At 73.9% G+C, this 57671-nt stretch carries 46 protein-coding genes and 1 pseudogene (1 of these 47 running past the window's edge); 24 read left to right on the top strand and 23 right to left on the bottom strand.

Going from position 1 to position 57671, the window contains the following annotated elements; genetic code table 11:
• A protein-coding gene (locus tag AC069R_RS24160) for a dodecin (RefSeq protein WP_397982656.1) crosses the window boundary here: on the bottom strand, window positions 1-18 show its 5' portion. Its footprint begins 198 nt before the window's first position; only the first 18 of its 216 coding nucleotides appear in the window; its start codon is at window positions 16-18; its stop codon lies beyond the left edge, outside the window.
• Between the two features lie 227 nt (window positions 19-245).
• Between AC069R_RS24160 and AC069R_RS24155 the strand changes: the two genes are divergently transcribed.
• Complete coding sequence (locus tag AC069R_RS24155) at window positions 246-1502, top strand: extracellular solute-binding protein (RefSeq protein ID WP_478768893.1); 1257 nt, start codon at window positions 246-248, stop codon at window positions 1500-1502.
• Window positions 1503-1528: 26 nt separating this feature from the next.
• Here the strand turns inward: AC069R_RS24155 and egtD are convergent, their stop codons facing one another.
• From egtD to egtA, 4 genes are read right to left on the bottom strand one after another with little or no spacing between them, the layout of a single operon-like run.
• Complete coding sequence (egtD, locus tag AC069R_RS24150; protein WP_478768892.1) at window positions 1529-2491, bottom strand: L-histidine N(alpha)-methyltransferase; 963 nt, start codon at window positions 2489-2491, stop codon at window positions 1529-1531.
• Window positions 2488-3267 (bottom strand): ergothioneine biosynthesis protein EgtC, encoded by a 780-nt coding sequence (gene egtC / locus AC069R_RS24145; RefSeq protein ID WP_478768891.1) that lies wholly within the window; start codon window positions 3265-3267, stop codon window positions 2488-2490. The genes egtD and egtC overlap by 4 nt, the downstream gene beginning before the upstream one ends.
• Entirely contained in the window at window positions 3267-4604 is a 1338-nt protein-coding gene (gene egtB / locus AC069R_RS24140) for an ergothioneine biosynthesis protein EgtB (RefSeq protein WP_478768890.1), read from the bottom strand. The genes egtC and egtB overlap by 1 nt, the downstream gene beginning before the upstream one ends.
• On the bottom strand, window positions 4601-5935 hold the full coding sequence (gene egtA, locus AC069R_RS24135) for an ergothioneine biosynthesis glutamate--cysteine ligase EgtA (protein WP_478768889.1): 1335 nt from the start codon (window positions 5933-5935) through the stop codon (window positions 4601-4603). The genes egtB and egtA overlap by 4 nt, the downstream gene beginning before the upstream one ends.
• 329 nt (window positions 5936-6264) lie before the next feature.
• Here egtA and AC069R_RS24130 point away from each other — a divergent pair, with 329 nt between their 5' ends.
• Window positions 6265-7086, top strand: a complete 822-nt coding sequence (locus tag AC069R_RS24130; protein ID WP_478768888.1) for a TIGR02452 family protein — start codon at window positions 6265-6267, stop codon at window positions 7084-7086.
• A gap of 117 nt (window positions 7087-7203) precedes the next feature.
• On the opposite strand, the gene AC069R_RS24125 is transcribed toward AC069R_RS24130, so the two are convergent.
• Window positions 7204-7656 (bottom strand): type II toxin-antitoxin system PemK/MazF family toxin, encoded by a 453-nt coding sequence (locus AC069R_RS24125; protein ID WP_478768887.1) that lies wholly within the window; start codon window positions 7654-7656, stop codon window positions 7204-7206.
• 86 nt (window positions 7657-7742) lie between these two features.
• A complete protein-coding gene (locus AC069R_RS24120) occupies window positions 7743-8171 on the bottom strand; it encodes a cupin domain-containing protein (protein WP_478768886.1) in 429 nt (142 codons plus the stop codon).
• Window positions 8172-8264: 93 nt separating this feature from the next.
• Here AC069R_RS24120 and AC069R_RS24115 point away from each other — a divergent pair, with 93 nt between their 5' ends.
• A complete protein-coding gene (locus AC069R_RS24115; protein WP_478768885.1) occupies window positions 8265-9011 on the top strand; it encodes a helix-turn-helix transcriptional regulator in 747 nt (248 codons plus the stop codon).
• On the top strand, window positions 9008-9436 hold the full coding sequence (locus AC069R_RS24110) for a hypothetical protein (RefSeq protein WP_478768884.1): 429 nt from the start codon (window positions 9008-9010) through the stop codon (window positions 9434-9436). Before AC069R_RS24115 ends, AC069R_RS24110 begins: the two co-directional genes overlap by 4 nt.
• A 4-nt stretch (window positions 9437-9440) precedes the next feature.
• Here AC069R_RS24110 and AC069R_RS24105 read toward each other — a convergent pair whose 3' ends face one another.
• From AC069R_RS24105 to AC069R_RS24095, 3 genes are all read right to left on the bottom strand, one after another.
• Complete coding sequence (locus tag AC069R_RS24105; RefSeq protein WP_478768883.1) at window positions 9441-10847, bottom strand: amidase; 1407 nt, start codon at window positions 10845-10847, stop codon at window positions 9441-9443.
• A gap of 96 nt (window positions 10848-10943) precedes the next feature.
• A complete protein-coding gene (locus AC069R_RS24100) occupies window positions 10944-11903 on the bottom strand; it encodes an alpha/beta hydrolase (RefSeq protein WP_478768882.1) in 960 nt (319 codons plus the stop codon).
• Between the two features lie 261 nt (window positions 11904-12164).
• Complete coding sequence (locus AC069R_RS24095) at window positions 12165-12728, bottom strand: NAD(P)H-dependent oxidoreductase (RefSeq protein WP_478768881.1); 564 nt, start codon at window positions 12726-12728, stop codon at window positions 12165-12167.
• 100 nt (window positions 12729-12828) lie between these two features.
• Here AC069R_RS24095 and AC069R_RS24090 point away from each other — a divergent pair, with 100 nt between their 5' ends.
• Together AC069R_RS24090 and AC069R_RS24085 are read left to right on the top strand one after the other, a co-directional pair.
• Entirely contained in the window at window positions 12829-13509 is a 681-nt protein-coding gene (locus AC069R_RS24090; protein ID WP_478768880.1) for a TetR/AcrR family transcriptional regulator, read from the top strand.
• Window positions 13510-13632: 123 nt separating this feature from the next.
• Window positions 13633-14640, top strand: a complete 1008-nt coding sequence (locus tag AC069R_RS24085) for a LacI family DNA-binding transcriptional regulator (protein WP_478768879.1) — start codon at window positions 13633-13635, stop codon at window positions 14638-14640.
• Window positions 14641-14665: 25 nt separating this feature from the next.
• On the opposite strand, the gene trxA is transcribed toward AC069R_RS24085, so the two are convergent.
• Complete coding sequence (gene trxA / locus AC069R_RS24080; RefSeq protein WP_478768878.1) at window positions 14666-15040, bottom strand: thioredoxin; 375 nt, start codon at window positions 15038-15040, stop codon at window positions 14666-14668.
• A 192-nt stretch (window positions 15041-15232) separates the two neighbouring features.
• Here trxA and AC069R_RS24075 point away from each other — a divergent pair, with 192 nt between their 5' ends.
• On the top strand, window positions 15233-16672 hold the full coding sequence (locus AC069R_RS24075) for a dihydrolipoyl dehydrogenase family protein (protein WP_478768877.1): 1440 nt from the start codon (window positions 15233-15235) through the stop codon (window positions 16670-16672).
• A gap of 8 nt (window positions 16673-16680) precedes the next feature.
• Here AC069R_RS24075 and AC069R_RS24070 read toward each other — a convergent pair whose 3' ends face one another.
• Both AC069R_RS24070 and AC069R_RS24065 read right to left on the bottom strand, forming a co-directional pair.
• Window positions 16681-17325 carry a peptide deformylase gene (locus AC069R_RS24070; RefSeq protein WP_478768876.1) on the bottom strand — a complete coding sequence of 215 codons (645 nt, stop codon included), beginning with the start codon at window positions 17323-17325 and terminating at the stop codon, window positions 16681-16683.
• A gap of 217 nt (window positions 17326-17542) precedes the next feature.
• Window positions 17543-17890, bottom strand: a complete 348-nt coding sequence (locus AC069R_RS24065) for a tetratricopeptide repeat protein (protein ID WP_478768875.1) — start codon at window positions 17888-17890, stop codon at window positions 17543-17545.
• A gap of 182 nt (window positions 17891-18072) precedes the next feature.
• Between AC069R_RS24065 and dxs the strand changes: the two genes are divergently transcribed.
• On the top strand, window positions 18073-19971 hold the full coding sequence (dxs, locus tag AC069R_RS24060) for a 1-deoxy-D-xylulose-5-phosphate synthase (RefSeq protein ID WP_478768874.1): 1899 nt from the start codon (window positions 18073-18075) through the stop codon (window positions 19969-19971).
• A 699-nt stretch (window positions 19972-20670) separates the two neighbouring features.
• Here the strand turns inward: dxs and AC069R_RS24055 are convergent.
• Entirely contained in the window at window positions 20671-21795 is a 1125-nt protein-coding gene (locus tag AC069R_RS24055; protein WP_478768873.1) for an XdhC family protein, read from the bottom strand.
• Window positions 21796-22137: 342 nt separating this feature from the next.
• Here AC069R_RS24055 and AC069R_RS24050 point away from each other — a divergent pair, with 342 nt between their 5' ends.
• Genes AC069R_RS24050 through AC069R_RS24020 form a run of 7 tightly spaced genes read left to right on the top strand, consistent with a single transcriptional unit; the run spans window position 22138 to window position 29892 of the window.
• The gene (locus tag AC069R_RS24050; protein WP_478768872.1) at window positions 22138-23019 is read left to right on the top strand and encodes an FAD binding domain-containing protein; all 882 of its coding nucleotides are present in this window, start codon (window positions 22138-22140) and stop codon (window positions 23017-23019) included.
• On the top strand, window positions 23016-23576 hold the full coding sequence (locus AC069R_RS24045) for a (2Fe-2S)-binding protein (protein ID WP_478768871.1): 561 nt from the start codon (window positions 23016-23018) through the stop codon (window positions 23574-23576). Before AC069R_RS24050 ends, AC069R_RS24045 begins: the two co-directional genes overlap by 4 nt.
• The gene (locus AC069R_RS24040) at window positions 23573-25969 is read left to right on the top strand and encodes an aerobic carbon-monoxide dehydrogenase large subunit (protein ID WP_478768870.1); all 2397 of its coding nucleotides are present in this window, start codon (window positions 23573-23575) and stop codon (window positions 25967-25969) included. The genes AC069R_RS24045 and AC069R_RS24040 overlap by 4 nt, the downstream gene beginning before the upstream one ends.
• A gap of 42 nt (window positions 25970-26011) precedes the next feature.
• Window positions 26012-26926: an XdhC family protein gene (locus AC069R_RS24035; RefSeq protein WP_478768869.1), complete on the top strand. Its 915-nt coding sequence runs from the start codon at window positions 26012-26014 to the stop codon at window positions 26924-26926.
• A gap of 3 nt (window positions 26927-26929) precedes the next feature.
• Complete coding sequence (locus tag AC069R_RS24030) at window positions 26930-27823, top strand: AAA family ATPase (RefSeq protein ID WP_478768868.1); 894 nt, start codon at window positions 26930-26932, stop codon at window positions 27821-27823.
• 3 nt (window positions 27824-27826) lie between these two features.
• Window positions 27827-28651, top strand: coding sequence for an SRPBCC family protein (locus AC069R_RS24025; RefSeq protein ID WP_478768867.1), 825 nt, complete (start codon window positions 27827-27829; stop codon window positions 28649-28651).
• Window positions 28648-29892: a vWA domain-containing protein gene (locus AC069R_RS24020; RefSeq protein WP_478768866.1), complete on the top strand. Its 1245-nt coding sequence runs from the start codon at window positions 28648-28650 to the stop codon at window positions 29890-29892. The genes AC069R_RS24025 and AC069R_RS24020 overlap by 4 nt, the downstream gene beginning before the upstream one ends.
• 107 nt (window positions 29893-29999) lie before the next feature.
• Here AC069R_RS24020 and AC069R_RS24015 read toward each other — a convergent pair whose 3' ends face one another.
• Window positions 30000-30962 carry a LysR family transcriptional regulator gene (locus tag AC069R_RS24015; protein WP_478768865.1) on the bottom strand — a complete coding sequence of 321 codons (963 nt, stop codon included), beginning with the start codon at window positions 30960-30962 and terminating at the stop codon, window positions 30000-30002.
• 240 nt (window positions 30963-31202) lie between these two features.
• On the opposite strand from AC069R_RS24015, the gene AC069R_RS24010 reads away from it, so the two are divergent.
• Window positions 31203-31745, top strand: coding sequence for a hypothetical protein (locus AC069R_RS24010; RefSeq protein WP_478768864.1), 543 nt, complete (start codon window positions 31203-31205; stop codon window positions 31743-31745).
• Between the two features lie 305 nt (window positions 31746-32050).
• On the opposite strand, the gene AC069R_RS24005 is transcribed toward AC069R_RS24010, so the two are convergent.
• From AC069R_RS24005 to AC069R_RS23985, 5 genes are all read right to left on the bottom strand, one after another.
• Entirely contained in the window at window positions 32051-32398 is a 348-nt protein-coding gene (locus AC069R_RS24005) for a zinc ribbon domain-containing protein YjdM (protein WP_478768863.1), read from the bottom strand.
• A 40-nt stretch (window positions 32399-32438) separates the two neighbouring features.
• On the bottom strand, window positions 32439-32840 hold the full coding sequence (locus AC069R_RS24000) for an STAS domain-containing protein (protein ID WP_478768862.1): 402 nt from the start codon (window positions 32838-32840) through the stop codon (window positions 32439-32441).
• Between the two features lie 78 nt (window positions 32841-32918).
• A complete protein-coding gene (locus AC069R_RS23995) occupies window positions 32919-33338 on the bottom strand; it encodes an ATP-binding protein (RefSeq protein ID WP_478768861.1) in 420 nt (139 codons plus the stop codon).
• 49 nt (window positions 33339-33387) lie between these two features.
• A complete protein-coding gene (locus AC069R_RS23990) occupies window positions 33388-35109 on the bottom strand; it encodes a SulP family inorganic anion transporter (protein WP_478768860.1) in 1722 nt (573 codons plus the stop codon).
• Window positions 35106-35447 (bottom strand): ArsR/SmtB family transcription factor, encoded by a 342-nt coding sequence (locus tag AC069R_RS23985; RefSeq protein ID WP_085567932.1) that lies wholly within the window; start codon window positions 35445-35447, stop codon window positions 35106-35108. The genes AC069R_RS23990 and AC069R_RS23985 overlap by 4 nt, the downstream gene beginning before the upstream one ends.
• A gap of 299 nt (window positions 35448-35746) precedes the next feature.
• Between AC069R_RS23985 and AC069R_RS23980 the strand changes: the two genes are divergently transcribed.
• From AC069R_RS23980 to htpG, 4 genes are all read left to right on the top strand, one after another.
• Window positions 35747-36226 (top strand): FluC/FEX family fluoride channel, encoded by a 480-nt coding sequence (locus AC069R_RS23980; protein ID WP_478768859.1) that lies wholly within the window; start codon window positions 35747-35749, stop codon window positions 36224-36226.
• The gene (locus AC069R_RS23975) at window positions 36223-36576 is read left to right on the top strand and encodes a DUF190 domain-containing protein (protein ID WP_478768858.1); all 354 of its coding nucleotides are present in this window, start codon (window positions 36223-36225) and stop codon (window positions 36574-36576) included. The genes AC069R_RS23980 and AC069R_RS23975 overlap by 4 nt, the downstream gene beginning before the upstream one ends.
• Complete coding sequence (gene crcB / locus AC069R_RS23970; RefSeq protein WP_478768857.1) at window positions 36573-36947, top strand: fluoride efflux transporter CrcB; 375 nt, start codon at window positions 36573-36575, stop codon at window positions 36945-36947. Before AC069R_RS23975 ends, crcB begins: the two co-directional genes overlap by 4 nt.
• A gap of 80 nt (window positions 36948-37027) precedes the next feature.
• Entirely contained in the window at window positions 37028-38929 is a 1902-nt protein-coding gene (gene htpG / locus AC069R_RS23965; protein ID WP_478768856.1) for a molecular chaperone HtpG, read from the top strand.
• A gap of 87 nt (window positions 38930-39016) precedes the next feature.
• Here the strand turns inward: htpG and AC069R_RS23960 are convergent.
• The 3 genes and pseudogenes from AC069R_RS23960 to AC069R_RS23950 all read right to left on the bottom strand — a co-directional run.
• Window positions 39017-39478: pseudogene (locus AC069R_RS23960) on the bottom strand (NUDIX domain-containing protein); the annotation flags it as partial.
• A gap of 102 nt (window positions 39479-39580) precedes the next feature.
• Complete coding sequence (locus AC069R_RS23955; protein ID WP_478768855.1) at window positions 39581-40027, bottom strand: DUF6027 family protein; 447 nt, start codon at window positions 40025-40027, stop codon at window positions 39581-39583.
• Window positions 40028-40439: 412 nt separating this feature from the next.
• Window positions 40440-40709: a hypothetical protein gene (locus AC069R_RS23950; RefSeq protein WP_478768854.1), complete on the bottom strand. Its 270-nt coding sequence runs from the start codon at window positions 40707-40709 to the stop codon at window positions 40440-40442.
• Window positions 40710-41178: 469 nt separating this feature from the next.
• On the opposite strand from AC069R_RS23950, the gene AC069R_RS23945 reads away from it, so the two are divergent.
• Genes AC069R_RS23945 through AC069R_RS23930 form a run of 4 tightly spaced genes read left to right on the top strand, consistent with a single transcriptional unit; the run spans window position 41179 to window position 57481 of the window.
• Entirely contained in the window at window positions 41179-47472 is a 6294-nt protein-coding gene (locus tag AC069R_RS23945) for an amino acid adenylation domain-containing protein (protein ID WP_478768853.1), read from the top strand.
• 52 nt (window positions 47473-47524) lie between these two features.
• Entirely contained in the window at window positions 47525-54823 is a 7299-nt protein-coding gene (locus tag AC069R_RS23940; RefSeq protein WP_478768852.1) for an amino acid adenylation domain-containing protein, read from the top strand.
• The gene (locus AC069R_RS23935) at window positions 54820-56169 is read left to right on the top strand and encodes a cytochrome P450 (protein ID WP_478768851.1); all 1350 of its coding nucleotides are present in this window, start codon (window positions 54820-54822) and stop codon (window positions 56167-56169) included. The genes AC069R_RS23940 and AC069R_RS23935 overlap by 4 nt, the downstream gene beginning before the upstream one ends.
• A 40-nt stretch (window positions 56170-56209) precedes the next feature.
• A complete protein-coding gene (locus AC069R_RS23930) occupies window positions 56210-57481 on the top strand; it encodes an MFS transporter (protein WP_478768850.1) in 1272 nt (423 codons plus the stop codon).
• The last annotated feature ends 190 nt before the right edge of the window (window positions 57482-57671 follow it).

The raw sequence follows: 57671 nt of genomic DNA, 5'->3' as shown, positions 1-57671 counted from the left end.
GTAGGTGTGGTTCGTCATCGGGGGCTCCTTGGGCCGGGGGACACGCCGTACTCCACGGTGCCGCATCCCGGCCCGCTCCGCACGGCGTAGCAGCCGTCACCCGGCGTAGTCGCCGGCAGCCCTTGACCTCGGCATTGGTCCATACCAAAATCCAGCCACACCCGTACGAGCACCCGTGCTCGTCCCCCCACGTCGGGCTTCCACCCCTGTGCGCATCCGCCATGCCAGACAGAACAGGACCCCTCGTGAGACGTCGTCTGCTCGCCCTCAGCTGTGTCACCGGCTGCCTCGTCAGCGGCTGCGGGATGCTCCCCGGCACCCATCAGCGTGAGACCGTCACCGTGTGGCTGATGAAGGACAGCGCCTCGGCGAACTTCCTCGACCGCTTCACCAAGGACTTCGAACACACCCACCCTGACCTGCGCCTGGACATCCGCATCCAGGACTGGACCGGCATCGTGGCGAAGGTCCGCAAGGCGCTCGCGGGGACCTCCGGCGACGCCCCGGACGTGATCGAGGTCGGCAACACCCAGGTGCCGCTGTACGCCGACGGCGGTCGGCTCGCCGACCTGACCCTGGAGTCGATGCGCGACTGGGGCAAGGACAAGTGGCTGCCCGGTCTCGCCGAACCCGGCAAGGACGGCAGCTCGCAGTACGGCATCCCCTGGTATGCCGCCAACCGCGTCGTCATCTACCGCAAGGACCTGTTCGCCCAGGCCGGCATCGCCCGCCCGCCGCGCACCCGCGCCGAATGGCTCGCCGACACCGAGAAGCTCGACTCCGGCGCCAGCCAGGGGATTTACCTCGCCGGACAGGACTGGTACACGCTCTCCGGCTTCATCTGGGACGAGGGCGGCGACCTCGCCCGCAAGGTCGGCGACTACGACTGGAAGGGCGCCCTGGATTCCCCCGCCGCGCTGCGCGGCATGGACTTCTACCGGCGGCTCCAGTCGCTGGGCGACGGGCCCAAGGACGCCGACGAGGAACACCCGCCGCAGGCCGGGGTGTTCGCGGGCGGCAAGGTGGCGCAGATCGTCGCCGTACCGGGACTCGCGCAGGACATCGTGCGGCGGAACCCGCAACTCAAGGGAAAACTGGGCTACTTCCCGGTGCCCGGCCCGACCGCCGCCCGGCCCGGCGCCGTGTTCACCGGCGGCTCCGACCTCGTCATCCCGCAGAACACCAAGGACCAGTTCGCGGCGACCGCCGTCGTCGGGGCGCTCACCGGCGCCAAGTGGGACACCGAACTCGCCCGCACCATGAACTACGTGCCGAACAAGACCACGCTGGCCGCCGCCGTCTCCGGCGAGGAGGGGGTCGCCGCCATGGCCGCGGGCGCGGCACACGGCAGGGCGACCCCCAACACCCCTCAGTGGGCGGACGTCGAGGCCGACAACCCGATCAAGCAGTACATGACCAGGGTGCTGAACGGGGCGGACCCGGCGACGGAGGCCCGCCGGGCGTCACAGCGGATCACCGAGGAACTCACCCCTAGACTCTGAGCCGTTCACCGCGCCACGCCCGTCGCTCACCGTGCCACGCTCAGCGACAGCGCGAACCGTTCCTCCGCGTCGGTCCACCAGTGGGTCAAGTCGAGCCCGGTGGCGGCCAGTTCCCGGCTCACGCCTTCCTTCCGGAACTTCGCCGACACCTCGGTGCGCAGCTCCTCGCCCGCCGCGAACTCCACCGCGAGGTCCAGCGCGGGCACCTTCACGGTCTGCGCGGTGCGCGCGCGCAGCCGCATCTCGATCCACTCGTGGCGGGCGTCCCACAGGGCCACATGCTCGAAGGCGTCCGGGTCGAAGTCGGCGCCCAGTTCGCGGTTGACGACGTTCAGCACGTTCTTGTCGAACCCGGCCGTCACCCCGGCCGCGTCGTCGTACGCCCGCACCAGCACCTGCTCGTCCTTGACCAGATCGGTGCCGAGCAGCAGCCCGTCGCCTGGTTCGAGCAGGGCGCGCACCGAGGCGAGGAACGCGGCGCGTTCGGCGGGCAGCAGATTGCCGATGGTGCCGCCGAGGAACGCCACCAGCCGGGGGCCGGGCGTCGCGGGCAGGTCGAGCGGCGCGGTGAAGTCGGCGATCAGCGCGTGCACATCGAGGGCCGGGCGCTCCGCGACGAGTGCCCGGCCTGCCCGGGTCAGGGCGCTCTCGCTGACGTCCACCGGGACGTACGCGGCCAGCGAGGTGAGCGCGTCGAGCAGGTGGCGGGTCTTCTCCGAGGAGCCCGAGCCCAGCTCGATCAGCGTCCGGGCCCCGCTCGCGGCGGCGATCTCACCGGACCGGGCGACCAGGATCTCCCGCTCGGCACGGGTCGGGTAGTACTCGGGCAACTCGGTGATCTTGTCGAAGAGTTCGCTGCCCCGCGCGTCGTAGAACCACTTCGGCGGCAGCCACTTGGGGTCGTCGGTCAGGCCGCGCTCGACATCGGCGCGCAGCGCGGCCTCCGTCGCGTCCTCGGGGAGGGTGCGGGTGACATGCAGAGGGCTCACGTACAGGGCTCCTTCGGTGGTACGGCGGCCGGTCGCGCCGCCGGGGCGAGCAGCACGCCGGTGCTGTCCGCGGTGAGCACGGTGCGGTCGGGGACCTCCCGCCACAGCGGGTCGTCGTCGTAGGGCTCGGAGGCGACGACCGTGCCGCGGCCGGGCTCCGTGCGGTACCAGAGGCTGTCGCCCCAGGCGGTGGCGGCGATGGTGGTGCCGTCCGTCAGCAGCAGGTTCAGCCGGGAGGCGGGGGCCGCCCGCGCGACCTCGCGCGCCGTCTCCGCGAGGGCCCGGTCCGGGGCGGCACCGGTGCGCAGCCGGTGCAGCACCAGGGCCCAGACGAACGCCGAGTCGGTGCGGGCGGGCAGCGACAGCAAATCGACCGGGGGCAGCGCGGCCACCAGGGGTGCCGCCGCGTCCGGCCAGCCCGCGACCGCCCCGTTGTGGCTGAACAGCCAGCGCCCCGCGGCGAACGGCGCCGCGGCGGCCTCCGCGTCCGCCCCCGCGAGGGTGGCGTCCCGTACGGCGGCGAGCACCGCGCCGGAGCGCACCACCCGGACCAGGTCGGTGAAGGACAGGTCCGCCCAGATCGGCCCGGCCCGCCGGTACCGGGCGGGCTCGGGGTCACCAGGCGCGTACCAGCCCACGCCGAAACCGTCGGCGTTGACCGTGCCGTACCGCTGCCGCCGCGGCGCCCACGACTGCCGGAACAGGCTGTGCGGGGGCCCCGTCAGCAGCTGGCCGATCGGCAACTCGGGTCCGACATAGGCGAGGTGACGGCACATCAGATGGACTCCGAGCGCGCGGTGCGGAACCCGGAGAAGATCTGCCGCCGGATCGGATAGTCCCAGTTGCGGAAGGTGCCCCGGCAGGCGACCGGGTCCACGGCGAACGAACCGCCGCGCAGCACCTTGTACTCGGGGCCGAAGAACACCTCCGAGTACTCCCTGTACGGGAACGCCCGGAACCCCGGATACGGCAGGAAGTCGCTCGCCGTCCACTCCCACACGTCACCGATCAACTGCCGTACTCCGAGCGGGGATTCGCCTGCCGGATAGCTCCCGGCCGGTGCGGGTCCCAGATGCCGCTGGCCGAGGTTGGCGTGCTCCGGCGCCGGGTCGGCGTCGCCCCAGGGGTAGCGCCGGGAGCGGCCGGTGGCCGGGTCGTGCCGGGCGGCCTTCTCCCACTCCGCCTCGGTGGGCAGCCGGCGCCCGGCCCAGCGGGCGTAGGCGTCCGCCTCGTACCAGCACACATGCAGCACCGGCTCGTCCGGCGGCACCACCTCGGTGGTGCCGAAGCGGCGGCGCAGCCAGCGGTCGCCCTCCCGGCGCCAGAACAGCGGCGCGCCGATGTCGTGCCGCCGGATGTGCGCCCAGCCCTCCGGCGCCCACCAGCGCTCGGTGTCGTAACCGCCGTCCTCGATGAACGCCTGGTACGCCGCGTTCGTCACCGGGGTGGTGTCGATCCAGAACGGCGCCACCTGACGCGGGTGCGCCGGGCGTTCGTTGTCCAGCGCCCACGGTTCACCGGAGGTGCCCATGGTGAACGGGCCGCCGGGCACGAGGACTTCGGCCGGGCCGGTGAACGGCGGGCCGGGCTCCGGCTCCGGCGCGGTCAGGACCGGCGGGCCGGTGCGCAGCTGATGGGTGATCAGCATCGTCTCGTCGTGCTGCTGTTCGTGCTGCGCGACCATCCCGAAGGCGAAGCCGGCCTCGGTCAGCCCGGTGCCCCGGAGATCGGCGGACTCCAGCACGTCCAGCACCCGCCCGCGCACCTCGGCCACGTAATGCCGGGCCTCCGCGGGCGGCAGCAGCGGCAGCGAGGGCCGCTTTGCGCGCGGATGCTCGAAGGCGTCGTACAGGCCGTCGATCTCGGGGCGCAGCGCCTCCCGCCCGCCGACCGCCCGCAGCAGCCACAGCTCCTCCTGGTTGCCGATGTGCGCGAGGTCCCACACCAGCGGGGACATCAACGGCGAGTGCTGGGCGGTGAGTTCGGGTTCGTCCACGCAGGTGGTGAGCGAGGTGGTGCGGTCGCGGGCGGTGGTGAGCGAGGCCAGCGCGCGCTCGCGCAAAGCCTCGGTGTCCGGCTCCGCGGCCGTGGTGTCGGCCTTGGCGGCGGTCATGAGGGGATGTCCTTCCTGCCATGGGCGGCATGGCCGCTCCCGGACCGGGCGATGCCGGTGCCGGGGGGTGCGTCCAGCACATCGTCGGCCGGGCAGCGGCCGCGGGCGACATAGCGCTCCAGGTACCCCGCCACGGCGTCCGTCACCTCGGCGCCGGCCCCGAGCCGGGGCAGCGCGTCCAGCGCCGCCGCGAAACAGGCGGCGGCCACCTCCCGCAGCTCCGGGTCGGCGAGCCCGCGCCGCGCCGCGTCGGACCACAGCGGGTTGTGCGGGGCCGGCCGGTTCAGGGCCCGCTCGGCCAGGGGTTTCACCAACCGGTAGGCGGTCTCGGCCGCCTGGGGATCGTCGAACAGCGCCGCCGTCACCGCGAGCGGCACGATCCAGCCGTCGTCACCCGGCTGCGCGTCGATCATCCGCAGTTCCAGATGGCCGCGCGGTCTCACCGGCGGGAAGAGGGTGGTGAGGTGGTAGTCGAGATCCGACCGGGTGGGCGGCCGGGGCCCGTGGCCGCGCGTCCACTCCCGGAAGGTCAGCCGCTCGGGCACCTCCCAGGGCCCGCCGTCCTGGCGCACGCACATCACCGGGGAGTCCAGCACGTGCCGGGCCCACGCCGCGCGCGGCTCCTCCTCCAGCGGGGGCGCGCCCGCCCGGTCCGCGCCGATCCGCGCCCACATCAGCTGCCGGGTGGACAGCCAGCCCGTGGGCAGCCGGCCGATCAGCGGGGAGTTGGCAAACGCGGCGACCAGGACCGCGCCCAGCTGGTGCGCCAGCCACCAGCGCCGCCCGTGCCCCAGCGGGCCCGGCTCCTCGTGGCCCGCGTCCACGCAGACCTGCACGGAGGCGGAGGCGCGCATCATGTGCCGGCCGGCCGGTCCGGTGCGGTCCAGGCAGGTCTCCATCGCGTCGTAGCGCGGCTCGCGCAGGAACCTGTCGGGGAGGCGGAAGGGATCGTGGCCGAGGCCGACGAGGACGAGCCCGTGCCCGTCGAGGACGGCGCGGACGGCCGCGAGGTCGGCGGAGACGGTGCCGACGCACTCCGTCAGGCAGGCGGCGGGCGGCGAGCTCAGCTCCAGCTGGCCGCCGGGTTCGACGGTGAGCGCAGAACCGAGGGGTACGGCGCGCACGGCGGCGTAGGCCGCGCGAAGCCGTTCGGGTGACACGGGGCGCTGTGGCAGGCCCCGGTCCTGGACGAGCCACTCCAGCTCCACACCGAGGGTGCGGGGTGGCCCGGTCTTGAAGCAGATGCCCTGGACCAGGGCGTCCACCTCGGCCTCGGTGACGGCCGTACGGTGCTCCGTACAGTCGCCACCCTCGTCTGTCGCATCGGACATGTCGGGATCCTCCTGAGATTCCACCATGTCTCCGGCCCCGCGTCCGGTGGGCCGGGCAGGCACTCGTCCCAGCCAAAACCCTCGTGCCGCGTCGCACAAGAGTGCCTCCCGGACGTCTCCGGCACGTCACCGCCGCGACCGCGCGCGTTCGCGGCGGGTTCCGGGGCGGTTCCGGGCGGGTTCGGGCGGTTCCGGGACCGGTTTGGGGGCCGGTTCCGGGGCCGGGAAATTCCGTTGCACCGCCCCACCAGCATCACTCAGGATGACCGCATGAGCACAACGGGGGAGACCGCGCGGGCCGCGATCATGGCGTCCACGGGGGTGGCGCCATGAGCGCGCGCCTGCGCGGGATCGCCGCAGAGACGGAACAGATCGTCGCCGTGGGCCGCTACCGGGCTCCGGGCGGCCCGGAGGTGTCCCTCGCGGACGCGATAGCGACCGCCCGGACCGGCACCCGGATGTACGGCCCCGGACCCATCCCGGTGCCGCCGGCACCCGGCCTGGACACGGCCGTCGAGGTGACCGGCGAGAGCAGCATGGAGGCCGCCCACCGGCTGTCCGGCGCCCCGGTCGCCGTCCTGAACTTCGCCTCGGCGAGAAACCCCGGCGGCGGCTACCTGAACGGCGCCCAGGCCCAGGAAGAGGCCCTGTGCCGCGCCTCCGCGCTGTACACCTGCCTGCTGCGGGTCCGGGAGTTCTACGACCACCACCGCGCCGACCGGGACCCGCTCTACTCCGACCGGGTGATCCACAGCCCCGGCGTCCCCGTCTTCCGCGACGACCGCGGACGGCTCCTCGCCGAGCCCTACCACGTGGGCTTCCTGACCGCCGCCGCCCCGAACGCGGGGGTCCTGCGGCGTACGGCCCCCGACCGCGCCGCCGAAGTCCCGGCCTCCCTCGCGACCCGCGCCGAACGGGTCCTGGAGACCGCCGCGGCCCATGGCTACCGGCGGCTGGTGCTGGGCGCCTGGGGCTGCGGCGTCTTCCAGAACGATCCGGCGCAGGTCGCCGCCGCGTTCCGGAACCTGCTCGGCGCCGGTGGCCGCTTCGAGCGGACGTTCGAGCGCGTGGTGTTCGGCGTGCTGGACCGGACGCCCGGCGCGACGGTGCGGGAGGCGTTCGTACGAGCGTTCGTGCCGGCCGGGGTGTGAGCGAGGCGGGGCGGCCCCTCCGGGGCGCAGGCTGCTGGAGCCGGTGCCGCGCCCCGGTGTCCGGGCCGGTGGACGTCGGCCCCTGTTGTCCCGGTGCCCCGCCCCCGCCGTCGGCCGTCAGGTCCAGCCGTACCGCTCGTGCAGCCGCTGCCGGACCAGATTGAAGCGCATCCGGTCCAGGGCGCACGCCTCGCGGCGCATGCCGTCCTCGTGCAGGCGCAGCACCCGGTCCACGTCCACCCAGGAGTCCCGGCCCGAGCGGTCCCAGGGGCCGCTGCCGATGGCCACCCACTCGCGGTCGCCGTCGTGCCGCTTGCTGGAGAGCTGCACGGCCAGGAAGGTGCCCGCCGCCTCGCGGGCGACGACCAGTACCGGGCGGTCCTTGCCCCGGCCGTCGTCCTCCTCGAACGGCACCCAGGTCCACACGATCTCGCCGGGGTCCGGGTCGCCGTCGTGGGCCGGGGAGTACTCGGTGCGCACCCGGCCGACCGCGCGCGGGTCGGCCTCGGTGGTCGCGTGTGGGCCGTTACGGCCGGGAACGTTCTCGTCGGTGTCGGTATACGTGCTCACGGGGGCACCCTAGTGGCACCTCCGACCGGGGCAACGAGCGCCCGGCGCCTGCGCGTTGGCCCTGTCCGGATCGGTCCCGGTATGGGTCAGGACGGTCCGTCGGCGGGCCGGGCGGTGATGCCCAGGCCGGGGCGGCGGTTGTGCACGGTGAGATAGGTCAGCCCCCGCGTCCCCGCGCTGACGCTGCGGGTGGAACCGCGCGGCAGCCACACCAGCGCACCCTCGCCGAGCGGCCGGGGCGCGTCCGAGGCGCCCGCGCCGAGCACACCGTCCCCGGCGACGACCAGCAGCAGCACGTCCAGCCGCGCCTCCGCGTGCGCCGCGATCCGCCCGCCCGGCGCGATCCGCACCACATTGGCATCCAACTGGCGCCCGCTCTCGGCGAGTTTCCACAGCACACCGGACGGCACCGGCGGCTCCTCGGCCAGCGCCCGCGCCTCGCACAGGATACGCGGAACCGGTTCCGCCCGCCCGGCCTGCGCCGCTGGGCCGTCGGCCGCGGACTCTGATGTCATGTGCACCCCTCGCTGTCTCGGCTCCCGGAAGCCACCGTACAATTTTCACACGTAGGATTCGTGAAAAATACTCGCAGGTGAGGAGCGGTGGACATGGCGGAGAGCCCGCGCCGGCGTGCCGTGCTGGACGCGCTGCGCGCCGCGCCCGCGCCGCTCGGGGTGACGGAGACCGCCGCGCGGCTCGGCGTCCACCCCAACACCGTCCGCTTCCACCTGGACGCCCTGGTGGCCGACGGCCTGGTCGAGCGCCGGGCCGAGCCGTCCACCGGCCCCGGCCGGCCGCGCACCGTCTACACCGTCCGCCCCGGCATGGACCGCGGCGGCGCCCGGCGGTACCTGCTGCTGGCGCGGATGCTGCTCAGCCGCTGGGCGTCGGCCGACCCGGCCGAGGCACGCGAGCAGGCCATGGAGACCGGCCGGGAATGGGGGCGGTTCCTGGTGGAGCCGCCGCCCCCGTTCGAGCGGCCGACGGCCGAAGGGGCCGTGACCCGGCTGCTCGCCCTGCTGGACGACCTGGGCTTCGAGCCGGCTCCGGCCCCGGACCCGGAACCGAGGGCGGGGGCTGACCCGGAGCCGGAGTCAGGGGCGGGGGCGGACTCAGGGGCGAGCGGCGGGCGGCGTATCCGGCTCGGCCACTGCCCCTTCCTCGAACTGGCAGAGGAGCACGGCGCGTTGGTCTGCCCCCTCCATCTCGGCCTGATCCAGGGCGCCCTGGACCGGCTCGGCGCGCCGCTGACCGCGACCCGTCTGGAGCCATTCGCCGAACCCGACGCCTGCTACGCCCACTTGGGCGCGGCGGGCTCCGCACCAGGGCACACCGGAAAGGCAGCACACCGATGAACACCGCGCCCGCGGCCGTCGCCACCGCCGTCACCTTCGTCTGGCTCGGCATGGTGCTGGCGATCTCCTTCCTGGAGGCGCCACTGAAGTTCCGCGCGCCGGGCGTGTCCGTCCCCGTCGGGCTCGGCATCGGCCGGCTGGTGTTCCGGGCGCTGAACACCGTCGAGGCGGTGTGCGCGGCCGTGGTGATCGCCGCCGTCGCGGTGGGCGCCGCCCCCGCCCCGATCACCGGCCTGACCGCCGCCGCGGTGGTCCTCCTCCTGCTCCAACTGACGGCCGTACGGCCCTTTTTGAGCCGCCGCTCCGACCGGGTCCTCGCGGGCGAGAACCTGCCCCGCTCCCACGGTCACCTGTGGTACGTGGCCCTGGAACTCCTCAAGGTCGCCGCCCTGCTCGCCCTGGGCATCGGCCTCCTCGCGGTCTGACCGCTCACCCGGCCGTGCCGGGCGGCCACCGCTCGTGCCACCGCGACTCCGCCTCCAACTGGGCGGCGAGCGACACCAGCAGCGGTTCGCTGTCCGCGGGCCCGAGCAGCTGCGCCCCCACCGGCAGCCCGTCCCCGGCGAACCCGGCGGGCACATTGACCCCCGGCCAGCCCAGCACGTTCCACGGCCACGCGTACGGACACGCGGCGATCATCGCCCGGTCCGTGGCCATCGGGCCGAGCCGGTACAGCGCGCCGATCCGCGGCGGGGGCGCGGCCGTGGTCGGGGCGAGGATCACGTCGTACGACCGGAAGAAGGCGCCGATCCGCCGGTGCAGCGCCGCCTCGGCGCGCCGGGCCGCCCGCAGCGGGGCGCCGCCGAGCAGCCGGCCGAGCCGGGCCGCGCCGCGGGTGCGCGCGTCGAGCAGCGCGGGGTCGGGGGCCTCGGCGGCCAGTTCGGCGATCCCGGCGGTGGCGCGGGGCACGAAGGCCAGCCCGATCTGCCCGTAGGGCGGGTCGTCCTCCGTCACCTCGTGCCCCAACCCGGCGAGATGTCCGGCGAGTTCGGTGACACGGGCGCGGATCTGCGGATGCAGCCGGGCCGGTACGGCGGTGAACGGCGGCTTCAGGGAGAGCGCGATGCGCAGCCGTCCGGGGTCGCGGCCGACCGCGTCCGCCACCGTCAGCGCGGGCGGCCGGTGCACGTCGAGGGCGTGGCTGCCGCTCGCCGCGTCCAGCAGCAGGGCGGCGTCGGCGACCGTGCGGGCCAGCGTCCCGTTGACCGTGATGCCCTGGAAGGGATCGGGGCGCGGCCAGGTGGAGATCCGGCCGCGCTGTGGCTTGATGCCGATCAGCCGGGTCCAGGCGGCCGGTATGCGCACCGAACCGGCGCCGTCGGAGCCGAGCGCCGCCGGGACGAGGCCCGCCGCGACCGCCGCCGCCGAGCCGCCCGAGGAGCCGCCGGGGGTGTGCCCGTGGTGCCAGGGGTTGCGGGTGGCGCCGAAGGCCCGCCCCTCCGTGAACGGCCACTGTCCCAGCTCGCAGGTGTTCGTCTTGCCGACGATCACCGCGCCGGCCGCGCGCAGCCGCCGTACCGCCTCCCCGTCGGCGGCCACCGGCGGGAAGTCGCCCGCGCAGCCGAACGCCGTCGGCTCGCCCGCCACGTCCGTGTCGTCCTTCACCGCGAGGGGCACCCCGAGCAGCGGCCGCCGCCCGCCGGCCGCCAACTCCCGGTCGGCGGCGTCCGCTTCGGCGAGCGCGGCCTCGGCGCGTACGATCCGGAAGGCGTTCAGCACCGGCCGGCTCGCCTCGATTCGGGCCAGGGCCTGCTCGACCAGCGTCCGTGAGGTCACCTCCCCGGCGGCGAGCGCGCGGGCGGACTCGGCGAGACCGGGGGAGCGGTCGGGCGTCATGGGCGCGTACCTCCGGGAGGCTCCGGACACGGGGTCTACCGAACGGTAACGTCAACAAGCCGGGCTGGGGAGGGGTTTACCCGCGCGGTCCGCGGCTCACCGCGCCAACAGTCGCCGCAGCCAGTCGAGTCGGGCGGCGCGTGCCGTCCGGGACAGGGCCGCGTCGGGGGCGAGCGCCTCGAAGCCGTGGAACGCGCCGGGCCAGACGTGGAGTTCGGCCGCCGCGCCGGCCTTCCAGAGACGGGAGGCGTAGGCGACCGTCTCGTCCCGGAAGGTCTCCGCCGAGCCGACGTCGAGGTAGGCGGGCGGCAGCCCGGACAGATCGCCGGCGCGGGCGGGGGCCGCGTACGGGGAGACGTCCGGGCCGCCCCGGTGCGCGCCCAGCAGGGCCGTCCAGGCGGTCTCGTTGGCGGTGCGGTCCCACAGGCCGAGACCCGCCATCTGGTGGCTGGAGACGGTGTCGTTACGGTCGTCCAGCATCGGGCTCATCAGCAACTGGCCGAGGAGGAAGGGCCCTTGCCGGTCGCGGGCGAGCAGCGCCGCGGCCGCCGCGAGTCCGCCGCCCGCGCTGGCCCCCGCGAGGACGATGCGCCGCGGGGCGCCGCCGATCTCGGCCGTGTGCGCGGCGGTCCAGACGAGTCCCGCGTAGACGTCCTCGACCGGTGCCGGGTGCGGGTGTTCGGGGGCGAGCCGGTAGTCGACCGACACCACCACCGCGCCCAGCTCCCGCGCCCAGCTCAGGGGGATGTCCACCCCGGCCCGGTCGGTGCCGGCCATCATGCCGCCGCCGTGCACGTGGTAGAGCACCGGCAGCGGGGCCGTCGTATCCGCCGGGCGGCAGATCAGCAGCGGGACGCCGGGGGCGCCCGGCGGACCCGGCACGGCGTGCTCGCTCACCTCGAAGGCGCCGCCCAGCGTGAGGTCCGGTGCGGCCAGACAGGTGCCGCGCCGGGCGGCGCCGAGGTCCTCCAGCCGGAAGCCGGGCACGGCCGCGTCCCCGAGCGCCTCCAGACACGCGGCCAGCTCCGGGTCGAACGGCGGCGGGACCAGGGACACGGCTTCCTCCTCGGACGGGCTGACGCGATCACGGCCGTACGGCCATCGTCCGCATACCCGCGATGCCGCGCACCAGATACCCGCGATGCCGCGCACCAGCAGTACGGCGCCGGCGGACCGGCCGGGGAGCCTGGACCGCAAGGTGCGGCTTCTCGGTGGGAAGACGACGCGGGCCGGCCGAGGAGCCCTTAGGGGCCGGAAAAACCCGTAGGGGCCGGAAGCCGCTCGGTTCCGGTCCCTACGGGTGGTGCGAGGGGCGGCTCAGGCGGCCGCGGTCTCCGTCACGGTGCCGTGCAGGCGCGCCACGACCTCGGTCAGCTGGGCGGCGACCTCGGTGTCGTCGGCCGGGTGGGTCTCGGCGAAGCGGGTCAGGGAGCCGGGGATCGAGAGCTTGATGTCCTCGACGACCTTGCCGCCGGCGATGCCGGCCGCCTTGCGGGTGTCGTCCTGCGCCCACACGCCGCCGTACTGGCCGAAGGCGGTGCCGATCACGGCGACGGGCTTGCCGCCGAAGGCGCCGGCGCCGTAGGGGCGGGACAGCCAGTCGATGGCGTTCTTCAGGACGGCCGGCATGGTGCCGTTGTACTCGGGCGAGAACAGCAGGAACGCGTCGGCGCTCTGAGCGGCCTCACGAAGAGCCGCGGCGGCGGCCGGGACACCGCCCTCGACGTCGATGTCCTCGTTGTAGAAGGGCACGTCGGCCAGGCCCTCGAAGATCACGACCTCGGCGCCCTCGGGGGCGAGCTTGGCGGCCGCCTCGGCCAGCTGACGGTTGTGCGAACCGGCACGCAGGCTGCCGACGAGCGCGAGGATACGAACAGACATGGGAAGACTCCAGGGGCTGAAACATCGCCGTTACGATCCGGACCAAGGTCCGTTTAAATTTCTATCACTCTAACCGGACCGGGGTCCAGTTCTGTTCCCGGTGCTTTACGCTGTCTTCATGTCCAGCGCGCCGCAGCCCTTCCCGACGCCGCAGGAGCCCTCCGACGCGCCTCCCCTGCTGGAGCTCGGCACCGCTCCCGAGGAGCCCTGTCTGCGCGCCGACGCGGCCCGCAATCGCGCCCGGCTGCTGGAGGCCGCCGCCCGCCTGATCGCGGAGCACGGCGTGGCCGGCGTCACCATGGAGGCCGTCGCCTCGGCGGCCAAGGTCGGCAAGGGCACGGTATTCCGGCGCTTCGGCGACCGCACCGGGCTGCTGACGGCCCTGCTCGACCACTCGGGCCGGCAGCTCCAGGCCGACTTCCTCTGTGGCCCCCCGCCGCTCGGCCCCGGCGCCCCGCCCCTGGAGCGGCTGCGGGCGTTCGGCATCGCGGTGCTCTACCGCTCGGCCGAGCAGCTGGAACTGCAGCTCGCCGCCCAGCCCGAGGCCTGCCGCCGCTTCTCCCACCCCGCGACGCAGGCGCTGCGCACCCATGTGGTCATGCTGCTGCGGCAGATCGTGCCGGACGCGGACTGCGAGCTGCTCGCCCACACCCTGCTGGCCTCGCTCGACCCGGCCCTCATCCACCATCTGACCCGGCAGCGCGGGCTGCCCATGGCCCGCCTGGAGGCGGCCTGGGTGGATCTGGTCGCGCGGGTTACGGGCACCGAGCCGCCCGCCTGACCCGTCTCGCAAGGGGTCGGGTGGCCCCGTCCGGCGCACCGAACGGACCTACTCCGCACGGGAGTTGGTCAAAAGACGAATCACGGTCCCCCGCCCGCCGCGCCCCCGGACCGCTCTGCCAAGATGCGGTCTGTCATGGTGCAGATACCGAACACTCCCACGAGTGCCGATGTGGCCCGCCTGGCCGGCGTCTCGCGCGCGACCGTGTCCTACGTCCTGAACAACACCGAGGCCGTACGGATCAGTGAACCCACGCGGCGGCGCGTCCACGAGGCCGCGCGGGAACTGGGGTACGTCCCCCACGCGGCCGCCCGCAGTCTGCGCGCCGGCCGCAGCCGTACGGTCCTCATGCCGGCCCCGGTGGTACCGGTCGGCCCCCTCTACAGCGCGTTCCTCAACGAGGTCCACAGCGCCCTGGGCCGGCTCGACTACACCGTCGTCCAGTACGGCTCCGTCGGCCTCCAGGGCGACGAAGCCGCCCGCGCCTGGGCCGAGTTGCGGCCCGTGGCGGTCCTGGTGCCCGGCACCGGGCTCGGGCCGCGGGGCGTGGCCGTCCTCAAACGCTCCGGCGCCCGCGCGGTCGTCACCCTCGGACCCGAACGCGTCGAGGGCGCGCACGCCCTGCTGATGGACCATGAGGCCGTGGGCCGGTGCGCGGCCGCCCACCTGTACGAGCGCGGCAGGCGGCGGATCGGGGTCGTCGTACCCCATGAACCGGGCCTGGAGGCGTATTCGGGGCCCCGGCTGGCCGGCGCCCGGCGGGCGCTGCGCGGCACCGGGGCGAGCGTCACCGGCGTACCGCTCGCCTACACGGAGCGGTCCGCCGCCGAACTCGCGGGGCACTGGCCCGACTTGGACGCGGTGTTCGCCTACAACGACGAGTACGCCATGCTGCTGATGCGCGCCCTCCAGGACGCGGGGCGGCGCATCCCCGAGGACGTGGCCGTGATCGGCGCCGACGACCTGATGCTCGGCCGGCTGCTGCGGCCCCGGCTGAGCACCGTGCGCATCGAACTGCCCTCGGGCCGGGACCTCGCCGCCCTGGTCGACCGCGCGGTCCGCGATCCGGGCGGCGAACCGGAGGTGCACCGGGTCCTGGGCTCCTCGGTCGTACCCCGCGAGTCCACCTGAACCCGGCCCGCCACCCCCGGCACCGCTACTGCGCCTGGCCCTCCTGGGCCGCGATGCTCTTGCGGACCTCGTCCATGTCCAGCTTCCGCGCCTGGCCGATGACGTCCGTCAGGGCCGCCTCGGGCAGCGCACCCGGCTGGGCGAACACGGCCACCCGGTCCCGCACGATCATCAGCGTCGGGATCGACTGGATGCCGAAGGCCTGCGCCAGCTCCGGCTGGGCCTCGGTGTCCACCTTGCCGAACACCAGGTCCGGGTTGTCCTCGGCGGCCTTCTCGTACACCGGCGCGAACTGCCGGCACGGCCCGCACCAGGACGCCCAGAAATCGATGAGCACGAAGTCGTTGTCCGTGACCGTCTGGTCGAAGTTGTCCTTGGTCAGTTCCACGGTGCTGCTCATGGCCTGGTTCCCTCTTCCTGGTGTGGGGTTGCCGACGGCACAAACACGACCGCCGGACCGGCTATTCCGGGCAGTGTCCCCGCCGGTGCGGGCACGGCGCACGCGCACCCGGAGGCCCCACGCGCGCCGGGCGCCCGTGTGCGCGCTCGTACCCATGTGGCCGCCGCGCACACCACCCACCAGACTGACCCCATGACGGAAACGACGGAATCGGAAACCATCGCGTACGACATCGTGGTGCTCGGGGCCGGGCCCGTGGGGGAGAACGTCGCCGACCGCACCCGCGCGGCCGGCCTCACCACCGCGATCGTGGAGAGCGAACTGGTCGGCGGCGAGTGCTCCTACTGGGCGTGCATGCCCAGCAAAGCGCTGCTCAGGCCGGTCATCGCCCGCGCCGACGCCCGCCGGCTGCCCGGCCTCGCCGCGGCGGTCCAGGGCCCCCTCGACGCCCCGGCCGTACTGGAGCGCCGCGACGACTTCACCTCCCACTGGCAGGACGACGGGCAGGTGGACTGGGTGGAGGGCATCGGCGCCGACCTCTACCGGGGCCACGGCCGCCTCGCGGGCCCGCGCCGGGTCACCGTCACCGTGTCCGACGGCAGCGTCACCACCCTCACCGCCCGGCACGCCGTCGTCGTCTGCACCGGCACCCGCGCCCAGCTGCCCGACCTGCCCGGACTCGCCGAGGTGCGGCCGTGGACCAGCCGCGAGGCCACCAGCGCGGACACGGCACCCGGCCGGCTGATCGTCGTCGGCGGCGGTGTCGTCGCCACCGAGATGGCCACCGCCTGGGCGGCGCTCGGCAGCCGGGTCACGCTGCTGGTGCGCGGCAAGGGCCTGCTCAGCCGGATGGAGCCGTTCGCCGGGGAACTGGTCGCCGAGGCGCTCACCGAGGCCGGGGTGGACGTGCGCACCGGGACCTCCGTCACGTCCGTCACGCGGGAGGACGGCACCGTCGTGGCCCTCACTCGTACGGGTGAGCGGTTCGAGGCCGACGAGATCCTGTTCGCCACCGGCCGCGTCCCCCAGACCGACGACATCGGCCTCGACACCGTCGGTCTGGAACCCGGCTCCTGGCTGGAGGTCGACGACACCCTGCGGGTCACCGGGACCGACTGGCTGTACGCCGCCGGTGACGTCAACCACCGCGCGCTCCTCACCCACCAGGGCAAGTACCAGGCCCGGATCGCGGGCGCGGCCATCGGCGCCCGCGCGGCCGGCACCCCGCTGCTCGACGGACCCTGGGGCCCGCACGCGGCCACCGCCGACCACGGGGCCGTACCCCAGGTCGTGTTCACCGACCCGGAGGCCGCCGCGGTCGGCCTCTCCCTCGCCGAGGCGGAGGAGGCCGGCCACCGGGTCCGCGCGGTGGACGTCGAGTTCTCCTCCGTCGCCGGGGCGGCCCTGTACGGCGACGGCTACAAAGGGCGCGCCCGTATGGTCGTGGACCTGGAGGACGAGATCCTGCGGGGCGTCACCTTCGTCGGCCCCGGCGTCGGCGAACTCATCCACTCGGCCACGATCGCCGTCGCGGGTCACGTCCCGGTCAGCCGCCTGTGGCACGTGGTCCCGTCGTACCCGACGCTCAGCGAGGTGTGGCTGCGACTGCTGGAGGCGTACCGGGACAACTGACGGGCGCTCTACGGCAGTTCGAAGCCGAGGGCGGTCGCGGCCGCGGCCGGGGTCGGCTGGGACCACAGGGCGGCGACCGCCTCGTTGGTGGACAGCGAGCGCGGCTCGGCGCGGTCGAGGTAGAGCGTACCGCCGAGGTGATCCGTCTCGTGCTGCACGATACGGGCGGGCCAGCCGGTGAACACCTCGTCCACCGGGCGCCCCCGCTCGTCCTCGGCACGCAGCCGCACCTCGGCGTGCCGGGCCACCACCGCCTGCCAGCCGGGCACGCTCAGGCAGCCCTCGAAGAACGCGGCGCGCGCGGTGCCGACGGGTTCGTACACGGGGTTGACCAGCACCCGGAAGGGCTGCGGGCGCCGGCCCCGGACCGCGGCGATCTCCTCCGGCACCGGCGCCGGGTCCTCCAGGACCGCGATCCGCAGCTCCACGCCGACCTGGGGCGCGGCGAGGCCCACGCCCGGCGCGGCGTGCATGGTCCGGCGCAGCGCCTCGACGAAGCGGGCCAGCAGGGCGGGGCCGAGCTGGCCTTCGTACGCCTCGGTGGGGCGGCGCAGCACCGGCCGGCCGGCGGCGACGATGGGCAGGGGGCCGCCGGCGGCGAGGAGTTCCTCGACCCGTTCGGCGAGCGGCGCGTGATCACGGTCGGGTGCCATCGCGCCAGGATGCCACGGTGGCCCGCTCGGGGACGAGGCGCGCGGACCGGTGCCGGGGCGTGCCGCCCGAGCGGGGCGGCGAGTCGCCTCGGGGCCGCGGCAGGGCGGCGAGTCGCCTCCGGGCCGTGGCAGGGTGCCTCGGCGCGCCGTGGCGGGACGCGGGCGACGACTCGGCGTGCCGTGGGAGGACGCCTCGGTACGTGGTGGCGGCGGCGCCTCAGTGCTGCGGGAAGTCGCCCGCCAGCGCGGCGGCGATGCGCAGGTGCCGCTCCGCCTCCGCGTGCCGCGCCTGCCGTTCGAGGGTGCGGCCCAGCATCAGCCGGGCGTAGTGCTCCACCGGGTCGCGCTCCACGATCAGCCGCAGCTCGGCCTCGGCCCGCCGCAGCTGCGCGGAGTGGTAGTAGGCGCGGGCCAGCAGCAGCCGGGGCCCGGTCTGCTCCGGCACCTCCTCCACCAGAGCGGCCAGCACGCGCGCCGCGCCCGCGTAGTCCTTGGCCGCGAAGAACGCCCGAGCACGCTCCCAGCGCTCGGCGGCGGTGCCGTGGTCGTAGTACGTGGTCTCCACTGGTGACCTCCTTCGGCGGGCATAACGGCACCGGGTAGTTCAATATTCCACTACCTCCCCCCCCGCTTTCCCGTGGGGCAACTCACGCGCGGGCGACTTCGCGAATCGGGAGGAATTGATAGCCTGTCACCTTCGCATTCCCTGTCCGCTTCCCCGTCCGCAGCGCCGAAGGAGAATGACGTATGGGCGTTCTGGAGACGATCCACGGCCCGCAGGACCTGAAGAAGCTCGACGCCGGTGAACTGGGGACGCTGGCGGGGGAGATCCGCGAGTTCCTCGTCAGCGCCGTCTCCCGCACCGGCGGTCACCTGGGCCCGAACCTCGGCGTCGTCGAGCTGACCATCGCCCTGCACCGGGTCTTCGAGTCCCCGAAGGACCGCATCGTCTTCGACGTCGGCCACCAGACCTATGTGCACAAGCTGCTGACCGGCCGCCAGGACTTCTCCAGGCTCCGCAAGGAGGGCGGCCTGTCCGGGTATCCCAGCCGCGCCGAGTCGCCGCACGACATCGTGGAGAACCAGCACGCCTCCGCCGCCCTGAGCTGGGCCGACGGCATCGCCAAGGCCGACCGCCTGACCGGCAGGCGCGACCGCTCCGTCGTCGCGGTGGTCGGGGACGGCGCGCTCACCGGCGGCATGACCTGGGAGGCGCTGAACAACATCGCCGCCGACAAGACCCTCCCGCTGGTCATCGTGGTCAACGACAACGGCCACTCGTACAACCCCACCATCGGCGGCCTCGCCACCCACCTGGCCGCCCTGCGCACGACGGACGGCTACGAGCAGTTCCTGGAGCGCACCAAGGCCGTCCTCGACCGCACCCCGATCGTCGGCCGCTCGGTCTACGACGCGCTGCACGGCGCGAAGAAGGGCCTGAAGGACTTCATCGCCCCGCAGGGCATGTTCGAGGACCTGGGCCTGAAGTACGTCGGCCCGATCGACGGCCATGACATCGAGGCGCTGGAGTCGGCGCTGGCCCGCGCCAAGCGGTTCGGCGGCCCGGTCATCGTGCACTGCATCACCGAGAAGGGCCGCGGCTACAGCTTCGCCGAGGAATCCGACGAGCGCTTCCACCAGGTCAAGGTGATCGACCCGGACACCGGCAAGCCGGTCACCGTCGCCGGCAAGGACTGGACCAGCGTCTTCGGTGAGGAACTGGTCCGGCTCGGCGCCGAGCGCGAGGACATCGTGGCGATCACCGCGGCGATGCGCGGCTCCACCGGTCTCGCCCCCTTCGCCGAGCGCTTCCCCGACCGCTTCTTCGACGTCGGCATCGCCGAGCAGCACGCCGCCGCCTCCGCGGCCGGCCTCGCCACCGCCGGGCTGCACCCGGTCGTCGCCGTCTACGCCACCTTCCTCAACCGCTGTTTCGACCAGCTCCTGATGGACGTGGCGCTGCACCGCTGCCCGGTGACCTTCATGCTGGACCGCGCGGGCATCACCGGCGACGACGGCGCCTCGCACAACGGCATGTGGGACATGGCCGTCCTCCAGGTCGTGCCGGGCCTGCGCATCGCCGCACCGCGCGACGCGACCCAGTTGCGGGCCCAGATGCGTGAGGCCGTCGAGGTGGCGGACGGGCCCACGGTGGTGCGCTACTCCAAGGGCACCGTCGGCCCCGAGGTGGCCGCCGTCGGCACGATCGCCGGCATGGACGTGCTCCGGGGCTCCGCCGAGGAGGGCGCCGATGTGCTCGTCGTCTCCGTCGGCGCGCTCGCCCCGATGTGCCTGGAGGTCGCCGACCGCCTCGCCGAACAGGGCATCGGCGCCACCGTCCTCGACCCCCGCTGGATCAAGCCGGTGAACGCGGCCCTGCCCGGCATCGCGGCCCGGCACCGGCTCGTCGTCACCGTGGAGGACGGGGTGCGGGCCGGCGGTGTCGGCGCCGCCGTCGCCCAGGCCCTGCGCGATGCCGAAGTGGACGTCCCTGTACGGGACTTCGGCGTCCCCGCCGAGTTCCTCGACCACGCCGAACGCGGCCGGGTCCTGGCCCGCGTCGGGCTGACGGCCGCGGATGTCGCCCGCCGCGTCTCGGGCGTCTTCGCGGGCCTCGGCCGCGACGAGCTGGTCTTCCCCGGCTGAGCGGAGACCCTGATCGAGCCGCCGCCGCCCCCCCGACCTGCGAGGCCCTGCCGCCGCCGGCCCCGACCCCCGAGGCCCTGCCGACACCGCCCCCGACCCCCGAGGCCCCGCCGACACCGGCCTCGGGCCCGCAGCTACGGCCCCCGCCGTTCTCGGGTCCGGCTCCGGCTGATGTCGGACTCCGAGACGCGGCCCCGGCCGCTGCCGGCCTCGGGCCCGCAGCCACGGCTGATGCCTCGGGCTCAGCCCGGCCGATGTCGGCCTCCGGGGTCGGTCTCGGCCGATACCGGCCTCGGGCCCCGTCTGGCCGGTGTCCGGGCCCCTGCCCCTGCTGGCCTCGGGTCCGGCTCCGGTTGATGCCGGAGTCCGAGACGCGGCTCCGGCCGATGCCGGCCTCGGACCTCCGGTCACGGCTGATGCCTTGGGCCGAGCCCGGCTGATGTCGGACTCCGAGACGCGGACCCGGCCGCACCAGCCTCGGGCCCAGCCCCGGCCGATGTCAGTCTCCGGGACCGCCCCTGACCCCTGCCCGCCCCTGGGCCCAGCCTCCTCCCACGTCCGGACTCCGAGGCCCGGCCTCGGCCGGTGTCGGCCTCCGGGACCAGCCCCTTGCCGACGCCGTCCTCGGGAGCCCGGCCCCTGCCGATGGCGGCCTACGCACCCCTCGCGGATTCCGCGAACCGCCGTCGGCAACCCGCGTCAGCGGTGGATCGGCAGGGGCGTCATCTCCACCAGCCGTCGGCCCGTGCCGCCCCACCGAAGGGCGATGACCTCGGCCATGATGGCCACCGCCGTCTCCTCCGGTGTGCGGGCGCCCAGGTCGAGTCCGATGGGGGAGGACAGCCGGGACAGCTCCGCCTCACTCATGCCCTCCTCGCGCAGCCGCCGCAGGCGGTCCTCGTGGGTGCGGCGGCTGCCCATCGCGCCGATGTAGCGGGCGGGCGTGCGCAGCGCCCGCCGGAGCAGCGGTACGTCGAACTTCGGGTCGTGGGTGAGGACGCAGATCACCGTGTTCTCGTCCACCTCGGCCGACTCCAGATACCGGTGCGGCCAGTCCACCACCAGTTCGTCCGCGTCCGGGAAGCGGCGGCGGGTGGCGAACACCGGGCGGGCGTCGCAGACGGTGACGTGATAGCCGAGGAACTTGCCGATCCGGGCCACCGCGGACGCGAAGTCGATGGCGCCGAACACCAGCATCCGCGGCGGCGGCGCGAAGGACTCCACGAACACGGCGACGTCGTCGCGCCGCTCCTCGCCCGCGCGCCCGACCCGCACCACAACGGTGCTGCCCTGCGCCAGCAGCCCCTGCGCCCGCTCGGCCACGGCGGCGTCGAGGCGGGCGTCACCGAGCGTGCCCCGCGCATCCGACGGCGTGACGATCAGCTGGCCGGCGGGCGCGGCCGCGGGGTCCGGCTCCGGGCCGCCGCCCTCGTCCGGCAGCGGCGACACCACCGCGACCGGCCGCCCCGCGCCCATCGCCGCCAGCACGTCCGGCAGCCCAGGAAAGCGGCCCGCGCCCGCCGGCCGCACCAGGATCTCGATGATCCCGCCGCAGGTCAGACCGACCGCCAGCGCATCGTCGTCGCTGACGCCGTAGGTCACCAGGGCGGGCCTGCCGCTTTCCAGGACCTCGCGCGCCAGCTCGTACACCGCGCCCTCGACGCAGCCGCCGGAGACGCTCCCGATCACCTCGCCGTCCTCGGCGACCGCCAGCGACGAGCCCGCCTGGCGGGGCGCCGACTTCCAGGTCCGTACGACCGTCGCCACCGCGAACCGCTTGCCCGCCGCACTCCAGGAGGAGAGGCCCTGAGCGATGTCCCGCATCCGTGTGCCTCCTTCGGCGGCGTCCACCACCGCCACACCCACCGCATACCCGTTCGGGCTCCGGTGCAGGCCGTACGGCGGCCACGGCCTTGGCGGCCGACCCCGGCTCAAACCCCGTGACGGCCGATTTCCCCCGCCCGGCGTCCGGATCATGCGGATGCCGCCCCTCGCATGTCAACGGCAGCTTAAGTCTTCGCTTAAGCGACCGCCCCTCCCGTGGCGGGGCGAGTTAAGCAAAGGCTTAAGCAGCGATTGACACCCCGCCCGGACGGAGGCGCAATGATCTTTGACAACGGCGCCCGATGCGCCCGGCTGCCCGCCGGGCGGGACAGGGAGTGCGGCATGCAGGTTCCCGCTCCGTTCGAGTACCAGCGCGTGGGCACGGTGGACGAGGCGGTCGCGCTCCTGGACCGGCTCGGCGACACCGCCCGGCTGGTGGCCGGCGGGCACAGCCTCATCCCGATGATGAAACTCAGGCTGGCCAACTTCGAGTACCTGATCGACATCAACGAGCTGCACGACGAGCTGGGCTACATCCGCGTCGAACCCGGAATGATCCGCATCGGCGCGATGACCCGGCACCGCGAACTGCTGGAATCGGACGAACTCGCCGCGGCCTTCCCGGTCTTCCGCGACGCCGAACGGGTGATCGCCGACCCGGTGGTGCGCAACCGGGGCACCCTGGGCGGCTCCCTGTGCCAGGCGGACCCCTCCGAGGACCTGTCGGCGGTGTGCACCACGCTGGACGCCTCCTGTGTGATCCGCGGGATGGACGGCGAGCGCGTGGTCCCCATGGAGGAGTTCCACCAGGGCCCCTACGAGACCGCGGTCGGCGACGCGGAGATCCTCACCGAGGTCCGCTTCCCGGTCCGCCCGCGCGGCTCCAGCGCCTACGAGAAGGTCGAGCGGCGCGCCGGGGACTGGGCGGTGGTCTCCGCGGGCGCGGCCCTCTGGCTGGACGAGAGCGGGCTGATCGCGGACGCCCGCGTCGGCCTCGCCGCCGTCGGACCCAACACCGCGGGCATCCCCGGAATCGCCGACGCTCTGCGCGGCCGGCCGCCCGCCGAGGAACTGTGGGCGCGGGCCGGGGACATCGCCGCCGAGTCCTGCTCCCCGGTCACCGACCGACGCGGCAGCGCCGAGTACAAGCGGCATCTGGCCCGCGAGCTGACGATGCGCGTACTGCGCCGGGCCGCGGCCCGGATCAACCGACAGGAGGTGTGACCGTGCAGGTCACCATGACCGTCAACGGCGAAGAGGTCACACGGGAGATCGAGGGCCGGCTGCTGCTGGTGCACTTCCTGCGCGACCACCTCCAGCTGACCGGCACCCACTGGGGCTGCGACACCAGCAACTGCGGCACCTGCGTGGTCTGGCTGGACGGCGAACCCGTCAAGTCCTGTACGGTCCTTGCCGCGATGGCGGGCGGCCACGAGGTACGCACCGTCGAGGGACTGGAGCAGAACGGCGAACTCGACCCGATCCAGCGCGGGTTCATGGAATGCCACGGACTCCAGTGCGGCTTCTGCACCCCCGGCATGATGATGACCGCGCGCGCCCTGCTCGACCGCGACCCGGACCCCTCCGACGAGGAGATCCGCGAGGCCATCTCGGGCCAGATCTGCCGCTGCACCGGCTACGCCACCATCGTCCGCTCGATCCGCTGGGCCGCCGCCGAACAGGCCGGCACCCGTACCACCGCCGAGGAGCCCGAGCGGACCGCCGCACCGGCCGGCGGCCCCGAACCCTCCGTCGCGTCGACCTCGGGGAGCGCCTCATGACCACCGTCGCCGGCAACGGCCGCCGTACCGCCTTCGTCGACAACGACCGAAAGCCCAACGGCCACGGCCGGATGCTGCGCAAGGAGGACCCCCGCTTCGTCCGCGGCCGGGGCCGCTACGTGGACGACCTCCAGCTCCCCGGCATGCTCCACCTGGCCATCCTGCGCTCCCCGCTCGCCCACGCCCGCATCGTCTCCGTCGACACCACCCTCGCCGAGGCCCACCCCAAGGTCCGCCTGGTGGTCACCGGCGCGATGCTCGCGGAGAAGGGCCTGGCCTGGATGCCGACCCTGTCGAACGACGTGCAGGCCGTCCTCGCCACCGACAAGGTCCGCTTCCAGGGCCAGGAGGTCGCCTTCGTCGTCGCCGAGGACCGGTACGCGGCGCGCGACGCCCTCGAACTGATCGACGTCGAGTACGAACCGCTGGACGCGGTGGTCGACGTACGCACCGCCCTCTCGCCCGACGCGCCGGTCATCCGCGACGACCTGGAGGGCAAGAGCGACAACCACGTCTTCGACTGGGAGACCGGCGACGCGGCCGCCACCGACGAGGTGTTCCGGCGCGCGGACGTGGTCGTCTCGCAGGACATCGTCTACCCGAGGGTGCACCCGGCCCCCATGGAGACCTGCGGTGCGGTCGCCGACTACGACGCGGTCGACGGCAAACTCACCCTGTGGTCCACCACCCAGGCACCGCACGCCCACCGCACCCTGTACGCGATCGTCGCCGGACTGCCCGAGCACAAGATCCGCGTGGTCTCCCCGGACATCGGCGGCGGCTTCGGCAACAAGGTGCCGATCTATCCGGGTTACGTGTGCGCGATCGTCGGCTCCCTGCTCACCGGCAAGCCGGTGAAGTGGATGGAGGACCGCGCCGAGAACCTGATCAGCACCGGCTTCGCCCGTGACTACATCATGCGCGGCGAGATCGCCGCCACCCGCGAGGGCAGGATCCTCGCCGTCCGCACCAACGTCCTCGCCGACCACGGCGCGTTCAACGGCGTCGCCGCGCCCGTGAAGTACCCGGCCGGCTTCTTCGGCGTCTTCACCGGCAGCTACGACCTGGAGGCCGCCTACTGCAAGATGACGGCCGTCTACACCAACAAGGCGCCCGGCGGGGTGGCGTACGCCTGCTCCTTCCGCATCACCGAGGCGGTCTACCTGGTCGAACGGATCGTCGACTGCCTCGCCGCCGAACTGCGGATGGACCCGATCGAGCTGCGGATGAAGAACTTCATCCGCCCCGAGCAGTTCCCGTACCGCACCAAGACCGGCTGGGTGTACGACTCCGGGAACTACGCCCCGACCATGGAACTGGCGAAACAGCTCGCCGGATACGACGAGTTGCGCGCCGAGCAGGCCGAGAAGCGGGCCCGCGGTGAGATCATGGGCATCGGCGTGTCCTTCTTCACCGAGGCGGTCGGCGCCGGGCCCCGCAAGGACATGGACATCCTGGGCCTCGGCATGGCCGACGGCTGCGAATTGCGGGTCCACCCCACCGGAAAGGCCGTCGTACGGCTGTCGGTGCAGTCCCAGGGGCAGGGCCACGAGACGACGTTCGCGCAGATCGTCGCCGAGGAACTCGGCATCCCGCCGCAGGACATCGAGGTCGTGCACGGCGACACCGACCAGACCCCGTTCGGCCTCGGCACGTACGGCAGCCGCTCCACCCCGGTCTCCGGCGCGGCCGCGGCCCTGGTCGCCCGCAAGGTCCGCGACAAGGCACGGCTGATCGCCTCCGGGATGCTGGAGGTCTCGGTCGCCGACCTGGAGTGGGAGAAGGGCTCTTTCAAGGTGGCCGGCGACCCGAACGCCTCGGTGACCATCCAGGACATCGCGATGCGGGCGCACGGCGCGGGCGACCTGCCCGAGGGCGTCGAGGGCGGCCTGGAGGCGCAGATCTGCTACAACCCGGAGAACCTCACCTATCCGCACGGCGCCTACATCTGCGTGGTCGACATCGATCCGGGCACCGCGAAGGTGACGGTACGGCGCTTCGTGGCCGTCGACGACTGCGGCACCCGCATCAACCCGATGATCATCGAGGGGCAGGTGCACGGCGGGCTCACCGACGGCGTCGGCATGGCGCTGATGGAGATGATCGCCTTCGACGAGGACGGCAACTGCCTCAGCGGCTCCCTGATGGACTACCTCATCCCCACCGCCCTCGAAGTACCCGACTGGGAAACGGGGTTCACGGTCACACCGTCCCCGCACCACCCGATCGGCGCCAAGGGCGTGGGCGAGTCCGCGACCGTCGGCTCCCCGCCGGCGATCGTCAACGCGGTGGTCGACGCGCTCTCCCCGTTCGGGATCCGGCACGCGGACATGCCGCTGACCCCCTCGCGGGTCTGGGAGGCGATGCAGGGCCGGCCCCTCCCGCCGATCTGACGGGCGGCGCGGCACACAAGAGGACAGGAGGAACAGCAGACGGTGACGGCAGTCGAGGAGGTGACCGGGGTGCCCAAGACGGTGAGCGCGCGTGCGCTCGAACTGGCCCAGCAGCGCGTGCCGTTCGTGCACGCCCGCGTGGTGCGCGCCCAGCCGCCCGCGTCCGCGCATCCGGGCGACGAGGCGATCGTGTACGGCGACGGCACGATCGACGGCTTCGTCGGCGGGATGTGCGCCGAGGGCTCGGTGCGCACGGCGGCACTGGGCGCCCTCAACGGTGGCGGGCCGCTGCTGCTGCGGGTGCTGCCGGCGGGCGAGGCGGCCTTCCCGGACACCCCCGGCGCGAAGGTCGTGGTCAACCCCTGTCTGTCCGGCGGCGCGCTGGAGATCTTCCTGGAACCGGTGCTGCCGCCGCCCCTGATCGAGGTCGTCGGCACCACCCCGATCGCGGAAGCCTTCATCGCCCTCGCCGACGTCCTCGGGTACGCCACCGCGCGCTCCCTGCCCGACGGGCCGCCCGCCGAGCACACCGGCGCGGTGATCGTGGCCGGACAGGGCCGCGGCGACGCCGAGGCGTTGCGCGCCGCCCTGGACGCCGACGTCCCGCACATCGCCCTGGTCGCCAGCCGCCGCCGGGGCGCCGCCCTGCTGGACGAACTCGGCCTCGGCGCGGCGGAGCGGGCCCGCATCCACACCCCGGCCGGCCTCGACATCGGCGCCCGCACGGCACCCGAGGTGGCGCTGTCCATCCTGGCGGAGGTGGTGGAGTCCGTACGCGCGCGCAACGCGCCACCGCCGACCGCACTGCCGGAACAGCCGGCCCAGGTCGTCGACCCGGTGTGCGGGATGACGGTGACCGTCACCGCCGGCACTCCTCATCTCGCCGCCGGGGACAAGGAGTTCTGGTTCTGCGGCACCGGCTGCCGGGACCGCTGCGCGGCGGGGCTGGTGGGCTAACGGGTGAGCGGACTCTTCCTGGACGCCGGGGACGTACGGCGCCGCCTCGCCGAAGTCGGCCACCTCGTGGACGAGGGCACCGCCACCGCCCTCTACCTCGCCACCGTCCTCGACCGCCCGCTGCTCCTGGAGGGCGAGCCGGGCGTCGGCAAGACCAGCGCCGCCAAGTCCCTCGCCGAGGCCCTCGCCACCCCGCTGATCCGCCTCCAGTGCTACGAGGGCCTGACGGCCGGCGAGGCGCTGTACGAGTGGAACTACCAGCGCCAGCTGCTCGCCGTGCGGCTCACCGAGGCGCGCGGGCAGCACCTGGCCGACGCCGACCTGTTCACCGAGGACTTCCTGCTGGACCGGCCGCTGCTGCGCGCCGTACGCCATCAGGGGCCGCTGCCGCCCGTGCTGCTGATCGACGAGATCGACCGCGCGGACGACGAGTTCGAGGCGCTGCTGTTCGAGTTCCTGGGGGAGTGGAGCATCACCATCCCGGAGCTGGGCACCTTCGCCGCCGCCCGGCCCCCGGTGGTGGTCCTCACCTCCAACCGCAGCCGCGAACTCCACGACGCGCTGCGCCGGCGCTGCCTCTACCACTGGATCGACTATCCCGGCCCCGAACGCGCGGCGGAGATCCTGCGCCGCTCGGTGCCGGCCGCGAACGAACCGCTGATCGCGTCCGCCACCGCGTTCATCGGCAAGGTCCGCGCGCTGGACCTGGACAAGGCGCCCGGCCTGGCGGAGGCCATCGACTGGGTCTCCGCCCTGGCCGCGCTGCGCGTGTCCCGGCTGGCCCGCCGCGATGTGATCAGCACTCTCAGCGCGGTCGCCAAGAGTCCCGACGACCGTACGGCCATCACCGGGGCCCTCGGGGAACTCGGCTACCCCGAAGAAGCGAGGAGACCGTAAGCCATGAAGATCGACAACGAGTTCCGGGTGGACGCGCCCCTGGAGCGGGCCTGGCAGGCGCTCACCGATCTGGAGAGCCTCGCCCCCTGTATGCCCGGCGCCCAGCTCACCGGGGTCGACGGCGATGTCTACCGCGGCAAGGTGAAGGTGAAGGTCGGGCCGGTGATCAGCCAGTTCCAGGGCACCGCCCGCTTCACCGAGCAGGACGAGGCCACCCACAGCGCGGTCATCAGCGCGTCCGGCAAGGACACCCGCGGCCAGGGCAACGCCTCCGCGACCGTGCACGCCCGGCTGCGGCCCGACGGCACGGGCACCGCGGTCAGCGTCAGCACCGACCTCAACATCAGCGGAAAGCTCGCCCAGTTCGGCAGCGGCATGATCAAGGAGATCTCCGAGAAGCTGTTCGCGCAGTTCGTGGCGAACGTGGAGGAGCAACTGCTGCACAAACCGGAGGCGGCGGCACCCGAGGCGGCGGAGGACACCGCGCAGGGCCCGGCCACGGAGTCCGCGCCCGCGCCCGCGACCGCCGCCGAGCCGTCCGCCGCCGAGCCGACCGGCGTCAAGCCGTCCGCTGCCGAGCCGTCCGCCGCCGAATCGTCCGCCGCCGACGCCGTACGGTCCTCGCCGCCCCCGCGGGCCGAGGCCGCCGCCGCGCCCCGGCCGGAGACCCGGCCCCGGCAGCCCGCGCCGGAGAACGAGCCCCTGGACCTGATGCGGTACGCCGGTAATTCGGTCTACAAGCGGCTCGTCCCGGTGGCCGTCGGCGCGGTCGTCGGCGGCGTGGTGACCTACTGGGCGGTGCGCCGGAACCGGAGCCCAGGGCGATGACGCAGGCCGAGCCGTTCCTGCCCGCCGTCGACCGGGCCGCGTTCGCCGTGGCGCTCGCCGACCGGCTGCGGGGCCGGGGCGTGCCCGTGGGCCTGACCGCCGCGCGGGACTTCGTCGCCGCGCTGGCCGTGTCCTGGCCCGCCACCCGGACCGCCCTGTACTGGACGGCCCGCGTCACCCTGGTCCGCGACCAGCCGTACCTGGCCCGTTTCGACGAGGTCTTCGCCGCGGTGTTCGGCGACGCCGTCCTCTCCCTCGACCCGCACGCCCGCCGCACTCACCGGGGCGCCGCGCCGCCGGCCGGGGACGACGTACGCGCCCCGCTGCCCGCGGGCGCGTCCGGCGATCCGGTCGAGGACGCGGGGCTGCCGTGGGTGACGCTGCCGCCGGTGGTGGGGGCGGCCGAGCCGGGCGAAGAGCACGTACTGACCGTGCCGCAGCGGCTGCCGACCGAGCTGGCCGGTGCCGTGGACACGCCGTTCGAGCGGCTGGGGGAGCGGGAGGCGGCACTGCTCGGGCAGTGGCTGGAGACGGGGCTGCGGCAGTGGCCGACCCGCCGCTCCCGCCGGTACGCGCGGCGTCCGGGCGGCCCCAGGGTGGCGATCCGGGAGACGGTGGCCCGCTCCCGTCGTACCGGCTGGGAACCGGTACGACTGGTCCGGGCGGGCCCCCTCGACCGGCCCCGCCGGGTGGTGGTGCTGTGCGACGTGAGCCGCTCCATGCAGGCGCAGGCGGTGGCCTACCTGCATCTGATGCGGGCGCTCGCGCTGACCACGCGGGCCGAGGTGTTCGCCTTCGCCACCTCGCTGACCCGGCTCACGGGCGTCCTCGCGCACCGCTCCGCCGAGACGGCCTTCGAGGAGGCGTCGCAGCGGGTCGCCGACCGGTTCGGCGGCACCCGGATCGCGCACTGCCTGGAGACCCTGCTCGCCTCCCACCACGGGGGCGCGCTGCGCGGCGCGGTCGTCCTGATCGCCTCCGACGGCTGGGACGGCGATCCGCCCGCACGCCTCGCCGCGGCCATGGCCCGGCTGCGCCGCCGCGCCCATACGGTCGTCTGGCTCAACCCCCGCGCGGGCGCGCCGGGTTACCTCCCGCGCACGACGACGATGACCGCCGCGCTGCCGTACGTCGACCTGCTCCTCCCGGCGGACACGTTCGCCTCCCTGCTCCGCGTCCCCCCGGAGATCGCCCGGCTGACGGGACCGCGCGGGCATGGCAGGCGACCGGGCCGGCCGTGACCCGTCATCCGTGACCCCTCACCCGCGGCGGCGAGGCCGGGCCGCTCCGGGCCTTCCCCGCAACCCCACCACCTCGCCTGGAGCCCCACCACCTCACCTGGAGCCCTTCAGCTCCACAGCGTCACATGGATCGCCGGGCGGAACCGGCCCGCCGTGACGCCGGCGCCGCGGAGCATGGCCTGGGTGGCGCGGGGGGTGGTGACGAAGCGGCGGAGTTCGGCGGCGGCCGGCGGGGCCTCGCGGTCGCCGAGGGCGAGGAGGTTCCAGGAGCCGCGCGCGGGCAGCTGGGGTCCGCCGAGCTGCCGGAGGTCGCCGTCGGCGAGGTCCTTACCGACGGCGAACGTCACCGCCAGCGCCACCCCGGTGCCGTGCTTGGCCTCGTCCACCGCCGCGGTGTGGCTCTGGAAGATCCGCTGGCGGTCCTCGGGAATCTGGAGCCGCCGCAGCACGGACGGCACTATCCCGGCGCGCCCCACCGCCGAGGGCCCGAGCAGCCAGGTCTGCTCGCGCAGCTCCGCCAGCCCGGCCGGGGCGGTGCGGGCGGCCAGCGGATGACCGGCGCCGACGACCGCGATCATCTGGTAGTTGAGGAAGTGCGTGCAGCTCATCGAGGCGTCCACGGTGGCGGGCCGGGGCCCGATGGCCACGTCCACCGCCCGCTCCGTCAGCAGCAGCGGGAAGCGCTGCGGATCGTGCACGCTCAGCTCGACGTCGAGATCGTCGGCCCGCCCCGCGAAGAGTTCGATCAGGCCGGGCGCCGCGTACTCGGCGAACAGGCTCGACGTGGCGACCCGCAGCAGCCGCCGCCCGGACCCGGCCTGCTGCACCTCCAGCACGGTCTGGTCCTGGAGGCCCAGCATCTGCGCCGCCCGGCTGGCGAGCCGCAGCCCGCCCGGAGTGAACGCCAGCCCGCTGCCGGTGCGGGTGAACAGCTTGTCGCCTAGCTCCCGGCGCAGATGGGCGATGTGCAGCGAGACGGCGGCCTCACTCACCGCGAGGTCCGCCGCCGCTGCCTTCACGGAGCCGAGCCGGACGGTCGCCGAGAACGCCCGCAACTGTGCCGGGGTCAACCGGAACCTCCCCTGATCACCACGGATGCGCCTGCCCCTGTGGCGGGTGTGACCTGCGTCTCAAACTATCGCACAGATCGTTCCGGGGCCACGAAACCGCCGGATCCGGCAGGCCCCGGCCGCGCCGCGCGGGCACCCCTGTCCATGGGCCGTCCGGCCCCGGAATCCCGGCCGGCAGGCCCTGTGCCCGGCACCCGCGCGCGACGATGATCGGCGCATGCGCAGAAGGGAAGCCCAGCAGTGATCGCCGTCGTCGGACATCCGGATCTCACCGTGCCGACGCTGGCCCTCCTGGAGGAGGAGCTGCGCTCCCGGCTGGCCGACCGCGCCCGCACCGGCCGCGCCGGACTGGTCCGGGCCGGCAAGGGCCTGCCCGTGGTGTTCGGGCGGGCCGCGCGCGGGGCGGGCCTCGCCCTGGTGACGGTGCTGCCGTCCCTCAGGGGTGTGCCCGCCTGCGTCACCGAGCCGGACCGCAAGGCGGCCGGCGAACTGCTGCTGCTGTCGCAGCTGGTGCGCCTGGTCGAGTACGACCCCGGCGACCGCGCCTCCTGCATCCGCGCCGACGAGGCCCTGGTCCGCTCCTGCGCGCGGCTGCTGGCCGTCTGGGACGGCTCACCCTCCAACGGCCGTGACGCGACCGCCCACTTGGTGGCCTACGCCCGCAGCCATGGCGTCGACGTCGAGGTGCTGTGGCCGCGCGGCGCCGAGCACCGCACGCGCCCGCCCGCCGGGGCGCCGGGGCCCCGGGGGCGCACAGGTCGTTCCCCGCGTGCGACAGGTTGAGGCTCTTGTCGGTCGGCGGGAAGTCCGGCACGATCGTGTCGGTCAACGGGGCAGACGGCACGGGCCAGTTGAAGAAGGACGGGCCGACCGGCTCGACCCGGCACAGCGCGGCCACGATCGCCCCCGGCTCCGGCGGGCGGCCGGGGTCGCGGGGCCGGTCACCAGGGCGACGTCCGCGTGCCGGGGCGAGGCCACCAGGCGGGTGCCGCAGCGCTCCGCGTCGTACACCGGGTTGAACGCGGCGGCGATCTCGGTCTCGCAGCCGTCGCGGGAGCCCGCGTGGGGACCCGGAGCAGGCCGCCGGCTCAGGCCCTCTTGACCACGGCGGACTTCAGCCGCATGGCACCGAAGCCGTCGATCCTGCAATCGATGTCATGGCCGTCCACGCCGTCCACGAGCCGGATGCCGCGCACCTTCGTGCCCGCCTTGATGCCGGACGGGCTGCCCTTGACCTTCAGCGCCCTGACCACGGTCACGGTGTCGCCGTCGGCGAGCACATTGCCGACCGAGTCCCGGATCACCCGGCCCTGATCGGCGTCCGCGTCCGTGGCCGCCGACCACTCGTGGCCGCACTCGGGGCAGACGAGCAGCGCGCCCATCTCGTAGGTGTACGTGCCCGAACAGGCGGGGCAGGCGGGGAGGTTGTCGCTCATGGAACTCTTTCGGTACGGATCGGGCAGGGGCGTGGTCAGGTCAGGAGGCGGCGGGCCAGCCGTCCGTGCGCCACTCCTGGCGGGCGTCGTCCGGCGACCGCGGGCACCGGCCGTGCGCGGCGAGGGCGGCGGCCAGGTCGCAGTGGACCGGGATGTCCGGGCCCTCGCCCGCCGGGACCAGCGAGCCGTCGGCGGGTATCGCGGCCAGCTCCAGGCCCCGCCCGGAGGCGGCGAGCAGCCGGGCGGCCCCGGCGATGGCCACCTGGCCCTCCGCGGACCAGGTGCGCAGCTCGGCCAGGTCGAGCACGACCGGCCCGGTGCCGCGCGCGAGGACCCAGCCGATGGCGCCGTTGAAGCGGTGTACGGCGTCCGGGCCGAGGTAGCCGGCGACGGAGAGGACGCCGAGGTCCTGCTCGATGGTGTAGCGCCAGTCGATGGTCATGCGGGGGCGGCTTCCTTTGCGGGGGAGGGGGCGTGGGCTTGTGCGGGGGAGGGGCGCGGGCGTCCGCGGGCCGGTGGTCTACAGGGGCAGGGTGATCCAGATGCTCTTGCCCTCGCCGTCGGCGTCCGCGCGGACCACCGCGGTGCCGCCCAGGCCGAGGACCAGCTCCATCACGGTGGCCAGGCCGCCGGGCCGGGTGATCGCGGTGCGCAGCTGCGGCTGGTGGGGGTGGCGGTCGTGCACGGCGAAGGCGAAGCAGTCGCGGGCGGCCGCGTAGACGACGGTGACCTCGGGGGAGACATGGGCCGCGTGCCGGACGCTGTTGGTGACCAGTTCGCTGAGGATCAGCAGCGCCGGGTCCACCGCGCGGTGCCGCAGCCCGATGCCCCATTCCACGAGGGTCTGTTCGGCGGTCTGCCGCGCGACCCGCACCGCCGTGGGGACGGCGGGCAGGGTGAGCACATGGCGGTGGGGAAGGGCCTGAAGGGTCTGGGACATCATCGCTCCGTCGGGCCGGGGTGGTGGTCCCCCGTGTCGGCCGCCTCGTTCATCGGACGGTTTCCGCACTGGGCACCGGGGCGGTGCGCTGCGCGGACAGCGCGGGCACGGCGCCCTCCAGGTGGCCGCGTGCCGCCTGGATCGCCTCGGGGGTGGTGGCGTAGTCCCGGCCATCGGGCCGCAGCAGCTCCAGCGCGCCGACCGAGTCGAGGACGCGCAGCTGTCCGGGCCGGATGCCGGAGGCCAGCACGACGATGCCGCGCCGGCGCAGCTTCTGCACCGCGTCCTTCAGCACCAGGGCGCCGGTGGCGTCGATGGTCGACACCCGCGACATGCGCAGGATCACCACCCGGACGTCGGCGACCTCGGCCAGCTCCAGCAGGAAGCGGTGTGCCCCGGCGAAGAACAGCGGCCCGTCCAGCCGGTACGCCACGATGTGCTCGGCGAGCAGCGCGTGCTCCTCCGCGCTGTGGTCGCCCCGGTCCAGCGGCACCCGGTCGAGCCGGGCCTGCCGGGCCACGGCGCGCAGCGCGAGGGCGCCGGCCACGGCGAGACCGATGATCACGGCGTAGACGAGGTCCAGGGCGAGGGTGCCGACCGCGGTCAGCGCGAGGATCACGGCGTCCGAGCGGGTCGCCCGCGCCATGGCCTTCAGCGAGCCGACCTCGACCATGCGCACCGCGGTGGCCAGCAGCACGCCCGCGAGCGCGGCCAGCGGGATCTTCGCGACCAGGGGCGAGGCGGCGAAGACGATCACCGCGAGGACCACGGCGTGGGTGAACGCGGCGGTGCGGGAACCGGCTCCGGTCCGTACGTTGACCGCGGTGCGCGCGATCGCGCCGGTGGCCGGGACGCCGCCGAACAGCGGGGCGGCGATGTTGGCGAGGCCCTGCCCGAACAGCTCGCGGTCCGGGTCGTGCTTCTGCCCGACGGTCATGCCGTCCGCGACCGAGGCCGACAGCAGGGACTCCAGGGCGGCCAGCGCGGCGACCGCGACCGCGGGCGTCAGCAGGGAGCCCAGGTCACCGGAGTGGAGGAAGGCGAGGGAGGGCGCGGGCAGCCCGGACGGCAGCGCGCCGATCGGCTTGGCCGCGTCCAGGTGGGCGAGCTGGGCGACGACGGTCGCGGCGATCACGGCGAGGATGGAGAAGGGGACCGTGGGCCGCCACCGGGCGCCGAGCAGCATCACCGCGGCCACGGCGAGCGCGAGCCCCACGGCGGTCCAGTTCGGCGCCTTCGCGAACTCCTCGACCGCCCGCCAGGTCACCACCAGCACCTTGTCGCCCTTGGGTACGGGCACGCCGAGCGCGTTCGGCACCTGCTGGAGCCCGATCACACAGGCGATGCCGAGGGTGAAGCCCTCCACCACGGGGGCGGGCACGTACCGCATGTACTTCCCGGCACGCAGCGCGGCCAGCGCGATCAGCAGGACGCCGGCCAGCAGCCCGACGGTGAGCACACCGGTGGGCCCGTACCGGCCCACGATCGGTACGAGGACGACGGTCATGGCGCCGGTCGGCCCCGACACCTGGAGGTTCGAGCCGCCGAACACGGCCGCGACCGCACCCGCGATCACCGCGGTGGCCAGGCCCGCCTCGGCGCCGAGCCCGGAGGAGACGCCGAAGCCGAGGGCGAGGGGCAGCGCGACGATCGCGACGGTGAGGCCCGCGAGGAGGTCCCGGCGGGGATCGCGCCGTACCGCGACGAGGTCGGCGCGGCCGGGCAGCAGGGAGGCGAGGCGGGCGCGGGCGTCGCGCAGGGCGGTGCTCATCGGGCGGAGACCTCGGCTTCCCGCAGTTCGGTGAGCAGTTCGTGCTGCCCGGTGAGCATCTCGGTGAGGATCCGGCGCGCGGCCCGCATCAGGTCGGCCACGTCACCGCCGGACAGCTGGTAGACGACCGTCGAGCCCTCGCGGGTGGAGGTGACGATGCCCGAGCGGCGCAGCACCGCCAGCTGCTGGGAGAGGCTGGAGGGCTCCACCTCTATGGCGGCGAGCAGCTCCCGGACCGGCCGCGGCCCGTCCTGCAACAGCTCCAGCACCCGTATCCGCACGGGGTGGCCGAGCATCCGGAAGAACTCGGCCTTCGCCTGGTACAGCGGAACCGACACGATTCCTCGACTTCCCTCTCAGCGGATACAACGAACGTAGCATCTAACCAATTGCTAATTTTCGCAATTCAGCTAGTCAGTTCGCCGTGCTGCGGGTCCTTCCGGAGCGTGCATCCGCCCGGACCACGGGTCCGCCCCCGGATCACGGTTCCGCTATCCTGGTCGCGCGGCACGGCTCCGGTCGCCGCACGGTGGTGGGTCCCGCCGTACCCAACCGCGGCGGTGACGCCGCCAATGGTCCCTCCTGACGACGAAGTGCGCCCCGGTACGCGTGGGCGCCCTGTGACGAGGAGGCCCATGTGGCAGAGCGGACCGCGCTGAACGCATCCACCGAACGCGGCATCGAGCAGCCCCCGCCGGCCCGTCGGCGCGTGCAGTGGCGCACGCAGGCACCGGTCCTCGCGGCCGTCGCCGTCGGCGGTGCCCTCGGGGCCTGCGCCCGCTACGCCGCCGCGCTGCTGTGGCCGACCGCGTCCGGCGCCTTCCCGTGGACCACGTTCTGGGTGAACGTCGCCGGCTGCGCCGTCATCGGCGTCTTCATGGCCGTCATCACCGACCTCGGGGCCGGACACCGCCTGGTCAGACCCTTCTTCGGTACCGGGGTGCTCGGCGGGTTCACCACCTTCTCCACGTACACCGTGGACATCGAGCGACTGACCGGCGCCGGCCGGGCCACCACCGGCCTGCTCGACCTGGCCGCGACCGCGCTCGGCGCCCTCGCGGCCGTCTGGACCACCGCGCACCTCACCCGGCGCGTCATCGAGTGGAGGGCAGCATGACGACAACCACCGTTCCCGGCGTCCGGCTCACGGTCCTCGTCGGCGAGGACGACAGGTGGCACCACAAGCCTCTCTTCGCGGAGATCGTGCACCGGGCCCACCGGGCCGGACTGGCCGGCGCCAGCGTGTTCCGGGGCGTGGAGGGGTTCGGGGCGACCTCCCTGATCCACACCAGCCGGCTGCTGTCCCTCAGCGAGGACCTGCCGGTGGCCGTCGTCATCGTCGACACCGAGGAACGCGTCCGGGCCTTCCTGCCCCAGCTCGACGAGCTGGTCGGGGAGGGCCTGGTGACCATCGACCGCTGCGAGATCCTGTGCCGCAACGGCATCGAAGACAAGGAGAGTTCGTGAACTGGCTGCTGGTCATCGCCGGAGCCGCCGTCGGCGCGCCGCTGCGCTATCTGACCGACCGCACCGTGCAGTCCAGGCACGACACTGTCTTCCCCTGGGGCACCTTCACCGTCAACGTCGTCGGCAGCCTCGTCCTCGGCCTGGTCACCGGGGCGGTCGTCGCCGGCGGGATGTCCTCGAACCTCCAGCTGCTGCTCGGCACCGGGCTGTGCGGGGCGCTGACCACGTACTCCACGTTCTCCTACGAGACGCTGCGGCTCGCCGAGGACGGCGCGCGCTTCTTCGCCGCCGCCAACGTCGTCGCGAGCGTCGTCGCCGGACTCGGCGCCGCCTTCCTGGGCGCGGCCCTCGCCCAGTCCCTCTGGGCCTGATGTGACCCCCCGCCGTGACATGGTGTTTTACAGTGGCTGCCGCCAGTTCCGACGACAGGACCTGTGAGGTATCCGCGAACATGTCGACGCAGACGTTTGAGTTTCAGGTGGAGGCGCGTCAGCTGCTCCAGCTGATGATCCACTCCGTGTACTCGAACAAGGATGTCTTTCTGCGCGAACTCATCTCCAATGCCTCCGACGCGCTGGACAAGCTGCGCCTGGAGAAGCTGCGGGACGACGCGCTCGACGTCGATGTGTCCGACCTGCACATCGAGTTGGACATCGACAAGGAGGCCCGCACCCTGACCGTGCGGGACAACGGCATCGGTATGTCGTACGACGAGGTCGGGCAGCTCATCGGCACCATCGCCAACTCCGGCACCGCCGAATTCCTGCGCGAGCTGCGCGAGTCCAAGGACGCGGCCGGCGAGGAGGGGCTCATCGGCCAGTTCGGCGTCGGCTTCTACTCCGGGTTCATGGTGGCCGACGAGGTGACGCTGGTGACCCGGCGGGCCGGGGAGAGCCAGGGCACCCGCTGGACCTCGCGCGGCGAGGGGACGTACACCCTGACGCCGGTCGAGGACGCGCCGCAGGGCACCTCGGTCACCCTGCACCTCAAGCCCGCCGACCCGGAGAATCAGCTCCACGACTACGCCTCCCCGTGGAAGATCAGGGAGATCGTCAAGCGGTACTCGGACTTCATCACCTGGCCGATCAGGATGAAGCCCGAGGGCGCGGGCGACGACGGTGAGCAGAAGCCCGAGACCCTCAACTCCATGAAGGCGCTGTGGGCTCGGCCGCGCGACCAGGTGTCCGACGCGGAGTACCACGAGCTGTACAAGCACATCGGGCACGACTGGCGCGACCCGCTGGAGACCATCCGGCTCCAGGCGGAGGGCACCTTCGAGTACCAGGCGCTGCTCTTCATCCCCGAGCACGCGCCCCACGACCTGTTCACGCGGGACTTCCGGCGGGGCGTGCAGCTGTACGTCAAGCGGGTGTTCATCATGGACGACTGCGAGGCGCTGCTGCCGCCGTACCTCCGCTTCGTCAAGGGCGTCGTCGACGCGGCGGACCTCTCGCTCAACGTCTCCCGCGAGATCCTCCAGCAGGACCGGCACATCGAGATGATGCGCCGCCGTCTGACGAAGAAGGTCATCTCCACCGTCAAGGACCTGATGGGCGAGGAGTCGGAGCGGTACGCCACGTTCTGGCGGGAGTTCGGCACCGTCCTCAAGGAGGGCCTGGTCACCGACGCGGAGAACCGGGAGGCGCTGCTCGCCGTCGCGTCGTTCGCGAGCACGCACCACGAGAGCGAGCCGACCACGCTGAAGCAGTACGTGGAGCGGATGAAGGACGGCCAGGAGGACATCTACTACCTGACCGGCGAGTCCCGCCAGGCCATCGAGAACTCCCCGCACATGGAGGCGTTCCGCGACCGGGGCATCGAGGTGCTGCTGCTCACCGACGCCGTGGACGAGGTGTGGGTCGACGCGGTCGGCGAGTACGAGGGCAAGAAGCTGCGCTCCGTCGCCAAGGGCGAGTTCGACCTCGACCCGAAGGACGAGGAGGCCGGCGCCGACGAGGAGCGGGAGAAGCGGAACGAGGCGTACGCCGCTCTGCTGGAGTGGATGGGCAAGCGGCTGGAGGACGACATCAAGGAGGTACGGCTGTCCTCCCGGCTCACCGTCTCCCCGGCCTGCATCGTCTCCGACGCGCACGACCTGACCCCGGCCCTGGAGAACATGTACCGCGCCATGGGCCAGGAGGTGCCGCGGGCCAAGCGCATCCTCGAACTCAACCCCGGCCACGCGCTGGTCAAGGGCCTCAACGAGGCTTACACGCAGCGCGGCGACGGCACCGAACTCGCCGAGACCGCCGAGCTGTTGTACGGCCTCGCGGTCCTCGCGGAGGGCGGCCAGCCGAAGGAGCCGGCGCGCTTCGTGAAGCTGATGGCGGAGCGGCTGGAGAAGGCGCTGTAGGGGACGTACGGGCGAGGGCGGGCGCCGCGTCCGCCAACTCGGCGGCCCCGCCCTCTCCTTGGTTCCCGGTTCCAGGTCCGCAGGCTCCTAGGCGTACGGGGTGAAGTGCGCCGGCGTGTGCGCGATGGGCAGTTCGGGGCGCCACGCGGTGAGGATCTGGGCGCTGCACACGAACAGGCCGTCGGGCAGCCGGTCGAGGGGGTACCAGGCCCAGTCGCCGACCCGCTCGTCCGGCTGGGTCGCCGGTTCGCCCCGCCACGTGGTGACGAGGGCGCCGACGGTGACCCGTACGACGTCCCCGACGTGGTCGACCAGCGTGCCCAGCAGCCTGACGTCCTCGGTCCGCACGAGCAGCCCGGTCTCCTCGGCGAGTTCCCGTACGACGGTCTCCTCCAGCCCCTCCCCGACCTCCACGGTGCCGCCCGGCAGTTCGAGGGTGCCGCGCTGGTGGCGGCCGAGGAGGATGCCCTGCTCGCCGAGGACGATCGCGCCCACGCCGAGGGCGGCGTGCGGGACGGGGGGCTTGGCCGAGCGTTCGCGGCTGGTGAGGGTGCGGGCGTCCGGTGCGGACACGGGGACTCCTGGGTGAGCGGTGTACGGAGGGCAGGCGGGCCCCTGGAGACCGGGCGCCGTCACCATGGTTCTACCAGCTCAGTCGCTCGTGCCGGCCGGGCCGTCCTCGAACTGGGCCGGATAGACTGCCGGTTCGTCCAGCGGCAGCTTGAGCCAGGCGATCATCTCCCGCAGTTGGTAGTACGCCCGCAACCGCTCGGCGTCGCTGTCCTGCCGCTCCGCCTCGGCGATCGGCTCCCACAGCCGGTGCACCATCACCGGCCCCACCTCCAGCAGCCCCCCGCTGCCGCCGGTCGCCCAGCGCGCCAGCACATAGCGGGCGAGGGCGCCCACCGGGATGTCCAGGTGCTCGGCCATGCCCCGCAGCGTGACGAGCGGGTCGAGCCGCCCGTAGAGCACCACGTCCGACTTGAAATTGGCGTGCGGGTCGTCCTCCGGCCAGGTCCCCACCCACCGCCGCACCCGCATCACCGGCTCCGCCCGCGGGCCCGTCTCTTCGTCCCCCTCGTGCGGCACGGCGGTCATCCGTCCGGTCCTCCCTCGGCATCGTTCTCCGGGCACGCGCACAGCCTGACGCACCGGGCCGCCGGGTGTCTGCCGATGAACCCGGCCGATGGGTCTGGCGTCCGGAGCAAGTCCCCTATCGCCGCTGCGGGAGAGAGTTCGCCCGTAAGGCCGCTCGTTCAGTGCTCGCGGAGGCCGCAGTCCGCCGGGTAGAGGGTGGTTCCCGGTGTGATTGCGGACGTCGTCCGTCTGATGTGGATGCTTGCGACGCCGGAAGGGTCGGTGGTCAGGGCGTCGACGCGGACGGTGGGAGACGGGCGCGCGGGTGACGGGGTGTGGACCTCGGCCTCGGGTGGAGTCGTGAAGGGCGTGCCTTCGGGGGCGACGAGGGCGAACAGATCGCCGCTCGGCCGGAGTTCCGCCTCCTCGGTGGTCAAGCGCCGGTGCGAAACGGCGGGACATCGTCGCCGTACGGCGTGCTCACCCGGTTGTGGCCGGCGAGCGGGTGGTAGTCCAGCGCGTCGGACAGGAGACCGAGGGCCGCGTCCCGGATGCGTTGCCGTTGGCCGTGCGCGACGAGGTCCAGCAGGATGGGGGTGGCCGTGTAGGCCGCCGGGAACACCATGGCGGCGTGGCCGCGGACAAAGCCACGACCGGCCAGCCTGGCCGCGGCGTCCCCCGTCTCGTTGACGGTACTGGACACCGCCAGCAACCGGTAAGCATGAGCGACCCCCACCGGATCGTCCCAGTGGGTCCCCGTCGGGTTGGGTACCGCCGATCAGTCCACGGCGTCGATGGCGTCAAGTGACACGCCCGCATTCTGCCGGAGGGTGGGGAGGCACGCACGGTCGGTCGGCCGTGAGGTTACTCGGTTCCTCCCCTCGATGGGGTCGATGCGGGCGGTGGCCTGTGCCGCCTCGGCGTCGTGGCCGACGCCCGCGCGGCCCAGGGTGAGATCGCACGTCCCAGTCCGCATAGTCCCCGATCGCCACGCCACCTCGTCCCGGAACATCGCCCCCGACCCGTTGGACGCCAAGGCAGTTCCGTCGAAGGGGGAGCAACCCCCGTCCCCGGAACCGCAGTCGACTCTGCTCGCACCGCTGCGTCTTCTTCCCTGGGGAGTGTCGGCGCGCGGCGGCAGGCTGCTGGGAAAAGACGGCTGGGAGGCGACAGTGACAACAGGTCCGGCCCCTGCGGGGGCGCCGAACGACGTGGACACCCGCACGGCATCCTTCGCGCAGCGCCGGCTGTGGTTCATGGACCAGCTGGCGGGGTCCTCCAGCGGGTCGATGCTGCCGCTGGTGCTGCGGCTGCGCGGGCGCCTCGACGCCGGCCGGCTGGAGCGGTCGCTGGCCGGCATCGTGGCCCGGCACGAGGTGCTGCGGACGCGGTTCACCGCCGTCGACGGGGAGCCGGTTCCCGTCGTGGACGCCCCCGCCCGGTTCACGCTGCGCCGGATCACCGCGGACGGCCCCGCCGACCTGTACGCCCGCTGCCTGGGCCGCCCCGTCGACCTCGCCGCCGAGCACCCGGTCCGCGCCACGCTCGCCCGCGTCGCAGACGACGAGCATCTGCTGCTCGTCGAGGTCCACCACATCGCCGTGGACGGGTGGTCCTGGGGCGTGCTGCTGGCCGAACTGGCCGCCGGGTACCGGGGCGAGCAGGTCGAACCGCCCGCCGTGCAGTACGCCGAACTCGCCCGCGCGCAGGCCGAACGGCTCTCCGGCGCCCGCCTGGAGCGGCTGCTCGGGTACTGGCGGGACCGGCTGACCGGCCTGACCCCGCTGGAGCTGCCCACCGACCGGCCGCGCCCCCGGATCTGGGACGGCTCCGGTGACGTCGTCCGCTTCGACCTGCCCGCCGAACTCGTCGCCGCGGTGGACGAGTTGGCCCGCACCCGGCGCACCACCCGGTACACGGTGCTGCTCACCGCCTACCAGGCGCTGCTCGGCCACTGGTCGGGCCGTACCGACGTCGCCGTGTGCAGCACCCTCGCGGACCGGGCCCAGCGTGGCGCCGCCGAGCTGATCGGCCCGCTGGTGAACACCGCCGTGCTGCGCACGGACCTGTCCGGGCGGCCCGGCTTCGACGCGCTGCTGGAGCGGGTACGGCGGCGGGTGCCGGCCGACCTCTCGCATGCCGAGGCGCCCTTCGATCTGGTGGTCGGCGCGCTCGGCGGGTCCCGTGACCTGTCCCGGCATCCGCTCGCCCAGGCGTCGTTCACTCTGCTCAACTCCCCGATCCGGCCGGTGCGGATGGCGGACCTGGAGGTGACGCTGGTCGAGCCGCCGCTGGCCGAGACCCCGCTGGACGTCTTCCTGGACCTGACCCTGCGCACGGACGGCAGCATCGCCGCCATCCTCCAGTACGCCACCGCCCTCTTCGACGCCGCCACGATGCGCGCCTTCGCGCAGGCGTACGTCGCGCTGCTGCGGGCCGTCCTCGCCGAACCCGGCACTCCTCTCGGCGAGTTGGCGCGCGCCCTGCCCGTCGGGCCCGGCGCGCCCGCGCGGCCGAAGGGCGCATGGCACCACGCCCCGGACCGGCCCGCCGCCCCCGCGGCGCCGGTCGCCTTCGCCGGGCGGCCCGAGGCGATCGCGCTGCGCTGCGGCGACGACAGCGCCACCTACGCCCAACTCGACGCCATGGCGGGCGGACTGGCCGCCGCGCTCGGCGCCGCCGGAGTCACCGCGGGCAGCCCGGTCGGCGTCGTCCTGCGCCGCGGCCTGTGGTCGGTCGCCGCCATCGACGGGATCTGGCGGGCCGGCGGGGTGTACGTGCCCCTCGATCCCGAACTGCCCGCGCAGCGCCTCGCGTTCATGGCCGAGGAGGCCGGGCTTGCCTGCGTCGTCACCGCACCGGCGACGGCCACCGTCGCCGCCCCACTCGCCCCCGTCGCCGTCGATGTCACCGCCGTCACCCCGGACCCGGACGGACCCCGCCACCGGCCCGACCCCCGCCAGCTCGCCCACGTCATCTTCACGTCCGGATCCACCGGCCGCCCCAAGGCCGTCGGCGTCGAACACGCCGCGCTCGCCTCGCACGTGGCCGCCGCCCGGCAGCGCCTCGGCATCACCGCCGCCGACCGGGTGCTGGCCTTCGCCTCCTTCTCCTTCGACGCCTCCCTGGACCAGGTGCTGCCCGCCCTCACCTGCGGCGCCACCGTCGTCATGCGTCCCGAGGAGCCCTGGCTGCCCACCCAGGTACCGGAGATCGTCCAGCGGCACGAGCTGACCGTGGTCAACGTGCCGCCCACCTACTGGTCCGAACTGGCCCTCTCCCTCGACCGGCGGCTCGCCGCCGCCCTCGCCCCACTGCGGCTGCTGGTCCTCGGCGGCGAGGCGGTCCCGGCCGACACCCTGGCCGTCTGGCGGGCCGCCGTGCCCTGGGTGCGGGTCTGCAACGCCTACGGGCCCACCGAGACCACCGTCACCGCCACCACCCACGACGCGGACGAACCGCCCGCCGACAGCGTGCCCATCGGCCGCCCGCTCGGCGACCGGAGCGTGTACGTGGTGGACGCGGACGACGAGCAGGTGCCGGTCGGGGTGTCCGGCGAACTCCTCATCGGTGGCGTTGAGTTGGCGCGCGGCTATCTCAACCGGCCCGCGCTGACCGCCGAACGCTTCGTGCCCGACCCGTACGGCCCGCCCGGCGGGCGCCTCTACCGCACCGGCGACCTGGTGCGCTGGACGTCCTCGGGCGAGCTGGAGTTCGTCGGCCGCCGCGACGACCAGGTCAAGATCCGGGGCTTCCGCGTCGAACTCGGCGAGGTGGAGGCCGTGTTGCGGGCCTGCCCGCAGGTCGCCGCGGCCGCCGTCCGGCCCGACCGCGCCACCGGACAGTCCCTGACCGGGTATGTCGTGGCCGCCCCGGACGCACCCGAGGCGCCCGGCCGGGCGGAGCTGCGGGCCTGGTGCGCCCGCTCGCTGCCGCACTACGCCGTCCCCTCCGACTTCGTCACCCTGGACGCCCTCCCGGTCGGCGTCTCCGGCAAGCTCGACCGTGCCGCCCTGCCCGATCCCGACCGCGGCCGCCCGGCCGACGACGCCGCCTTCACCGCGCCCCGCGACGAGACCGAGCGGATCGTCGCCGAGGTGTGGGCCGATGTGCTCGGCCTGGAGCGGATCGGCATCGACGACAGCTTCTTCGACCTGGGCGGGCACTCCCTGCTCGCCACCATGGCGGTCTCCAGGATCGCCGGGCGCCTCGGCCGGGACATCGAGTTGCGCACCGTCTTCGAGCACCCGACCGTGCGCGGCTTCGCCCCGTGCGTGGCCGGCGCCCGCGCCTCCAAAACGGCCGAGGTGGTGCCCGTCGACCGCGCCCGCCCGCTGCCCCTGTCCTTCGCGCAGGAGCGCCTGTGGTTCCTGGACCGCACCTCCGACCGTGGTGACTCCTACCTGCTGTGGTACTGCCTGCGGGTGCGCGGCGGACTCGAACGCGCTGCCTGGCAGCAGGCGTTGGACGATCTGGTGGCGAGGCACGAGGTGCTGCGCACGGCGCTGACCGAGTCCGACGGCCGCCCAGTGCAGCGGGTGTGCGACCCGGTGGGCGTGCCCCTGCACTGGGAGGCGGGGCCGGACGGCCCGGACGCGGAGTCCCGTCTGGAGGCCGTACGGCGGCGGGCCGTGGCCCTCGCCACGCGCCGCTTCGAACTCGACCGGCCGCCGCTGCTGCGGGCCGGTGTGTGGGAGCTGGCCGACGACGATCACGTGGTGCTGCTCGCCCTGCACCACGCCGTCACCGACGGCTGGTCCCAGGGCGTCCTGCTGGACGAGCTGGCCCACCACTACGCGGCCCGGCGGGCGGGCCGGGCGGCCCAGCTTCCGCCGCTGCCCGTCCAGTACGGCGACTTCGCCGTGTGGCAGCGCGAACGCGCCGAGAACGGCGGGATGGAACCTCAACTCGCCTACTGGGAAGAGACGTTGGCAAAGACGCCGGTCCTGGAGCTGCCGACCGACCGGCCCCGGCCGGCCGCGTTCACCGGGCGGGGCGGTGCCGTCGAGATCGACCTGCCCGCCGCTCTGGTGCACCGCGTGGACGCCTTCGCCCGTGAGCGCGGCGCCACCCGGTTCATGGTGCTGCTGGCCGCCGCCCAGGCCGTGCTGGCCCGCTGGTCCGGGCAGACCGACGTCCCGGTGGGCACCCCCGTCGCCGGGCGTGGCCGCCTCGAACTGGAGCCGCTGATCGGCTTCTTCGTCAACACCGTGGTGCTGCGCACGGATCTGTCCGGGCGGCCCACCTTCGCCGGACTGGTGGACCGGGTGCGCGAGGTGGTGCTGGGCGCCTTCGACCACCAGGAGGTGCCGTTCGAACAGGTCGTGGAGCGGCTGCGCCCCGCCCGCGACCTGTCCCGCAATCCCCTGTTCCAGGTGATGGTGGACGTCCAGGACGCGTCCACCGGCGGCGCCGGGCTGCCGGGGCTCGACACGAGCATCTTCCAACTCCCCTGGGGATCGGCGAAGTTCGATCTGACGGCCACCTTCGTGGTGCGGCCCGGCGGATTCGCCCTCAACGTCGAGTACGCCGCCGACCTGTTCGAACCGGCCACCGCCACCCGCTTCGCCCGGCACGTCGGACGGCTGCTGGAAGCCGTCCTCGCGGATCCGGACATCCGCGTCGACGCGGCGCCGCTGCTGTCCGCGGGGGAGCGTGAGCTGCTGGTGGCGACGGCGGGCCGCGAGGTGCCGGCCGCGCCGGCCTTCCGGGTGGCCGGCCGCCCCGAGGACCCCGCCGTGGTGTGCGAGGGCACGAGCCTCGACTACGCCCAACTGGACGCCCTGGCAGGAGGGTTGGCTGCGCACCTCGCCGCCGGGGGAGTCGCCCCCGGTGACCGGGTCGGGGTGTGCGTCGGGCGGGGCGTCTGGTCCGTGGCCGCGATGCTCGCCGTCTGGCGGGCGGGCGGCGGCTACGTCCCGCTCGACGCCCTGCTGCCCGAGGACCGGCTCCGGTACATGCTCCGGGAAGCCGGGGTCCGGCACGTGGTCGCCGACGCGCACACCGGCGAGCAGGTCGCCGCGCTCGGGGTGACGGCCGTAGCCGTCGAGGACGTACGACCCCTGCCCGCCGGACCACGGTACACGCCCGACCCGAGCGAGCTGGCGTACGTCATCTTCACCTCGGGCTCCACCGGCCGCCCCAAGGCCGTCGGGGTCGAGCACCACGCCCTTGACGCCCATGTGGCCACCGCCCGCGAGCGGTTCGCGCTCACCGCCGAGGACCGGGTGCTCACCTTCGCGTCCACCTCCTTCGACGCCTCCCTGGAGCAGATCCTGCCCGCGCTGAGCACCGGCGCCACGGTGGTCGTGCGCCCGGACGAGATCTGGGCCCCGGAGGAGCTGGCCGCACGGGTCGCGGACGAGCGGGTCACCGTCATGGAACTCACCCCGTCCTACTGGGCGGAACTCGTCACCCACCTGGACCGGCTCGCGCCCCGGCTCGCCTCGCTGCGGCTGCTGGTGACCGGCGGGGAGGCGCTGCCCGCCGACCCGCTGGAGCGGTGGTTCGGACACCTGCCCCACGTGCCCGTGCTCAACACCTACGGGCCCACGGAATCCGTCATCTCGGCCACCGCGCACACCGTCCACGGCACAGGCGGCGCACGGGTGCCGATCGGCCGGCCCCTGGGCGGTCGTCGTGCCTATGTGGTCGACGCCCTGGGCGAACTCGTCCCCGAGGGCGTGCCCGGTGAACTCATCGTCGGCGGACGCGAGTTGGCGCGAGGGTATCTGGGACGGCCGGCGCTGACCGCCGAGCGGTTCGAGCCCGACCCGTTCGGGCGGCCCGGCGGGCGGCTCTACCGCACCGGGGACGTCGTACGCCGACTGCCCTCCGGCGAACTGGAGTTCCTCGGCCGCAACGACGACCAGGTGAAGATCCGCGGGTTCCGCGTCGAGCCCAAGGAGGCCGAGGCGGTGCTGCGCCGCCATCCCGGAGTGCGGGGCGCGGCGGTCCTCGTACGCACCCTGCGCGGCGAGCCCGCCCTGGTGGCCTACGTCGTCGGCGACGGGCTGTCCGAGGAAGTCCTGCGGACGCACTGCCGGGCCCGGCTGCCGCACTATCTGGTCCCGTCGGCGTTCGTCCGGCTCGACGCGCTGCCGCTGACGGTGCAGGGCAAGCTGGACACCGCCGCCCTGCCCGAGCCCGCCGCCCCCGAGTCGGACGCCTTCGTGGCACCGCGCACCCCGGCCGAGACGGTCGTCGCCCAGATCTGGTGCGAGGTGCTGGACCTGCCGCGGGTCGGCGTCCACGACGACTTCTTCGCCCTGGGCGGCCATTCCCTGCGCGCCGTCGCGGTCGCCTCCCGGCTGCGCACCGCCTTCGACTGCCCGCTCCAGGTGCGGGACCTGTTCGAGCACCCCACGGTGGCGCGCCTCGCCGCCGAGGTGGAGCAACGGCTGCTGGAACTGATCTCGCAGATGAGCGACGACGAGATCGACCTCTCCCTCACCGCCGACTTCTGAGGGCCACCCGCCCCGACACCGTCTCCTTCCCCATGAGTTGAGGAGTGCCCTCATGACCACATCCGACGTACGCCCCGGACCCGCCGCCCCGTCCGCCGGGCTCTCCCCGGCCGCCCGGCGCCTGCTGGAGCGGCGGCTGCGCGGACTGACCGGCGCCCGCGACGACGGCCCGGTCCGTGTCAGCCCGCGCCCCGACCGCATCCCGCTGTCGCCCGCCCAGCAGCGCCTGTACTTCCTGGACCGCCTCGACCCCGGCGCCGCCACCTATCTGCTGCCCGCCGCCTGGCGGTTCACCGGCCCGCTGGACCTGCCCGCGCTGCGCGCCGCCGTCACCGACCTCACGGCCCGGCACGAGCAGCTGCGGGCGGTCTTCCCCGAGCACGAGGGCGTGCCGTACCAGCGGATCCTGCCGCCCGAACCCGGCTGCCTGGACGTGGTGGACGCCACCGACCCGGCCGGCGCCGACCCGGAGCGACGGCTCGCCGCCACCGTGCACGCCGCCGCCCTGCGCCCCTTCGACCTCGGCCGGGAACCCGCCTTCCGCGCCACCCTCGTCCGCGTCGGCGACGACGACCATGTGCTGGTCCTCGGCATGCACCACATCGTCTCCGACGGCTGGTCCCTCGGTCTGATCGTCCGCGACCTGACCGAGCTGTACCGGGCCAGGACCGGGAACCGCCCCGCCGAACTGCCCGAACTGCCCCTGGACTACGCGGACTACGCGATCTGGCAGCGGGGCGGCGACCAGTCCGCCGCGCTCGACCACTGGCGCACCCGGCTGGCCGGCCTCACCCCGCTGGAGCTGCCCACCGACCACCCCCGCCCCGACACCCCCGGCTGCCGCGGCGACGCCCACACCCTCACCCTGCCGCCCACGCTGACCGGTGCCCTCGCCGCACTCGGCCGGCGCGCGGGCACGACGACGTACATGACGGTGCTGGCCGCCTTCCAGGCCGCGCTGGCCTTCCACAGCGGGCAGCAGGACATCGCCGTCGGCACCGTCGTGGCCAACCGGGAACGGGCCGAGACCGAACAGCTCGTCGGATTCTTCGTCAACACCCTCGTGCTGCGCGGAGACTTCACCGACGACCCCACCCCGGCCGCGCTGCTCGCCCGCACCCGTGAACGGGTCCTGGAGGCGTTCTCCCACCAGTCGCTGCCGTTCGAGCGGGTCGTGGAGGCGCTGAGCCCCGAGCGCGACCTCGCCCGCAACCCGCTCGTGCAGGTCCTCTACACGCACACCGACACCGGCGGCTCCGCGTTCGACCTCGGCGCGGCCACCGGGGCGCCGTACCGGATCGACCTGACCACCGCCAAGTTCGACCTCACCCTCGACCTGCGGGAGAGCGACGGCCGCACCGAGCTGGCGTTCGTCTACCGGCCCGACCTGTACGACGCCGCCTCCGTCGCGGCCCTCGCCCGGCACACCGTGAACCTGCTGGAGGCGTTCTGCGCCACCCCGGACACCCCGCTCAGCGCCATCGACCCGCTGACCCCCGCCGAACGCGCCCACCTGCTCGGCCCCCACGGGCCCGCGAACACCGGCAACGAGCCCCGGACCACCCCGCGCACCGCCCCCGACCGGCTCGCCGAGCACATCCGCCGGGCACCGGAGGCGATCGCGGTGCGCGGCACCCGCTCCCCGGCCCACGGCCGAGCCGGAGCGGCCGCCTCCCACACCCTGACCTACGCCCAACTCGACGCTCGCGCCTCCCGCTTGGCCCGGCGGCTGCGCGCGGCCGGGGTCGCTCCCGGCTCCCTGGTCGGCGTCTGCCTCGACCGCACCCCCGACCTGGCCGTCGCCCTGCTCGCCGTCTGGCGGGCCGGCGCCGCCTACCTCCCGCTCGACCCCTCCCACCCGAAGGCCCGCCGCGAGTTCACCGTCGCCGACTCCGGCATCGAGTGGATCGTCACCGACAGCGCGACCCGCGGCGCCGTGGACCAACTCCCGGTCAGGATCATGGCCCTTGACGGGGAGAGCGCCGAGGCGGAGAGCCCCGACATCCTTCCCGCGCCCGCCGATCTCGCCTACGTCATCTACACCTCCGGCTCCACCGGCCGCCCCAAGGGCGTCGAGGTCACGCACGCCAACCTGGCCTGGCTGCTGGCCGCCGCCGACCACCACTTCGACTTCGGCCCGCACGACGTGTGGACGCTGATGCACTCACCCGCCTTCGACTTCTCGGTCTGGGAACTGTGGGCGCCCCTGACCAGCGGCGGACGCGTGGTCGTGCTCGGCGCCGACGAGGTGCGCGACCCGGCCACCGTGCACCGGGTGCTGCGCGAGGAGGGCGTCACCGTCCTCAACCAGACCCCGGCCGCCTTCAAGGGCCTGCGCGCCCACCTGGCGGACACGGGCGCCGGCTTCGCCCAACTCCCGCTGCGAACCGTGGTGTTCGGCGGCGACGCGTTCGACGTCCGCGACTACGGAGACTGGTTCACCGCTCCGGGCGACAAGCCCGCCCTGGTCAACATGTACGGCATCACCGAGACCACCGTGCACGTCACCTTCCGCGCCATCACCGAGGCGGACGTGCACGGCACCGTCCGTTCCCCCATCGGCCGCCCGCTCACCGGCCAGCACGGGTACGTCCTCGACGCCGGGGGCCGGCTCGTGCCGCCCGGCAGCGTCGGCGAGCTGTACGTCTTGGGCGGCGGCGTGGCCCGCGGCTACCGCAACCGGCCCGAGCTGACCGCCGAACGCTTCCTGGACGACCCCTTCGGGACACCCGGCGCCCGGATGTACCGCACCGGCGACCTCGTACGGGTGCTGCCCGACGGCGAGTTGGCGTACGTCGGCCGCGCCGACCACCAGGTGAAGATCCGCGGTTACCGCATCGAACCCGGCGAGATCGAGACCGCGCTGCGCGCCCTGCCCGGCGTCGCCGATGCCGCCGTGGTCGCCCGCCGGGACGGCGACACGGCCCGGCTGGTCGCCCACGTCGTGACCCCGGAGGCCCGCCCGCTCGACCCGCCCGCGCTGCGCGAGGGGCTGCGGCTCACCCTGCCCGACTACATGGTCCCCGCGCTGTTCGTCCGGCACGAGCGGCTGCCGCTGACCGCCAACGGCAAGGTGGACCGCGCCGCGCTGACCGCCGTCGCCCCCGCCGCGACCGGACCCGGCACCCATGTGCCGCCCGAGGGCCCGGTGGAGCGGGCGCTGGCCGGGGTGTGGAGCCAGGTGCTCGGCGCCGAACACGTCGGCCGGGGCGACAACTTCTTCGACCTGGGCGGCGATTCGATCCTGGCGCTGCGCCTGGTCGGACTCGGCCGGCTCGCCGGGCTCGGTTTCTCCGTCGCCGACGTCTTCCGCGCCCGCACCCTCGCCGACCTCGCCGCCCTCACCACCGACGCCGTCGACGTCCCCGACCCCGTCGCCCCGTTCTCCCAGCTCGACCCCGCCGACGCGGGCCGGCTGCCCGACGGCCTGGAGGACGCCTACCCGCTGACCATGCTCCAGGCCGGCATGCTGCACGAAATGCTCGCCGACCCCCGGCGCGGCGCCTACCACAACGTCACCGACCTGAAGATCAGCACCCCTGAGGGCTTCGACCTCGACGCGTTCCAGGCGGCCGTGGACGCGGTGGTCGCCGGGCACCCCATCCTGCGCAGCTCCGTCGACCTCGTCACCTACCGCGAACCCCTCCAACTGGTCCACCGCACCGCCCGGCTGCGGGTCGGCTACACCGATCTGCGCGGCCTGCCCCGCGACCAACAGCGGGCGCGGCTGCGGGAGTTCGTGCGGGAGGAGTTCGAGCGGCGCTTCGACCTGGCCGCCGCACCCCTGGTCCGCATCCACCTGCACCACATCACCGACCACGATCTGCGGCTCGTCCTCACCGACTGCCATGTCGTCCTGGACGGCTGGAGCCTCACCTCGCTCGTCGCCGACCTGCTCGCCCTGCACCGGGAGGCCGTCGCCCACGGCACCACGCCCCTGCCCCCGCGGGCCCCCGCGTTCGCCGAGTACGTGGCCCTGGAGCGGGCCGCCCTGGACAGCGAGGAGTCCCTGGCGTACTGGCGCGACACTCTCGCCGACCTGCGCCCGGTGACCTTCCGCCGGCGGGTGCGCGGCGGCGCGGACGCGAAGCGGCAGCCGGTGCACGAGGTCCGGCGCTCCTACGCCCACCTCGCCGGACGCATCGGCAAGCTGGCCAAGGACGCCGGGGTACCGCGCCGGACCGTGCTGCTCACCGCCTTCCACCACACCATGAGCCTGTTCGCCGACCGCGACGACAGCGCCCTCGGCCACAGCATCGGCCTGGTCACCAACGGACGGCCCGAGATACCCGGCGCCGACCGGATGCGCGGACTGTTCCTGAACACCGTGCCGTTCGGCGTCGCCCGCCCGCGCGGCAGCTGGCGCGGCTATCTGCGGGACGTGTTCGCGGCCGAGCAGGAGATGCTGCCGCACCGCAGGGTGCCCCTGGTCCGCATCACCCAACTGCGGCCCACCGAACCGAACCTGACGGACACGGTCTTCAACTACGTCAACTTCCACCGGCTCTCGCACGACTCCTGGGACGACTCCCTGGAGATCGCCCGGACCATGTTCCCGCTGCTGGTCAACGCCAGCGTCAACGCCTTCACCCTCGACGTGGACCCGGAGTTCGTCGCCCCCGCCACGGCCGAGCAACTGGCCGACGTGTACTGCGCCCAGCTGGAGGCCATGGTCGCGGCGCCGGACGCGCGGGTCACCCGGCCCGCGCTCACCGGCGCGGCCCGCGCCACCGCCCTCGACGTCTGGGCGCGCGGACCCGAGATCCCGTCCTCGCCGCTGATGCTGCACGAGCACATCGCGGGACACGCGGCCCGCACCCCGGACGCGGTCGCCGTCGAGCACCGCGGACAGCAGCTGTCGTACCGCGAACTCCACGATCAGGCCGAGCAGTTGGCACGGCGGCTGCGGATGCTGGGGGTCGGCCCGGAGACGGTCGTCGGCATCTGCGCCGAGCGCGGTCCGGACCTGGTGCGGGCCGCCGTCGGGGTGCTGCGCTCCGGCGGTGCCTTCCTGCCGCTCGACCCGCAACATCCCACCGACCGCCTGAAGTTCATGGCCGACGACAGCGGCATGCGGGTCCTGCTGACCCAGCGCGCCCTCGACGGCACCGTGCCCTTCGACGGTCCCGTGCTCCACCTGGACGCCCCCGCCGCGCCCGTGGAGCCCGTGCCGGGCCGGGAGCCCGACGCCGACACCCTCGCCTACATCATCTACACCTCCGGCTCCACCGGCACCCCCAAGGGCGTCGCCCTGCCGCACCGCGGACTGTCCAACATGCTCGAAGGCCAGCGCGACCTGGTACGCCCCACCCCCGAGGACCGGGTGCTCCAGTTCGCCTCCTTCGGCTTCGACGCCTCGATCCTGGAACTCACCTGGTCCCTCGCCAACGGCGGGCGCCTGATCACCGCGCCCAGGGAGGACCTGCGCCCCGGCCCCGACCTCGCCCGCACCCTCCGCGAGGCCCGCGTCACCTGCGCCATGCTGCCGCCCAGCGCGCTCGCGGTGCTCGGCGAGGACGATTTCCCCGAGCTGCGGGTCCTCCAGGTCGCCGGCGAGTCCTGCCCGGCCGAACTCGCCGACATCTGGGCGCGCGGGCGCCGCTTCCACAACGTCTACGGCCTCACCGAGACCTCCGTGTGGTCCGTCGCCGCCGAACTGTCACCGGGCCAGGGGCAGCCGCCCATCGGGGCCCCGATCCGCAACACCCGCATCCACGTCCTCGACGACGACCTCCAGCCCGTGCCGGCCGGCGTCCCCGGCGAGATCTATCTCGGCGGACAGGCCGTCGGCCGTGGCTACCTCGGCCGGCCCGGACTCACCGCCGCCACCTACGTGCCCGACCCCTACGGGCTGCCCGGCGAGCGGCTGTGCCGCACCGGCGACCTCGGCACCCACCGGCCCGACGGCTCGGTGGAATGGCTCGGCCGCCGCGACTCGCAGGTCAAGCTGCGCGGCTTCCGCATCGAACTCGGCGAGATCGAACACGCGCTGCGCGGGCTCCCCGAGGTCCGGCAGGCCGTCGTCCTGCACCGCACCGACCTGCCCGGCGGCGAACCGGCCCTCGTCGCCTACCTCGTCCCGCGCCCCGGCGCCCGGCCCGCGCCCGAGGAACTGCGCCGCGCCCTGCGCGCCTCGCTGTCCGCCTACATGATCCCCGCCCGGTTCGTGCTCCTCGAAGAACTGCCCGTCAACCGCAGCGGCAAGATCGACAAGCGGGCGCTGCCGCTGCCGCCCGCCGAACTCGACCAGAGCGACACCGAGTACGTCGCCCCGGCCACGGCGGCGGAGAAGGTCCTCGCCGAGATCTGGCGGGAGGTCCTCGGCCTCGCCCGCATCGGCGTCCACGACGACTTCTTCCGCATCGGGGGCAGCTCCCTGTCCACCGTAAGGGTCTCCCTGATGGCCGCCGGGCGCGGTCTGACGGTCTCCGTCGGCGACCTGATCGAGCACCCCACCATCGCCCAGCTCGCCGAACACGCCACCCGCGCCGCGGGCGCGGGCCTGCCCGCCGCCGTCACCTCCGAGGTGCGGCTGCGCGAGGGCACCGGGGAGCCGCTGTGGTGCGTGCACCCCACGGGCGGCAGCGCCGCCTGGTTCGTACCGCTCGCCCGCGCCCTGCCGCCCGGCCGGCCCGTGCACGCCTTCCAGGCGCGCGGACTGCTCGGCGGGGTGGACCCGAGCACCGTCACCGGAATCGCCGCCAACTACGTCGCGGAGATCACCGACCGGCCCGCGGACCCCACCGCCGGGCGGGCCCCGCACGCCCTCCTCGGCTGGTCCATGGGCGCCAACATCGCCCTGGAGATGGCCACCCAGCTGCACCGCGCCGGGCAGCCGGTGGCCCCGCTCGTGCTGATCGAGCCGTACCTGCCCAACCCCGCCGCCCGCGCCCGCCTGAACGGCGTCACCGACGACCTGCGCACCGCCTGGCGCCGGCGCGACCTGATCCGGCAGCTGCCGCCCGGCCCGGAACGCGACCGGGCCACCGCCGAACTCACCGCCACCCTGCTGGGCGCCGGCATGAGCCCCGCCGAGGCGGCCCTGGTGGAGAACGCGCCGATCGAGGTGTGGCACTCGCTGCTCGCCGCCCTCGCCGGCTATGAGGTCCGTCCCTACCCCGGTCACATCCACCTCGTGGTCGGCAGCGAGGCCGCCGGGCTCCCGCGCGGACGCACCATGCCGGGGCTCGACGTCGACTACGACACCTACCTCGCTCGCTGGCGCGAGGTGGCCGGCGACGGGCTCACCGTGCACATCAGCGAGGGCGACCACATGTCGATGATGGCCGAGCCGAGGGTCACGGGCATCGCGGACATCCTCGTCGCGATCCAGGAAGGGGAGAACCGATGACGACGGCGGCCCCGATGACCCCGCTGACGACGGCGACTCCGACGACCACGGCGGCCCCTACGGCCCCTACGGCCCCTACGGCCCCTACGGCCCCGGCGAAGACCGGCGCCCCGCAAGCTCCCCGGACCGGTGCCCCCTTCACCGAGCGCTACCTCCTGTCCCCGGACATGATCGCCGACCCCTACGGGCACCTTGACGCCCTCCGCGCGCACGCCCCCGTGCACTGGAGCCCGATGCACCACGCCTGGCTGGTCACCGGCTACGACCAGGTGATGCGCTGCCTGCGCGACCCCGCCGTCTCCGCCGACCGGGTACGGCCCCTGATGGACGCCGTACCGCAGGGCGCCCGCGAGGACGCCGAGCGGGCCTTCGGGATCCTGTCCCGCTGGATGGTGTTCAACGACCCGCCGCAGCACCGCAGGCTGCGGCAGGTGTTCCAGGAGGCGTTCGCGGCACGGGCGGTGGCCCGCTACCGGACCTTCACCGAGAAGGCCACCCGCGCCGTCCTCGCCCGCAAGGCCATCCCCGGCCGCACCGGCGACCTGATGGCCGACGTGGCCAAGCCGCTGCCCGCCCTGGTGTTCGCCCGCTGGCTCGGCATCCCCCGCACCGACGCCGCCGCCTTCTGGTACTGGAACGCCCGCGTCGCCGACCTCGTGCTCGGCACCGCCCAGGAGGAGAGCGAGTACCGCGCCTCCCTCCAGGCGCTGGTGAGCCTGGAGGACTACCTCGCGGAACTGGTCGCCAGGCGGCGCGCCGAACCCGCCGACGACCTGATCAGCCAGGTGCTGAGGGAGGGCCGGGTGGGGGAGTCGGTCACCGAGGAGGAGTTCGTCGGGATGCTCACCCAGATGGCGTTCGCCGGCGGGGAGACCACCAGCAACCTCATCGCCAACACCGTCCTCGCCCTGCACACGCACCCCGGCCAACTCGCCGCCGTACGCGCGGATCCCGCGCTCGCGCAGGGCGCCGTGGAGGAGGCGCTGCGCCTGGACGGCCCCTCCAAGATGTCGATCCGCGCCGCCGTGAGCGACCTGGAGCTGGACGGCCACACCCTGCGGGCCGGCGAGCGGATCTTCCTGGTGACCGCCGCCGCCAACCGGGACCCGGCCCGCTTCCCCGACCCCGGCCGGTTCGATGTCCACCGCACCGGCGCCACCCACCTCGGCTTCGGCTTCGGCGCCCACTTCTGCATCGGCGCCGCGCTGGCCCGGCTGGTGGCCGTCGCCGCCGTCGGGACGCTGGTCCGCGACCACCCGGACCTCACCCTCACCGACCCCGGCGCGCTCACCTGGCAGCCGTCCCTCCTCAACCGCAGCCTCACCGCGCTGCCCGTCCGCTACTGACCGGACCGCCGCGAGCGTCCGCACCTCCGAAAGGCACCTCATGGCCACCACCCTCGCCGGCGCCGGTCCCCGGCTGTGGGCCCCCGCCCGCCAGCGGCCCTTCCGACTCCTGTGGCTGGGACAGTCGTTGTCCCTGCTCGGCGACGGCTTCAGCGTCGTCGCGTTCTCCTGGATCACCCTCGGCCTGACCGGCTCCACCCTCACCCTCGGCTACGTCCTCGCCTTCCAGGCCGTACCCCGCGCCCTGCTCACCCTGGTCGGCGGCACCCTCAGCGACTCCTGGTCCACCCGCACCCTGATGATCGCCTCCAGCTGGACCCGCGCCGTCCTGATGGCCGGCGTCGGACTCGCCGGTCTCACCGGGCACTTGACGGTCTGGATGCTGTGCGCGGCGGCCGCCGCGTTCGGCGCGGTGGACGCCTTCTTCCAGCCGGCCCGCGTGTCCATCCTGCCCTCCGTGGTGGACAAGGACCTGCTCACCCCGGCCAACGCGCTCCTCGGCGCCGGTTCGCGCACCGCGGCCGTCGTCGGACCGGCGGTCGGCGGTGTGGTCATCGCGCTGACCCGCGCGCCGGTCGCGTTCGTGGTCGACGCCGTCTGCTTCGCGCTGTGCGGCTGGTGCGTGTCCCGGATCGCCACCCGGCCGCGCACCGGCGCCGTCCAGGATGGCGGGTCAAAGTCCGGAAGCGGCAAGGAAGTCGAACGTCAGCCGTCCCTCGGCGCCCGTATCCGCGAGGGCGTCGCCTTCACCCTGCGCGACCCGCGGCTGCGGACCGTCGTCGTCCTCGACACCGCCGTCAACTTCTGTTACGCCGGGCCCTTCACGGTCGGCTTCGCCACCCTCGCCGACCAGGTGCTGCGCGGCGGCTCGGCGACCCTGGGCGTGCTCAACGGCTCGCTCGCCGGCGGCGCGATGCTCGGCACACTGGCGGGCGGCGCCCTGGGGGGCCGCCCCCGCGTCGGGCTGCTGGTGGCCGCACTGGCCGGCTGGCTGGGCGCCGGAATGGCGGTCCTCGGCCTGGTGCACAGCACCCCGGCGGTCGTCGCGACCGTGCTGGCCATGGGCTTCGCCATCGGCTTCCAGGGGGTGTTCGGGCTGAGCTGGATCCAGCGCAACATCCCCGCCGACGTGCTCAGCCGGGTCATCTCCGTCGACATGGTCCTCGGCTACGCCGCCGCCCCGCTGTCGCTCATCGTGTGCGGCGCGCTCGCCCGGACCGGGGCGCTCGCCCTGTTCGGGGCGGTCGCCGCGGTGCTCGCCCTGACGGGGCTCGCGGTGCTCGGGTCCCGTGCGGTGCGCGAGATGCGGTAGGGCGCTCGCGGAAGACGCCCTAGGCGGTGTCTTCAAATGATCATTGCTGGTAGATCATGGTGTCGTGATACGTCGCCATGAACTGTCGGATGCCTAGTGGGAGTTCGTCCGGCCGCTGCTGCCCGAGTCGTTGCGGGGGCGCAAGCGGCTGGATGACCGCAGGGTCCTGAACGGGATCGTGTGGAAGTTC

The organism is Streptomyces sp. NPDC043952 (assembly GCF_056435325.1).
This window is presented reverse-complemented; position numbering and strand designations above follow the sequence as displayed.

Excerpts from the sequence above, each read along its gene's own strand:
- AC069R_RS23955 (WP_478768855.1), bottom strand. The coding sequence starts at position 40,027 with ATGACCGCCGTGCCGCACGAGGGGGACGAAGAGACGGGCCCGCGGGCG.
- AC069R_RS23935 (WP_478768851.1), top strand. The coding sequence starts at position 54,820 with ATGACGACGGCGGCCCCGATGACCCCGCTGACGACGGCGACTCCGACG.
- dxs (WP_478768874.1), top strand. The coding sequence starts at position 18,073 with ATGGGCGTTCTGGAGACGATCCACGGCCCGCAGGACCTGAAGAAGCTC.
- AC069R_RS23930 (WP_478768850.1), top strand. The coding sequence starts at position 56,210 with ATGGCCACCACCCTCGCCGGCGCCGGTCCCCGGCTGTGGGCCCCCGCC.
- AC069R_RS24050 (WP_478768872.1), top strand. The coding sequence starts at position 22,138 with ATGCAGGTTCCCGCTCCGTTCGAGTACCAGCGCGTGGGCACGGTGGAC.
- egtC (WP_478768891.1), bottom strand. The coding sequence starts at position 3,267 with ATGTGCCGTCACCTCGCCTATGTCGGACCCGAGTTGCCGATCGGCCAG.
- AC069R_RS24040 (WP_478768870.1), top strand. The coding sequence starts at position 23,573 with ATGACCACCGTCGCCGGCAACGGCCGCCGTACCGCCTTCGTCGACAAC.
- AC069R_RS24025 (WP_478768867.1), top strand. The coding sequence starts at position 27,827 with ATGAAGATCGACAACGAGTTCCGGGTGGACGCGCCCCTGGAGCGGGCC.
- AC069R_RS24105 (WP_478768883.1), bottom strand. The coding sequence starts at position 10,847 with ATGACGCCCGACCGCTCCCCCGGTCTCGCCGAGTCCGCCCGCGCGCTC.
- AC069R_RS23990 (WP_478768860.1), bottom strand. The coding sequence starts at position 35,109 with ATGAGCACCGCCCTGCGCGACGCCCGCGCCCGCCTCGCCTCCCTGCTG.
- AC069R_RS24005 (WP_478768863.1), bottom strand. The coding sequence starts at position 32,398 with ATGAGCGACAACCTCCCCGCCTGCCCCGCCTGTTCGGGCACGTACACC.
- AC069R_RS24085 (WP_478768879.1), top strand. The coding sequence starts at position 13,633 with ATGCGGTCTGTCATGGTGCAGATACCGAACACTCCCACGAGTGCCGAT.
- AC069R_RS24120 (WP_478768886.1), bottom strand. The coding sequence starts at position 8,171 with ATGACATCAGAGTCCGCGGCCGACGGCCCAGCGGCGCAGGCCGGGCGG.
- htpG (WP_478768856.1), top strand. The coding sequence starts at position 37,028 with ATGTCGACGCAGACGTTTGAGTTTCAGGTGGAGGCGCGTCAGCTGCTC.
- AC069R_RS24075 (WP_478768877.1), top strand. The coding sequence starts at position 15,233 with ATGACGGAAACGACGGAATCGGAAACCATCGCGTACGACATCGTGGTG.
- AC069R_RS24020 (WP_478768866.1), top strand. The coding sequence starts at position 28,648 with ATGACGCAGGCCGAGCCGTTCCTGCCCGCCGTCGACCGGGCCGCGTTC.
- AC069R_RS24130 (WP_478768888.1), top strand. The coding sequence starts at position 6,265 with ATGAGCGCGCGCCTGCGCGGGATCGCCGCAGAGACGGAACAGATCGTC.
- AC069R_RS24115 (WP_478768885.1), top strand. The coding sequence starts at position 8,265 with ATGGCGGAGAGCCCGCGCCGGCGTGCCGTGCTGGACGCGCTGCGCGCC.
- AC069R_RS24000 (WP_478768862.1), bottom strand. The coding sequence starts at position 32,840 with ATGACCATCGACTGGCGCTACACCATCGAGCAGGACCTCGGCGTCCTC.
- AC069R_RS24055 (WP_478768873.1), bottom strand. The coding sequence starts at position 21,795 with ATGCGGGACATCGCTCAGGGCCTCTCCTCCTGGAGTGCGGCGGGCAAG.
- AC069R_RS24110 (WP_478768884.1), top strand. The coding sequence starts at position 9,008 with ATGAACACCGCGCCCGCGGCCGTCGCCACCGCCGTCACCTTCGTCTGG.
- AC069R_RS23940 (WP_478768852.1), top strand. The coding sequence starts at position 47,525 with ATGACCACATCCGACGTACGCCCCGGACCCGCCGCCCCGTCCGCCGGG.
- AC069R_RS23995 (WP_478768861.1), bottom strand. The coding sequence starts at position 33,338 with ATGTCCCAGACCCTTCAGGCCCTTCCCCACCGCCATGTGCTCACCCTG.
- trxA (WP_478768878.1), bottom strand. The coding sequence starts at position 15,040 with ATGAGCAGCACCGTGGAACTGACCAAGGACAACTTCGACCAGACGGTC.
- egtA (WP_478768889.1), bottom strand. The coding sequence starts at position 5,935 with ATGTCCGATGCGACAGACGAGGGTGGCGACTGTACGGAGCACCGTACG.
- AC069R_RS24070 (WP_478768876.1), bottom strand. The coding sequence starts at position 17,325 with ATGGCACCCGACCGTGATCACGCGCCGCTCGCCGAACGGGTCGAGGAA.
- AC069R_RS23975 (WP_478768858.1), top strand. The coding sequence starts at position 36,223 with ATGACGACAACCACCGTTCCCGGCGTCCGGCTCACGGTCCTCGTCGGC.
- AC069R_RS24095 (WP_478768881.1), bottom strand. The coding sequence starts at position 12,728 with ATGTCTGTTCGTATCCTCGCGCTCGTCGGCAGCCTGCGTGCCGGTTCG.
- egtB (WP_478768890.1), bottom strand. The coding sequence starts at position 4,604 with ATGACCGCCGCCAAGGCCGACACCACGGCCGCGGAGCCGGACACCGAG.